Source organism: Kitasatospora sp. NPDC058190, from assembly GCF_042883685.1.
GTDB lineage: Bacteria > Actinomycetota > Actinomycetes > Streptomycetales > Streptomycetaceae > Kitasatospora.
The window spans coordinates 1-56,193 of record NZ_JBHVVI010000039.1 but is presented as its reverse complement, the minus strand read 5'-3'; the positions used below and the strand labels follow the sequence as shown (position 1 = coordinate 56,193).

At 72.5% G+C, this 56,193-nt stretch carries 52 protein-coding genes and 5 tRNA genes (1 of these 57 only partly in view); 9 read left to right on the top strand and 48 right to left on the bottom strand.

The annotated features are described in order from the left end of the window. From lepB (ACFVWU_RS19620) to proS, 10 genes are all read right to left on the bottom strand, one after another. Positions 1–696, bottom strand: the 5' portion of a protein-coding gene (gene lepB, locus ACFVWU_RS19620; protein ID WP_387622300.1) for a signal peptidase I. Its footprint begins 312 nt before the window's first position; 696 of the gene's 1,008 nt are visible here — the first part of the coding sequence; the start codon lies at positions 694–696; the stop codon falls past the left edge of the window. Positions 697–934: 238 nt separating this feature from the next. Continuing rightward, positions 935–1,876 carry a signal peptidase I gene (gene lepB, locus ACFVWU_RS19615; protein WP_387622335.1) on the bottom strand — a complete coding sequence of 314 codons (942 nt, stop codon included), beginning with the start codon at positions 1,874–1,876 and terminating at the stop codon, positions 935–937. Further along, positions 1,860–2,633, bottom strand: a complete 774-nt coding sequence (lepB, locus tag ACFVWU_RS19610; protein ID WP_387622297.1) for a signal peptidase I — start codon at positions 2,631–2,633, stop codon at positions 1,860–1,862. The genes lepB (ACFVWU_RS19615) and lepB (ACFVWU_RS19610) overlap by 17 nt, the downstream gene beginning before the upstream one ends. Positions 2,634–2,884: 251 nt before the next feature. After that, complete coding sequence (rplS, locus tag ACFVWU_RS19605; protein WP_063347674.1) at positions 2,885–3,235, bottom strand: 50S ribosomal protein L19; 351 nt, start codon at positions 3,233–3,235, stop codon at positions 2,885–2,887. A gap of 154 nt (positions 3,236–3,389) precedes the next feature. Next, the gene (gene trmD, locus ACFVWU_RS19600) at positions 3,390–4,208 is read right to left on the bottom strand and encodes a tRNA (guanosine(37)-N1)-methyltransferase TrmD (RefSeq protein WP_387622332.1); all 819 of its coding nucleotides are present in this window, start codon (positions 4,206–4,208) and stop codon (positions 3,390–3,392) included. Positions 4,209–4,315: 107 nt separating this feature from the next. Next, positions 4,316–4,954, bottom strand: a complete 639-nt coding sequence (rimM, locus tag ACFVWU_RS19595) for a ribosome maturation factor RimM (protein WP_387622294.1) — start codon at positions 4,952–4,954, stop codon at positions 4,316–4,318. Positions 4,955–5,123: 169 nt separating this feature from the next. Then, complete coding sequence (locus ACFVWU_RS19590; RefSeq protein WP_030056773.1) at positions 5,124–5,363, bottom strand: RNA-binding protein; 240 nt, start codon at positions 5,361–5,363, stop codon at positions 5,124–5,126. A gap of 2 nt (positions 5,364–5,365) precedes the next feature. After that, the gene (gene rpsP / locus ACFVWU_RS19585) at positions 5,366–5,794 is read right to left on the bottom strand and encodes a 30S ribosomal protein S16 (protein WP_196946892.1); all 429 of its coding nucleotides are present in this window, start codon (positions 5,792–5,794) and stop codon (positions 5,366–5,368) included. A 355-nt stretch (positions 5,795–6,149) separates the two neighbouring features. Further along, positions 6,150–6,728, bottom strand: coding sequence for a hypothetical protein (locus tag ACFVWU_RS19580; protein ID WP_188307074.1), 579 nt, complete (start codon positions 6,726–6,728; stop codon positions 6,150–6,152). Between the two features lie 401 nt (positions 6,729–7,129). Beyond that, positions 7,130–8,542, bottom strand: coding sequence for a proline--tRNA ligase (proS, locus tag ACFVWU_RS19575; protein WP_380612687.1), 1,413 nt, complete (start codon positions 8,540–8,542; stop codon positions 7,130–7,132). A 211-nt stretch (positions 8,543–8,753) separates the two neighbouring features. On the opposite strand from proS, the gene ACFVWU_RS19570 reads away from it, so the two are divergent. Continuing rightward, entirely contained in the window at positions 8,754–9,578 is an 825-nt protein-coding gene (locus ACFVWU_RS19570) for a class I SAM-dependent methyltransferase (protein WP_387622289.1), read from the top strand. A 135-nt stretch (positions 9,579–9,713) separates the two neighbouring features. Here ACFVWU_RS19570 and ftsH read toward each other — a convergent pair whose 3' ends face one another. From ftsH to ACFVWU_RS19535, 7 genes are all read right to left on the bottom strand, one after another. After that, positions 9,714–11,744 carry an ATP-dependent zinc metalloprotease FtsH gene (gene ftsH / locus ACFVWU_RS19565; RefSeq protein WP_387622286.1) on the bottom strand — a complete coding sequence of 677 codons (2,031 nt, stop codon included), beginning with the start codon at positions 11,742–11,744 and terminating at the stop codon, positions 9,714–9,716. Positions 11,745–11,838: 94 nt separating this feature from the next. After that, positions 11,839–12,381, bottom strand: a complete 543-nt coding sequence (locus tag ACFVWU_RS19560) for a GNAT family N-acetyltransferase (protein ID WP_387622283.1) — start codon at positions 12,379–12,381, stop codon at positions 11,839–11,841. Positions 12,382–12,513: 132 nt separating this feature from the next. Next, positions 12,514–14,079 carry a signal recognition particle protein gene (ffh, locus tag ACFVWU_RS19555; RefSeq protein WP_387622329.1) on the bottom strand — a complete coding sequence of 522 codons (1,566 nt, stop codon included), beginning with the start codon at positions 14,077–14,079 and terminating at the stop codon, positions 12,514–12,516. 113 nt (positions 14,080–14,192) lie between these two features. Next, the gene (locus ACFVWU_RS19550) at positions 14,193–16,637 is read right to left on the bottom strand and encodes a [protein-PII] uridylyltransferase (protein ID WP_387622280.1); all 2,445 of its coding nucleotides are present in this window, start codon (positions 16,635–16,637) and stop codon (positions 14,193–14,195) included. Between the two features lie 48 nt (positions 16,638–16,685). Further along, complete coding sequence (locus ACFVWU_RS19545) at positions 16,686–17,024, bottom strand: P-II family nitrogen regulator (protein WP_380612682.1); 339 nt, start codon at positions 17,022–17,024, stop codon at positions 16,686–16,688. Further along, a complete protein-coding gene (locus ACFVWU_RS19540; protein ID WP_387622277.1) occupies positions 17,024–18,376 on the bottom strand; it encodes an ammonium transporter in 1,353 nt (450 codons plus the stop codon). The genes ACFVWU_RS19545 and ACFVWU_RS19540 overlap by 1 nt, the downstream gene beginning before the upstream one ends. Before the next feature lie 288 nt (positions 18,377–18,664). Then, positions 18,665–20,119, bottom strand: coding sequence for a hypothetical protein (locus ACFVWU_RS19535; protein WP_387622275.1), 1,455 nt, complete (start codon positions 20,117–20,119; stop codon positions 18,665–18,667). A 613-nt stretch (positions 20,120–20,732) separates the two neighbouring features. Here ACFVWU_RS19535 and ACFVWU_RS19530 point away from each other — a divergent pair. Further along, complete coding sequence (locus tag ACFVWU_RS19530; protein ID WP_387622272.1) at positions 20,733–21,410, top strand: bifunctional DNA primase/polymerase; 678 nt, start codon at positions 20,733–20,735, stop codon at positions 21,408–21,410. Between the two features lie 351 nt (positions 21,411–21,761). On the opposite strand, the gene ftsY is transcribed toward ACFVWU_RS19530, so the two are convergent. The 6 genes from ftsY to ACFVWU_RS19500 all read right to left on the bottom strand — a co-directional run bounded on the left by ftsY (position 21,762) and on the right by ACFVWU_RS19500 (position 29,924). Then, positions 21,762–23,000, bottom strand: coding sequence for a signal recognition particle-docking protein FtsY (gene ftsY / locus ACFVWU_RS19525; protein WP_387622269.1), 1,239 nt, complete (start codon positions 22,998–23,000; stop codon positions 21,762–21,764). Positions 23,001–23,240: 240 nt separating this feature from the next. Beyond that, positions 23,241–26,861: a chromosome segregation protein SMC gene (gene smc, locus ACFVWU_RS19520; RefSeq protein WP_387622266.1), complete on the bottom strand. Its 3,621-nt coding sequence runs from the start codon at positions 26,859–26,861 to the stop codon at positions 23,241–23,243. Between the two features lie 157 nt (positions 26,862–27,018). Further along, positions 27,019–27,222: a hypothetical protein gene (locus ACFVWU_RS19515; RefSeq protein ID WP_045702518.1), complete on the bottom strand. Its 204-nt coding sequence runs from the start codon at positions 27,220–27,222 to the stop codon at positions 27,019–27,021. Between the two features lie 410 nt (positions 27,223–27,632). Next, on the bottom strand, positions 27,633–27,932 hold the full coding sequence (locus tag ACFVWU_RS19510) for an acylphosphatase (protein ID WP_387622263.1): 300 nt from the start codon (positions 27,930–27,932) through the stop codon (positions 27,633–27,635). A 29-nt stretch (positions 27,933–27,961) separates the two neighbouring features. Beyond that, entirely contained in the window at positions 27,962–28,465 is a 504-nt protein-coding gene (locus ACFVWU_RS19505; protein ID WP_387622261.1) for a winged helix-turn-helix transcriptional regulator, read from the bottom strand. A 121-nt stretch (positions 28,466–28,586) separates the two neighbouring features. Further along, positions 28,587–29,924 (bottom strand): hypothetical protein, encoded by a 1,338-nt coding sequence (locus ACFVWU_RS19500; RefSeq protein ID WP_387622258.1) that lies wholly within the window; start codon positions 29,922–29,924, stop codon positions 28,587–28,589. A gap of 316 nt (positions 29,925–30,240) precedes the next feature. Between ACFVWU_RS19500 and ACFVWU_RS19495 the strand changes: the two genes are divergently transcribed. After that, positions 30,241–31,161, top strand: a complete 921-nt coding sequence (locus ACFVWU_RS19495; RefSeq protein ID WP_387622256.1) for a hypothetical protein — start codon at positions 30,241–30,243, stop codon at positions 31,159–31,161. A 4-nt stretch (positions 31,162–31,165) separates the two neighbouring features. Here the strand turns inward: ACFVWU_RS19495 and mutM are convergent, their stop codons facing one another. The 10 genes from mutM to ACFVWU_RS19445 form a co-directional block, all read right to left on the bottom strand. Then, on the bottom strand, positions 31,166–32,044 hold the full coding sequence (gene mutM, locus ACFVWU_RS19490; RefSeq protein WP_387622253.1) for a bifunctional DNA-formamidopyrimidine glycosylase/DNA-(apurinic or apyrimidinic site) lyase: 879 nt from the start codon (positions 32,042–32,044) through the stop codon (positions 31,166–31,168). A gap of 54 nt (positions 32,045–32,098) precedes the next feature. Beyond that, the gene (gene rnc / locus ACFVWU_RS19485) at positions 32,099–32,887 is read right to left on the bottom strand and encodes a ribonuclease III (RefSeq protein WP_380612671.1); all 789 of its coding nucleotides are present in this window, start codon (positions 32,885–32,887) and stop codon (positions 32,099–32,101) included. A gap of 20 nt (positions 32,888–32,907) precedes the next feature. Next, entirely contained in the window at positions 32,908–33,081 is a 174-nt protein-coding gene (rpmF, locus tag ACFVWU_RS19480; protein WP_030056747.1) for a 50S ribosomal protein L32, read from the bottom strand. A gap of 2 nt (positions 33,082–33,083) precedes the next feature. After that, positions 33,084–33,770 (bottom strand): YceD family protein, encoded by a 687-nt coding sequence (locus tag ACFVWU_RS19475; RefSeq protein ID WP_387622250.1) that lies wholly within the window; start codon positions 33,768–33,770, stop codon positions 33,084–33,086. A gap of 132 nt (positions 33,771–33,902) precedes the next feature. Continuing rightward, entirely contained in the window at positions 33,903–35,111 is a 1,209-nt protein-coding gene (locus tag ACFVWU_RS19470) for a cell division initiation protein (protein ID WP_387622248.1), read from the bottom strand. Positions 35,112–35,298: 187 nt separating this feature from the next. Continuing rightward, positions 35,299–35,790, bottom strand: a complete 492-nt coding sequence (coaD, locus tag ACFVWU_RS19465) for a pantetheine-phosphate adenylyltransferase (RefSeq protein WP_387622245.1) — start codon at positions 35,788–35,790, stop codon at positions 35,299–35,301. A 47-nt stretch (positions 35,791–35,837) separates the two neighbouring features. Next, the gene (gene rsmD / locus ACFVWU_RS19460; RefSeq protein WP_387622242.1) at positions 35,838–36,422 is read right to left on the bottom strand and encodes a 16S rRNA (guanine(966)-N(2))-methyltransferase RsmD; all 585 of its coding nucleotides are present in this window, start codon (positions 36,420–36,422) and stop codon (positions 35,838–35,840) included. A 374-nt stretch (positions 36,423–36,796) separates the two neighbouring features. Beyond that, complete coding sequence (locus ACFVWU_RS19455) at positions 36,797–37,330, bottom strand: hypothetical protein (RefSeq protein ID WP_355674667.1); 534 nt, start codon at positions 37,328–37,330, stop codon at positions 36,797–36,799. 105 nt (positions 37,331–37,435) lie between these two features. After that, the gene (gene recG / locus ACFVWU_RS19450) at positions 37,436–39,664 is read right to left on the bottom strand and encodes an ATP-dependent DNA helicase RecG (RefSeq protein WP_387622239.1); all 2,229 of its coding nucleotides are present in this window, start codon (positions 39,662–39,664) and stop codon (positions 37,436–37,438) included. A 147-nt stretch (positions 39,665–39,811) separates the two neighbouring features. Continuing rightward, entirely contained in the window at positions 39,812–41,446 is a 1,635-nt protein-coding gene (locus tag ACFVWU_RS19445; RefSeq protein WP_387622236.1) for a DAK2 domain-containing protein, read from the bottom strand. 282 nt (positions 41,447–41,728) lie between these two features. On the opposite strand from ACFVWU_RS19445, the gene rpmB reads away from it, so the two are divergent. Further along, positions 41,729–41,914 carry a 50S ribosomal protein L28 gene (rpmB, locus tag ACFVWU_RS19440; RefSeq protein WP_014138233.1) on the top strand — a complete coding sequence of 62 codons (186 nt, stop codon included), beginning with the start codon at positions 41,729–41,731 and terminating at the stop codon, positions 41,912–41,914. Positions 41,915–42,078: 164 nt separating this feature from the next. Here the strand turns inward: rpmB and thiD are convergent, their stop codons facing one another. The 3 genes from thiD to ACFVWU_RS19425 all read right to left on the bottom strand — a co-directional run bounded on the left by thiD (position 42,079) and on the right by ACFVWU_RS19425 (position 45,301). Then, positions 42,079–42,924 (bottom strand): bifunctional hydroxymethylpyrimidine kinase/phosphomethylpyrimidine kinase, encoded by an 846-nt coding sequence (thiD, locus tag ACFVWU_RS19435; protein WP_387622233.1) that lies wholly within the window; start codon positions 42,922–42,924, stop codon positions 42,079–42,081. 23 nt (positions 42,925–42,947) lie between these two features. Next, entirely contained in the window at positions 42,948–43,973 is a 1,026-nt protein-coding gene (locus ACFVWU_RS19430) for an ATP-dependent 6-phosphofructokinase (protein ID WP_387622231.1), read from the bottom strand. A gap of 362 nt (positions 43,974–44,335) precedes the next feature. After that, on the bottom strand, positions 44,336–45,301 hold the full coding sequence (locus ACFVWU_RS19425; protein ID WP_387622227.1) for a thiamine-phosphate kinase: 966 nt from the start codon (positions 45,299–45,301) through the stop codon (positions 44,336–44,338). 198 nt (positions 45,302–45,499) lie between these two features. Here ACFVWU_RS19425 and ACFVWU_RS19420 point away from each other — a divergent pair, with 198 nt between their 5' ends. After that, positions 45,500–45,733: an Lrp/AsnC family transcriptional regulator gene (locus ACFVWU_RS19420; protein ID WP_380612660.1), complete on the top strand. Its 234-nt coding sequence runs from the start codon at positions 45,500–45,502 to the stop codon at positions 45,731–45,733. Positions 45,734–45,752: 19 nt separating this feature from the next. Further along, positions 45,753–46,271, top strand: a complete 519-nt coding sequence (locus ACFVWU_RS19415) for a DUF3515 domain-containing protein (protein ID WP_387622223.1) — start codon at positions 45,753–45,755, stop codon at positions 46,269–46,271. 140 nt (positions 46,272–46,411) lie between these two features. On the opposite strand, the gene ACFVWU_RS19410 is transcribed toward ACFVWU_RS19415, so the two are convergent. The 3 genes from ACFVWU_RS19410 to ACFVWU_RS19400 form a co-directional block, all read right to left on the bottom strand. Then, positions 46,412–47,557 carry a D-alanine--D-alanine ligase family protein gene (locus ACFVWU_RS19410; protein WP_387622220.1) on the bottom strand — a complete coding sequence of 382 codons (1,146 nt, stop codon included), beginning with the start codon at positions 47,555–47,557 and terminating at the stop codon, positions 46,412–46,414. A gap of 92 nt (positions 47,558–47,649) precedes the next feature. After that, the gene (locus ACFVWU_RS19405) at positions 47,650–48,633 is read right to left on the bottom strand and encodes an NAD(P)H-dependent glycerol-3-phosphate dehydrogenase (protein WP_387622326.1); all 984 of its coding nucleotides are present in this window, start codon (positions 48,631–48,633) and stop codon (positions 47,650–47,652) included. A 14-nt stretch (positions 48,634–48,647) separates the two neighbouring features. Next, complete coding sequence (locus tag ACFVWU_RS19400; protein ID WP_387622217.1) at positions 48,648–49,481, bottom strand: lysophospholipid acyltransferase family protein; 834 nt, start codon at positions 49,479–49,481, stop codon at positions 48,648–48,650. A gap of 230 nt (positions 49,482–49,711) precedes the next feature. Here ACFVWU_RS19400 and cofC point away from each other — a divergent pair, with 230 nt between their 5' ends. Further along, on the top strand, positions 49,712–50,407 hold the full coding sequence (cofC, locus tag ACFVWU_RS19395; protein WP_387622215.1) for a 2-phospho-L-lactate guanylyltransferase: 696 nt from the start codon (positions 49,712–49,714) through the stop codon (positions 50,405–50,407). Between the two features lie 87 nt (positions 50,408–50,494). Beyond that, positions 50,495–50,719 carry a hypothetical protein gene (locus ACFVWU_RS19390; RefSeq protein ID WP_387622213.1) on the top strand — a complete coding sequence of 75 codons (225 nt, stop codon included), beginning with the start codon at positions 50,495–50,497 and terminating at the stop codon, positions 50,717–50,719. A gap of 176 nt (positions 50,720–50,895) precedes the next feature. On the opposite strand, the gene ACFVWU_RS19385 is transcribed toward ACFVWU_RS19390, so the two are convergent. The 4 genes from ACFVWU_RS19385 to leuC all read right to left on the bottom strand — a co-directional run bounded on the left by ACFVWU_RS19385 (position 50,896) and on the right by leuC (position 54,291). After that, positions 50,896–51,606 carry an HU family DNA-binding protein gene (locus ACFVWU_RS19385; protein ID WP_387622210.1) on the bottom strand — a complete coding sequence of 237 codons (711 nt, stop codon included), beginning with the start codon at positions 51,604–51,606 and terminating at the stop codon, positions 50,896–50,898. A gap of 133 nt (positions 51,607–51,739) precedes the next feature. Continuing rightward, positions 51,740–52,087, bottom strand: a complete 348-nt coding sequence (locus ACFVWU_RS19380) for a hypothetical protein (RefSeq protein WP_380612653.1) — start codon at positions 52,085–52,087, stop codon at positions 51,740–51,742. A 182-nt stretch (positions 52,088–52,269) separates the two neighbouring features. Further along, complete coding sequence (gene leuD / locus ACFVWU_RS19375; RefSeq protein ID WP_387622207.1) at positions 52,270–52,866, bottom strand: 3-isopropylmalate dehydratase small subunit; 597 nt, start codon at positions 52,864–52,866, stop codon at positions 52,270–52,272. A gap of 3 nt (positions 52,867–52,869) precedes the next feature. Next, entirely contained in the window at positions 52,870–54,291 is a 1,422-nt protein-coding gene (gene leuC / locus ACFVWU_RS19370; RefSeq protein ID WP_387622204.1) for a 3-isopropylmalate dehydratase large subunit, read from the bottom strand. A gap of 231 nt (positions 54,292–54,522) precedes the next feature. On the opposite strand from leuC, the gene ACFVWU_RS19365 reads away from it, so the two are divergent. After that, a complete protein-coding gene (locus tag ACFVWU_RS19365; protein ID WP_030246527.1) occupies positions 54,523–55,236 on the top strand; it encodes an IclR family transcriptional regulator in 714 nt (237 codons plus the stop codon). 147 nt (positions 55,237–55,383) lie between these two features. Here ACFVWU_RS19365 and ACFVWU_RS19360 read toward each other — a convergent pair. The 5 genes from ACFVWU_RS19360 to ACFVWU_RS19340 form a co-directional block, all read right to left on the bottom strand. After that, a tRNA-Gln gene (locus ACFVWU_RS19360) sits at positions 55,384–55,458 on the bottom strand. Between the two features lie 49 nt (positions 55,459–55,507). Next, positions 55,508–55,580: transfer RNA gene (locus ACFVWU_RS19355), tRNA-Glu, on the bottom strand. A gap of 25 nt (positions 55,581–55,605) precedes the next feature. Beyond that, positions 55,606–55,678: transfer RNA gene (locus ACFVWU_RS19350), tRNA-Glu, on the bottom strand. Positions 55,679–55,705: 27 nt separating this feature from the next. Next, positions 55,706–55,778 (bottom strand) — tRNA-Glu (locus ACFVWU_RS19345). 47 nt (positions 55,779–55,825) lie between these two features. Continuing rightward, a tRNA-Gln gene (locus ACFVWU_RS19340) sits at positions 55,826–55,897 on the bottom strand. Positions 55,898–56,193: the final 296 nt, after the last annotated feature.

Below are 56,193 nucleotides of genomic sequence, written 5' to 3'. Positions count from 1 at the left end.
GCCGAAGGGCTGAGTCCCGCAGGGGGTGTTGCCCTGGTAGATGTACGGCTCGTCGAGCGCGACGCCGTTCACCATGACCGGCCCGTCGCCCTTGCACTCGACGGTGTCCCCGCCGACCGCGATGACGCGCTTGATCAGGTCCTTCTCATTGGTGGAGGGCATCAGGCCGATGAAGCTGAGCACGTCCTGGAAGCCCCGGACGAAGGAGTTGCTGCTCCGCTGGGACGGCTCGTCGTTCAGCCAGCCGCCCGGGTCGTGGAACACCACGACCTCACCGCGCTCAGGCTCGGCCCCGAACCAGGGGGTCAGCTTGTCCACCAGGACGCGGTCGCCGACCTGCAGAGTGTTCTGCATCGACTCCGACGGAATGGAGAACGCCTGGACGAAGAAGGTCTTGATCACCAGCGCGAGGATCAGCGCGATGCCGATCAGGATCGGCAGCTCCTTCAGGAAGGACCGCTGCTTGTGCGGCTTGGCCGGAGCCTCCGACTCCGACTCCTCCGCCGACTCGGTCCCCCGCCGCAGGGGCTCCGAGGAGTCCTCCGGTCCGGTGCCGTGCTCGTCGGCGGTCTGAGCGGTCGTGTCATCGACCGCGGCCGAGGACGCCGAGGAATCGGCGGACCGGGTCACCCGGCCACCGCCCGGGCGCTCGGGTTCCCCGGCGCCCGAACGGGCACCGATCACCAAATCCCCCACAACGTCTCCTCCCTGCTGTGCGGACGCCCGCGCGCCCGCGCTCAGAGTGCCGCACAGCGGGCACCACGCTCGCCACGGCCATGAACGCATCAGGGCTGCCCACAACGGGCTCCCCTGACACCAACGCGGCCTCGGCGCACAGCCGGGATCCCGGCCGCACCTGCACTTCTCTATCACTCCAAGGCATCCGGCTCACGGTTCCACACGCGCGGCCCGGCCGTTCAACGGCCGGAGCGACTCACTCGGGAGGCCGCCCCGGTCGGCGAATGACGAGCGGCAGGATGCCCAACAAACCCATAACGAGCGGAGGTTGCATTGGAACCGGCCCAACGCCCATCGATTTCGGCGCAGTTCCGCCGGGCGGCGAAGCCCCGGCAAGAGAGGCGAGTGAACTCGGCTCATCGAGTTGATGGAAGCGGTCCAGCGGCCAGGCGATCACGAACGCGCGACCGACCACACCGCTCAGCGGGATGGTCCCCTGTCCCGGATTGCCCATGTGGAAGCGGGAGTCGGCGGAGACGTCGCGGTGGTCACCCATGACCCACAGGCGCCCCTTCGGCACCGTCACCTTGAAGGGCTGCCGGGACGGCGGGTTACCCGACGCGAGGTACGGCTCCGCCACCGCGCGGCCGTTGACGCTGAGCCGGCCCTGCGGGTCGCAGCACTCGACGGTGTCCCCGCCGACACCGATGACGCGCTTGATCAGGTCCTGCTCGTTGTCGGACGGCAACAACCCGACGAAGGTCAGCACGTGTTTGGCCGCGCCCAGCACCGGACCGTCGTCGGACGGCTTGTGATCGTTCTCGAGCCAGCCGCCCGGGTCCTTGAACACCACCACATCGCCGCGCTGCGGCTCACTGCCGAACCAGGGGGTCAACTTGTCCACCAGCACCCGGTCCCCGACCTGGATGGTCTGCTCCATCGAGCCCGAGGGGATCACGAACACCTGGATCAGGAAGGTCTTCATCACCAGCGCCACCAGCAGCGCCACCAGGATGATCAGCGGGAACTCGCGCAGCAGCGAGCGCTTGCGCCGACGGGCCGCGCGTCGGGCGCTGCGGCGGCGCTCGGCGCGGCCGCGGACCGGCGGGGCAGGGTCGGGCCCGGCGCCGCCCGGTCCGGTGTCACCCGGCTCCGTGGCCGGGTGGTCGGCGACCCGCCCCCTACCTCTGGTCCCCATGACCACCCGTCCCCGCAATCGCGGCGAAGGCCGCAGGCCGGTCCAGACCGGTCCAGCGCGAGAACGGGTAGACCAGCCAGTCCGCCCGGCCGATCACCTTGTCCTCGGGCACGAAGCCGCCGCCGGGCTCGCCGAGGTGGTCGCGGGAGTCCCGGGAGGCGCTCCGGTGGTCGCCCAGCACGAACAGCTTGCCGGCCGGCACCACGATGTCGAAGGCCACGTCGGACGGCTGGTCGCCCGGGTCCAGGTAGGAGGTCTCGTCGACCGGCACGCCGTTGACGGTGATCGGCTTGCCCGGGCCGGTGCTGGTCACCCGGTCCCCGGCGACTCCGATCACGCGCTTGACGTAGACCGTGTCCCCGGCCGGGGCGAGCCCGAGGTCCCGGCCGAGCGAACGAAGGTTGTCCCAGAAGCCCGGCTGCTCGGCCGACTCGGGGAGGAAGGAGCCCGTCCCGTCGAAGACCACGACATCGCCCCGCTGGGGGTGGCCGCCGAAGGCGTAGGCGAGTTGGTTGGCGATCAGCCGGTCGCCGGGCCGCAGGGTGTTCTCCATCGAGCCGGAGGGCACCGTGAACGGACGCGCGACGAAGGCGTTCACCAGGAGCACGGCCGCCAGGCAGATCCCGACCAACAGCAACAGGTCCCGCGACCGCGAGTGCCCGGACCCCTCGTCCGGCTCCTCACCGTCGCGCGGCTCCTCATTCTCGTGCGGCTCCTCGCCCTCGCGCGGCTCCTCAGCGAGGACACCGGCACCCACGCCGGCACCGACACCGGCGTCCGCACCGGCGCCCGCACCCACACCCACAGCAGAAACCGCCGCGGAACCCTCCCCCGAAACACCCCGGGAAACACCCGCGGACCGCGACAGCGAGTCCGCACCGGAGGGTGCGGGACTGCCGTCGCGGTCCGCGGGTGGTTCGTGCGTGCTCATCGGGGGCTGAGCTTACCTTGCGGCCGCCCGGTCCTTCAGAGCGTTCCGATCCCCCGGGGTGGCCGGGGGCCGGTGGATCAGCGGTCGCGCTTCTCCTTGATCTTCGCGGCCTTGCCGCGGAGGTCACGCAGGTAGTACAGCTTGGCGCGGCGAACCGCACCGCGGGTCACGACCTCGATCTTCTCGACGACCGGGGTGTGCACCGGGAAGGTGCGCTCCACGCCGACGTTGAAGCTGACCTTGCGGACGGTGAAGGTCTCACCGACGCCGGCGCCGTGGCGGCGGATGACGACGCCCTGGAAGACCTGGACACGGGAGCGGTTGCCCTCGATGACCCGGACGTGGACCTTCAGGGTGTCACCGGCGCGGAAGGCCGGGATGTCGCTACGCAGCGAGGCCGCGTCGACAGCAGCGAGCTTGTTGCTCATGTTGCTCTCCATCGCAGGCGCCACGGGCCGCCCACGGAAGTTCGTCACAATGGGGTCTGCTGCGGGCCGCGTCGGCTGACGGCGATCCCCCCGTGGCGGGGGCGCCGGTCCACGTGCCCCCTACGGGAGGGGACCAGCGACAGACAGCAGCCGCCTATTCTTCCACACCACCGGCCACGGACCGAAATCGGCCGAGCCCCTCGTCCCAGGCCAGGCCCAGAACGCTGAGCGCCTGGCGGTCCTTCTTGTCGAAGGCCCCGTACTGCCAGCGCTCGACCAGGTCGGGCCGGTTGGCCAGGGTGCGGGCGAAGGCCTGCTCCCGGCGCCAACGGGCGATCTTGCCGTGGTTGCCGCTGAGCAGCACGTCCGGCACGGTCCGGCCGCGCCACTCGGCGGGCTTGGTGAAGACCGGGCCCTCCAGCAGGTCGGCCATCGCGCCGGGGGCGAAGGAGTCGTCCCGGTGGGACTCGGCGTTGCCGAGCACGCCGGGCAGCAGCCGGGCGATCGCCTCGACCATCACCAGCACCGCGACCTCGCCGCCGGCCAGCACGTAGTCACCGATCGAGGCCTCGACCACCGGCATCCGGGTGGCCGCCTCCTCGATCACCCGGCGGTCGATGCCCTCGTACCGCGCGGGGGTGAACGCCAGCCAGGGGCGGCCGGCCAGCTCCTGGGCGAGCTCCTGGGTGAACGGGCGCCCGCTCGGCGTGGGCACGACCAGCGTGGGCAGCTCGCCTTCGGGTCCGCCGGCGACGACCGCGTCCAGCGCCTCGCCCCACGGCTCGGGCTTCATCACCATGCCGGGGCCGCCGCCGTACGGGCTGTCGTCCACCGTGCGGTGCACGTCGTGGGTCCACTCGCGCAGGTCGTGGACGTGCACGTCCAGCTGGCCGCGGGCGCGGGCCTTGCCGACCAGCGAGATGTTCAGCGGCTCCAGGTACTCGGGGAAGATCGTGACGACGTCGATCCGCATCCCGGACTGAACGCCCGCGGCGGCATCCCGGCCGAGGCCGGAACCGGCGCCCTGACCGGCATCGGGAACGACGCCCGGACCGTCGGCCTGGGGGGTCTGCTCAGCGGTCACGCCGACTCCCCCGACTTCGCCGAATCACCGGACTCACCGGCCCCGCCCGCCTCACCGGGCGCCGCCGACGTCTCCGCCGACTCCTCAGCCGGCGCCTCCGCCGCCGCACCGGCGACCTCGGCCTGCTCGGGGTCGATCAGCCCGGCCGGCGGGGTGATCACGGCCCGCTGGTTCTCCAGGTCGATGGTCGGCACGATCTGGCTGACGAAGGGCACCAGCACCTCCGTCCCGTCGGCCTTCTTCACCGTGAGCAGGTCCTGGTACGGGAGGTGGACCACCTCGGTCAGCTCGCCGACCGGGGTGCCGTCGAGCAGCACCACGTCGAGGCCGATCAGCTGGTGGTCGTAGTACTCCTCCGGGTCCTCGGGCCGCTCCTCCGGGTCGACCTCGGAGATGAGCAGGGTGCCCCGCAGCGCCTCGGCCGCGTTGCGGTCCTTGACGCCGGCGAAGCGCAGCAGCAGTCGGCCGCTGTGCACCCGGCCGGACTCGATGGTCAGCGGTCCGGCCGAGGCCGGGTCGGTGAGCAGGACGGCACCGGGGCCGAGCCGGAGTTCCGGCTCGTCGGTGCGGACCTCGACACTGACGTCCCCCCTGATGCCGTGGGCGCGGCCGATCCTGCCGACGACGAGCTGCACGGTGATCGTTCTCCTGGAGTTGCTGAGCGAGAGGGCAGAGACAGGTAAGCAGAGCAGCCGGCGCGTGGCGGCGCGTGGCACACGCGCCGTGGGAGCCAGCAAAAAAGGCCGACCGGGACGACATGCGTCCCGGTCGGCCTCAAGCCCGACGGCTGAACGAGCAGCTGCGTCAGCGAATGTTGTCCACGTCGACCAGGTCGACCCGGACGTTGCGACCGCCGAGGGCGCCGACCACGGTGCGCAGAGCGCGCGCCGTGCGGCCGCCCCGGCCGATCACCTTGCCGAGGTCATCGGGGTGCACTCGCACCTCGATGGTGTTGCCCCGACGCAGGTTGCGCGAGCGCACCTGCACCTCGTCGGGGTGCTCGACGATGCCCTTCACCAAGTGGTCGAGGGCGTCCTCGATCACGATCAGGCCTCGGCGGCGGCGTCGGCCTCAGCCTCGGCCTTGTCCGACTTCTTGGCCTTCGGGGTGATGGCGACACCGGTGGTGGCGTCCTCGAAGCCGGCGACGGCCTTGGCGAACAGGTGCGAGAAGTCCTCGACCTTCGGCTCGGCGACCTTCAGCGGCTCCGGAGCCGGCAGGCCCTTGAACTTCTGCCAGTCGCCGGTCAGCTTCAGGATGGCGAGCACCGGCTCGGTCGGCTGGGCGCCGACGGACAGCCAGTACTGCGCGCGGTCGCTGTCGACCTCGATCTTCGAGGGGTTGTAGGTCGGCTGGTAGATGCCGATCTCCTCGATCGCGCGACCGTCACGCTTGGTGCGGGCGTCGGCGACGACGATGCGGTAGTGCGGGGAGCGAATCTTGCCGAGACGCTTCAGCTTGATCTTGACTGCCACGGGAGTGGATTCTCCTGGTGTTGACGTGGGTGAGCGTCCTCGCCATCCGCGTGGGGTTGCGGGGGCGGGGCGTTCAAGGGACACGCCAGCCGTAGGAGAGAGGGGTCCTGCCCGGCTGCCGAGTACTCAGCTGTCCATTCTGCCATACCGGCGAGGACGGCCTTCACCCGACCTCCGCGGACTGAGCTGCTCAGACCGCCGGGGACAGCGGCGCCCGAGGCCCGGAACACACGATTCAGGGCTCGACCGGGAGCCCCCGCTCCCGGTCAGCCCACAGACTCACCGACTCCGATCGTCCGATCACCCCGGTCGCACCGACTGCCCGCACAGTCGCCGACCGGTCCCGGCCGACCGGTTACGCGATCTTGAACGGTTGCTGGCACGCGCCGCAGACGATGGACGCCTGCGCCAGCACGGACGGCACGACCCGGACGTTGCGCCCGCAGCCGCAGACCGCCTTGACCCGGACGCCGCCGCCGGAGGACCCGTGCCGGGCGGCCGGGCCGCGGAAGGCTCGGTTGGTGCCGTCGCCGGCCACCGCTTCCTGGTGCGCGCCGAGGGCGCGGTCCAGGCGCTCGATGGTTTCGGCGTAGCGCTCCTGCGTCTCCTTGAGCATGGTCACCTGGGAGAAGCCGCTGCTCGCGTGCGGCTCGACCGGGTGCGCCAGGCCCAGCTCGGAGGCGAGCATCAGGAAGCGCCGGTTGTGGTAGCGGCCCGCGCGCGAGGTGTCCCGGATGTCCCGGGCCGCGGCCAGACCGTGGGCAGCCTCGTGGAGGAGCCGCTCGAAACCGAGCCGCGTGCCACAGGCCGAGGAGGACTCGCCGATCAGGGCCTCGGGCGAGGCCAGGTCCGGGAGGTCCTGGTGGTAGGCCTGGATGTCACTCCAGGCGGCGGCCAGTTCGGCCGCGAGGACGAGGGGCTGTGTCGTGCTCACGCTAGACCAACGATGCAGGGCGAGCCGATGTTCCGCATGTTCCCGTTCTCCGGGAATTCCCAGGGAACTCCCAGGAATGCGCGACTGTGCGCGAATTGCGCGTTCCGGATCTGACGCAAGACCAACCCCCTGCCGGTTTCGGCCCGTCGCAGAGTCGGCGGGCCTCGTGAATTCCGTCCGAGGGGCGGGCTGTCGCCCCAGGGACGTACGGCCCGTGGACCCGCCGAAGTTGACAGGGCCACGGGCCGTACACCGTACCGCTATTCCGTTAATACCGGCAGTTGACCGGCCAGTAGGGATGTCGGGTGTCGGTAGTCCCCCGAGAGAGTTACCGGATTCTTACCAACCCGCATTCCGGGCGAATGTCGCCGCTAACGGTCATCGCCTGCGGGTAACAGGCATCAGTACGCACGCGCGACGATCGCGATATTGCCGTCCTGGTCGTCCGACTGCGGCACCGAACCGTCGGCCGCGACGATGCAGCGCACCGTGACGCCCTGCTCGGACAGCTTGGCCTCGCCCTCCGGGCCGAGGTCGGCCCAGGAGATCCGGCCCCAGCCGGTCGCGGCGGCCTCGACGGCCTCGTCGAGGGTCTTGACGTCGACGGTGCGGGCCTCGCGACGCTCGCGGGACTGGCGCAGCAGCAGCGCCTGGTCCTCCTCCAGGATGCCCGGCAGCAGCGCGGCCAGGGCGTCGATGGAGACCGGCTCCTTGCCGCCCGGGATGCGGCGGGCCAGCATCGCGGTGCCGTTCTCCAGGTCGCGCGGGCCGACCTCGATGCGCAGCGGAACGCCCTTGAGCTCCCAGTCGACGGCACGGCGGCCGAACGGGGTGTCGGTGCGGTCGTCGACGACGGTCCGGATGCCGGCCGCCTCCAGCGCGGCGCCGATCTCGCGGACCTTGGCGATGACGGCGTCGTCGCCCTTGATGGCCAGCACGACGGCCTGGACCGCGGCCAGGCGCGGGGGCACCCGCAGGCCGTTGTCGTCGCCGTGGGACATGATCAGGCCGCCGACCATGCGGGTCGAGACGCCCCAGGAGGTCTGCCAGACGTGCTCGCGCTCGGCGCCCTGCAGCTGGTACGTGGTGTTGAACGCCTTGGCGAAGTTCTGGCCCAGCTCGTGGCTGGTGCCCATCTGCAGGGCCTTGCCGTCGCCCATCATGCCCTCGAGGGTGAGGGTGTTGATGGCGCCGGCGAAGCGCTCCTTGGCGGTCTTGCGGCCGAGCACGACGTCGATGCCGAGCACATTGGTCATGAAGTCGCCGTAGACCTGGGTGTGGATCATCGACGCGTACTCACGGGCGTCCTCGTAGGTGGCGTGGGCGGTGTGGCCCTCCTGCCAGAGGAACTCGGTGGTGCGCAGGAAGACGCGCGGACGCAGCTCCCAGCGGACCACGTTGGCCCACTGGTTGATCAGCAGCGGCAGGTCGCGGTGGCTCTGCACCCACTTGGAGAAGTACTCGTTGATGATCGTCTCGGAGGTCGGCCGGACGACGACCGGTTCCTCCAGCTGCTTGCCGCCACCGTGGGTGACCACCGCGAGCTCGGGCGCGAAGCCCTCGACGTGCTCGGCTTCCTTGGTCAGGTAGGACTGCGGGATGAACATCGGGAAGTAGGCGTTCTGCGCGCCCGCCTTCTTGATGCGCGCGTCCATCTCCTGCTGCATCCGCTCCCACAGGCCGTAGCCGTACGGTCGGATGACCATGGTGCCGCGCACCGGACCGTTGTCGGCCAGCTCGGCCTTGTTGATGAGGTCCTGGTACCAGCGGGGGAAGTCTTCCGCCTGGGGGGTGAGAACGGGTGCCTTAGCCATGGGCCGAATCGTACGGGGCGCGACCCTCCGGTTTCGAATCGGTATCACACCCGCGGCAGTGGTACGGCCCCCGCAGGGGGCGCACGACCGCGACACGCGCGCACCACCCTGCACCCCTCTGGACGCCGGGCCCGACCCGCTGTTCGCTGGAGTGGGGCGGGACTTTGGGGGAGCCGTAGCAGCACACCGAAGGACCGGATGGGAGGCCGCGATGGCTTCAGCTCGGACGACCGGCACGACCGTACGACCAACAGGCGCACGATCGCACCACCCGCAACCCGGGGCCGCCGCGCCCGCGCGGGCCCGCGACTGGGCAGAGATCCAGGAACGCATGCTGGTACCGCTCTACGAGGCGGTGTACGACCGCCTGGAGGTCGGCCCGGCCAGCAGCGTGCTGGGACTGGGCTGCCGGTCCGGACTGGCCCTGCTGCTGGCGGCCGGACGGGGCGCCCAGGTCGCCGGGCAGGAGCCCCGGGACGAGCTGCGCGAGCTGGCCCGCAACCGTCGGCTGCGGGTGTGCGCCGGGTCCCGGCCGGCCGCCGCCGTCCCCCGCTCGGCCCATTCCCTGGTGACCGTTTTCGAGCAGCTGCCCGGCGCCGCCGAGCCCCGGGCGGTGGTCGCCGAGGCGGCCGGGCTCACCCTTCCGGGCGGGCACGTGGTGCTCGCCGCCTGGGGCCCGCCGGAGCGCTGCCAGAGCGCCCCGGTGCTGGACGTGGCCCGCCGGAGGGCGGGCCGGACCACCGCGCGCGACCCGTTCGAGCTGAGCGCACCCGGCACGCTGGAGGACCTGCTCGCCCCGGCCGGCCTGCGCCCGGCCGGAAGCGGCCGGGTGAGCTGCCCGTTCGCCTACCCGGACCTCGACAGCGCGGTCCGGGGCCTGCTCTCCACCGGGCTGTTCGAGGCGGCCGAGGAGTTCTCCGGCGCCTCGCTGGTGGCCAAGGAGCTGGAGGAGGCGCTGCAACCGCACCTGCGCCCGGACGGCACGGTCCGGATGGAGAACGTCTTCCGCTACCTGGTCGCCGAACGGCCGCGGTAGGGCTTCCACAGAGAACGATCACGCCAGGACCAGGCGGAGACGGAACCGGGCGCGATCAGAACCGATCGGAAACGGAAGCCGGACAACGGAAACCGGGGGCGCCCGCCATTGCGGCGAGCGCCCCCGGCATCGACTTCACGCCTGGTCGAGCGACTTCCCGTCCGACCCGCCGCCCCCGTCCCCGTCCCCGTCCCCACCCGAGCCCGAGCCGGAAGCCGAGCCCGAGCCTGAGCCCGGCTCCGCATCCGAGTCCGAGGCCTCCCGCGGCACCCCCGCCGCCCGGTACGCCGCCTCCTCGTCCAGCGTCTCCGCCTCCAGCAGCGCCGCCGCCAGCGCGTCCAGCCGGTGCCGCTGCTCGGCCAGCAGCCGCACCGCGTCCTCGTAGCACTCGGCGACGATCCGCCGGGCCTCCTCGTCCACCGCGTCCAGCGTGGTCGGCGCCGCGGAGAGCCCGTACGCACCGGCGCCCTGCACGTCCGCGGGCACGGCGGTGAGCCGCCCGACCCGCTCGCTCATCCCCCACCGCCCGGCCATCCCGCGCGCGATGCTGGTGACCTGTTCCAGGTCGCTCTCCGCGCCGGTGGTGATCACCCCGTAGACGACCTGCTCGGCCGCCATCCCGCCGAGCGCGCCGATGATCCGGCCGCGCAGGTAGGGCTCGGTGTACGAGTAGCGGTCGTTCTCCGGGGTGGAGAGGGTGACGCCGAGCGCGCGGCCGCGCGGCACGATGGTGATCTTGCGGACCGGGTCCGCGCCGGGCTGGAGCATGCCCAGCAGCGCGTGCCCGCTCTCGTGGTACGCCGTCCGCTCGCGCTCCTCCTGGGGCATCACCAGCGGCCGCACGGCGCCGAGTTGGACCTTCTCCAGGGCGTCCGAGAGGTCCCGCTCGTTGACCGCGTCCTGCTTGCGCTTGACGGCCAGCAGGGCGGCCTCGTTGACCAGGTTGGCGAGTTCGGCACCGGTCATCCCGGGGGTGACCTTGGCCAGCTGGGTGAGGTCGGTGCCGCCGGCCAGCGGGACGGTCCGGGTGTGGATGCGCAGGATGGCGGCACGGCCCTCCCGGTCGGGCGGGCTGACGGTGATCCGCCGGTCGAAGCGGCCGGGGCGCAGCAGCGCCGGGTCGAGCACGTCCGCCCGGTTGGTCGCGGCGATCACGATGACGCCCTCGGAGCCGGAGAAGCCGTCCATCTCGGTGAGGATCTGGTTGAGCGTCTGCTCGCGCTCGTCGTGCCCGCCCATGCCACCGCCGGCGCCGCGCTGGCGGCCGATGGTGTCGATCTCGTCGATGAAGATGATCGCCGGGGCGACCTTGCGGGCCTCGGCGAACAGTTCGCGCACCCGGCTGGCGCCGACGCCGACGATCATCTCGATGAACTCGGAGGCGGAGGCGGAGAAGAACGGTACGTCCGCCTCGCCGGCCACGGCCCGGGCCAGCAGGGTCTTGCCGGTCCCGGGCGGGCCGCTGAGCAGCACCCCGCGCGGCATCTTGGCGCCGAGCCTGCGGTACCGGTCGGGGTTCTTCAAGTAGTCGACCACCTCGGTGAGTTCGGCCTCGACCTCGTCGATGCCGGCCACGTCGGCGAAGGTGGTGCGCTTGCCCTGCTCGGCGGTGACCGGCTTGGGCGGGGCCTTGCGGCCGAGCGGCCCGGCGCCGAGGCCGCCGGCCATCCGGCGGGCGAGCAGCACCCAGATGAAGACCAGCAGCAGCATCGGGGCGAGCGAGAGCAGCAGGTTGGTGAGGAAGCTGCGCTGCTGCACCGGCGAGGTCGCGGTCACCTCGACGCCGTGCTGCTGCAGGGTGGCCCACAGGTTGTCACCCGCGAAGGAGGGGCGCTGGGTGTCGAACTCGGTGTAGCTGCCCTTGCCGCCGTCCGGTTTGGGCTGGGCGCTCTTGAGGGTGCCCTCGATCGCGTCGCCCTTGGAGTAGATCTTGGTGATGTTGCCCTTGTTCAACTGGTTGTTGAACTCGGTGTAGGAGATCGTGGTGGCGCCCTCGTTGCCGAAGAACGACAGCAGCAGGTCGGAGATCAGGAACACCACGAGTGCGGTGAGGACGAGTCCCGCCCAGCCGCCGGGCATCCGGCGGCGGGGCGGCGGCGCGGGCGGGGCGCCCTCGGACCGCCAGGGCTGGTCGGGGGTTTGGCGCGGCGGCGCGGGTTCGGTCACCCACCGGACGATACGGACAGGTGCTCGGACGAGCCAACCGCAACGCCGCGCCCCACCGGCCGTACGGCCGCGCCGGGGTCCGCGCTAGCGGTGGCTATGCCGCGGTGCCCGGCCATTCCTCGGCGGTCAACGCGAAGCGCTCGTGGTCGCGCCAGTCCCCCTGCAGGAACAGCATCCGCGGCGTGAAGCCCTCGTGCCGGAAGCCCAGCCGCTTGGCCATCGCGATCGAGCGCTCGTTCTCCGGCTGCACGTTGATCTCCAGCCGGTGCAGGCCCAGCCCGTCGGCCGACTGCGGGGCGAAGCAGCGGTCCAGGACCAGCCGCAGGCCCTCGGTCATCCGCCCGGTGCCGGCGAACGGCAGGTACGAGTCGTAGCCCAGCGCGCCGTTGCAGAACCGGCCCATCACGATGTTGGCGACGTTCACCTTGCCGACCAGCCCGCCGGAGTCCCGGTCGAAGATCAGGAAGGTGCGCAGGCCCGGTCCCTGGCGCTCCAGCAGTTCCGGCAGCCCGTCCGGCTCGACCGGGTTCCACCGCCCGATGTGCTCGGCGGACCGGCGGACCGCCTCGGCGTACACAACCTCGTCCTCGGCCCTCGGGGCCCTGATCATCACTCGCACGCCAACATCATCGGACATGGCAGCATCATCGGACATATGAACGGCCCGCCGCCCGGAGATCACCGAACGACGGGCCGATCAGAACGGCTCAGGACCGGCCGAAGCCGATCAGAACGGCTCAGGCCGACAGGCCGGGCCGAGGGCCGAGGACTACAGCAGGTCCTTGAACTCCTTGGGCAGCTCGAAGTCGGCCGGGCCCTTGCCCGCACCGAGGCCGAACGCGCCGCCCTCGGCCTGACCCGGGCCGGCGCCCGGGCCGAGCGCCCGGCGCTCGGCGGCCGCAGCCTCCTCCTGCGCGCGCTTCAGCGGGTTGCCGCTCTTGCGCTTGCCCTTGGCCTGCGGGGCCTTCTTGGCGGACTTCTTCGCGCCGCCGCCCATGCCCGGGATCCCCGGCATGCCGGGCATGCCCTTGCCGGAGGCCATCGCGGACATCATCTTGCGGGCGTCGAAGAAGCGCTCGACCAGGTTCTTCACCTCGCCGACCTGGACACCCGCACCCTTGGCGATGCGGGCCCGGCGGGAGCCGTTGATCAGCTCCGGCTCGGCGCGCTCGGCCGGGGTCATCGACTTGATGATCGCGCCGACCCGGTTGACGTCCTTGTCGTCGATGTTGTTGATCTGCTCGCGGATCTGGCCCATGCCGGGCAGCATGCCGAGCAGCTTGGAGATCGAGCCCATCTTCTGGACCTGCTCCAGCTGCGACAGGAAGTCGTCCAGGGTGAACTGCTTCGGGCCGCCGCGCAGCTTGGCGGCGATCTTCTCGGCCTCGGCCTGCGAGAAGGTCTGCTCGGCCTTCTCGATCAGCGAGAGGACGTCACCCATGCCCAGGATGCGCGAGGCCATCCGGTCCGGGTGGAAGGCGTCGAAGTCGTCGACCTTCTCGCCGTTGGAGGCGAACATGACCTGCCGGCCGGTGACGTGCGCGACCGACAGGGCGGCACCGCCGCGGGCGTCGCCGTCGAGCTTGGAGAGCACCACACCGGTGAAGTCGACGCCGTCGAGGAAGGCCTGCGCGGTGGTGACCGCGTCCTGACCGATCATCGCGTCGACGACGAACAGGACCTCGTCCGGGTTGACCGCGGCGCGAATGTCGGCGGCCTGCTGCATCAGCTCGGCGTCGATGCCCAGGCGGCCGGCGGTGTCGACGATGACGACGTCGTACTGCTTCTGCTTGGCGTACTCGATCGAGTCCTTGGCGACCTGCACCGGGTCGCCGACGCCGTTGCCCGGCTGCGGGCCGTAGAAGGCCACGCCGGCCCGCTCGGCGACCACCTGGAGCTGGTTGACCGCGTTGGGGCGCTGGAGGTCACAGGCGACCAGCAGCGGGGTGTGCTTCTGGCTCTTCAGCCAGAAGCCGAGCTTGCCCGCGAGGGTGGTCTTACCGGCACCCTGCAGACCGGCGAGCATGATGACCGTCGGGCCGTTCTTGGCGAACCGCACCCGGCGGGTCTCGCCACCGAGGATCGCGATGAGCTCCTCGTTGACGATCTTGATGATCTGCTGCGCCGGGTTCAGCGCGCCGGAGACCTCGGCGCCGAGCGCCCGCTCCTTGACCTGCTTGATGAAGGCCCGGACGACCGGCAGCGCGACGTCCGCCTCCAGCAGCGCGATGCGGATCTCGCGGGCGGTGGCGTCGATGTCCGCCTCGCTCAGGCGGCCCTTGCCCCGGAGGTTCTTGAACGTCGCTGCGAGGCGATCGGAAAGGGTGTCGAACACGTCGGCGCGGGTCCTCTGCGGCATCGGTATCGGTACGGTCGTCGTCCCCCAGGGTATCCGGCCACCCCGGGTACGGTCTCCACCCCTGCCGAAACCCCCGCCCGGACCGGTTCTCAGTCCAGCGCCGCCCGCACCGCCGCCGCCACCTCCCCGGCCCGCTCGGCGGTGAGCGGACGGCCCGCCGCGTCGGTCAGGTAGAACGAGTCGACGGCCTCCGCGCCCAGCGTGGAGACGTGCGCGGTGCGCACCCGCACCCCCGCCCCGTCCAGCGCCCGGCCGATCCGGTGCAGCAGTCCGGGGGCGTCGTGCGCGCGGACCTCCAGCACGGTCGCGGTCGCCGAGGCCACCGCGGGCGCCACCGCGACCAGCGGCGGCGGGGTGGGGATGCCCTTGCGGCGCGGGGCGGCGGCGTCCCGCTCGGCGAGGCGGCGGGAGACGTCCAGCGAGCCGTCCAGCGCCCGGCGCAGGTCGGCGCGCAGCCTGGCGGCCTCCGGCAGCTCGCCGAACTCGGCGGCCACCCGCCAGGACAGCAGCAGCACCGGGCCCGCGCCGATCGGGTCCAGCTCGCGCAGGCCGGCCGAGCGGACGGTCAGCCGGTGCAGCGCGAGCACCCCGGCGACCGTGCCGAGCAGCCCCGGGCGGTCCGGGACGGCCAGGGTCAGCTCGACGCCCATCGGTTCGGTGCCCGGGGCCGCCCCCGCGGCCTGGGCCAGCAGCGACAGCGCCGGCTCGCCGGTGCGGGCGGCCTCGACCGCGAGCCGCTCCTGCCCGGCGGTGGGCGCCCCCTCCGCGGGCGCGCCGCCGGCCCCGGCGAGCCGGGCGGCGGCCCGGGCCACCAGGCCGTCCACCAGTGAGGCCCGCCAGCTGCTCCACGCGGCCGGGCCGGTGGCCAGCGCGTCCGCCTCGGTGAGCGCGTGCAGCAGTTCCAGCTCCGGCAGGGTGCCGACCGCCTTGGTGATCGCCTCGACGGTGGCCGGGTCGTCCGGGTCGCGCCGGGTCGCGGTGTCCACCAGGGTCAGGTGGTGGCGGACCAGCACCGCCAGGGTCTCGGTGTCCTCGGCCCCGAAGCCCATCCGGGAGGCCACGTCGCGGACGATCACCTCGCCTGCCTCGCTGTGGTCACCGGGCCAGCCCTTGCCGATGTCGTGCAGCAGCGCGGCGACCAGCAGCAGGTCCGGCCGGGCCACCCGGCGGGTCATCGCCGCGGCCCGCACCGCCGTCTCCACCAGGTGCCGGTCCACCGTCCAGCGGTGCACCGCGTTGCGCTGCGGCCGGCAGCGCACCCGCTCCCAGTCCGGCAGCAGCCGGGTGACCAGCCCTTCCGCCTCCAGCGCCTCCCACACGGGGACGGCGGCCTCCCCCGCGCCGAGCAGGGTGACCAGCTGTGCGCGCGCCTCGTCCGGCCAGGGCACCGGCAGCGGTCGGCACTCGGCGGCCAGCCGGCGCACCGTCGCGTACGAGACGGTCAGCCCGTTCTGGGCGGCGGCGGCCGCGGCGCGCAGCGGCAGCACCGGGTCGGTGGCCGGGCGGGCGGCCTGGGCGAGCACCGCCTCGCCGTCCTGCTCGACCACGCCCTCGGCGAGCGGGCGGCGCTCGACCGCGCCGCGGGCCACCGCACCGGTGCCGCGGCCGGCGCCGGTGAACGGGAAGCCCCGCCGGCCCGTCCGGCGGCCCCGGCCGGAGCGGGCGGCCAGTACCCGGTCCACCGCCCGCCAGGTGACGTCGCTCGCGTAGGCGATGGTCCGGGCGGCCTCGTAGACCTGGCGCAGCAGGGTGTCGGCGTCCAGCACACCGAGCCGCTCGGCGACCTGGTCCTGGTCCTGGAGGCTGAGCCGCTCGGTGGCCCGTCCGGTGGCCAGGTGCAGCGCGTCGCGGACGTCGGCGAGCCGCAGCGCGGCGGCCTCCAGGCCGTCCCGGGGCGCGTCGGCGAGCCAGGTGGCGGCGATCGCGTCCAGCGCGACCAGGTCGCGCAGCCCGCCGCGGGCCTCCTTGAGGTCGGGCTCCAGCAGGAAGGAGAGCTCACCGTGGCGTTCGGCCCGCTCCCGGCCCAGCTCGCGCAGCTCGGGCAGGCGCGCGGGGGCGCCGGCGCGCCAGTCGGTGAGCACCGCGGAGCGCAGCGCGGCGGTGAGTGCCGCGTCCCCGGCGAGGTGGCGGGCGTCCAGCAGGCCGAGCTGGGCCTTGAGGTCGGCGGCGGCGACGGAGCGGGCCTCGGAGACGGTGCGCACCGAGTGGTCGAGCTTGGCGCCCGCGTCCCAGACCGGGTACCAGATCCGCTCGGGCAGCTCGCGGGCGATCGGGCCGTCGTGCAGCAGCAGGACGTCGAGGTCGCTGCGCGGGGACAGTTCGCCGCGCCCGTAGCCGCCGACGGCGACCAGGGCGACGCCGCAGGCGGGGGCGCCGGCGGCGGTGAGCAGCCCGGCCAGCCAGTCGTCGGTGAGCCGGGCGAGCGCGGCCCGACGGGGGCGGCCGGTCAGGCCGGGCCGGTCGAGCAACTGGGCCCGGGCGGCGGCGTGGTCGGAGGGGGCGGAGGAGTCGGAGGGGCTGGTCTCGGTGGTCATGCGCGTGGGTCCCGTCCGTCAGGTGGGCCGCCGAGCGGTCTCAGGGCGTCACAGGGCGTCCGGCCCGCGTTCGCCGGTGCGGACCCGGACGGCGGTGTCGACCGGGATGCTCCACACCTTGCCGTCGCCGATCTTCCCGGTCCGGGCGGCCTTCACCAGGGCGTCGATGAGGCCGTCGGCGTCCTCGTCCTCGACCAGGACCTCGATCCGGATCTTCGGTACCAGGTCCACGGTGTACTCGGCGCCCCGGTAGACCTCGGTGTGGCCGCGCTGGCGGCCGTAGCCGCTGGCCTCGGTGACGGTCAGGCCGTGGACCCCGAAGGCCTGCAGGGCGGCCTTCACCTCGTCCAGGCGGTACGGCTTGATCACAGCGGTGATGAGCTTCATCAGGCGTCGACCTCGGTCTTCTCAACGGGCTTCTCGACGGACACGGCAACCGGCGCGGGGGCGGCACCGCCCAGGCTCGGCAGGGCCCGGGCCAGGCCGGCGCCCACGGCGCTGAAATCGTAGGCGGACTCGGCGTGTTCGGCCTGGTCGATGCCGGCCACCTCGACCTCCTCGGTGACCCGGAAGCCGACCAGCTTGTCGACCGCCTTCGCCAGCAGCCAGGACAGCACGAACGAGTACGCCGCGACCACCGCCACGCCCATCGCCTGCTTGCCGAGCTGGCCCAGCCCGCCGCCGTAGAACAGGCCCTTGGCGGTCTGGCCGACCCCGCCGGTGGCGAACAGGCCGATCAGCAGCGAGCCGATCGCCCCGCCGACCGCGTGCACGCCCACCACGTCGAGGGAGTCGTCGAAGCCCCAGCGGTACTTCAGCGAGACGGCGGCGGCGCAGACCGCGCCCGCGATCAGGCCGATCGCCACGGCGCCGAGCGGGCTGACCGAGCCGCAGGCCGGGGTGATCGCGACCAGTCCGGCCACCGCGCCGGAGGCGGCGCCCAGCGTGGTGAACGCGCCGTGCTTGAGCTTCTCGTAGATCAGCCAGCCGACCAGCGCCGCACCGGTGGCGACCTGGGTGTTGACCATCGCCATCGCGGCCACGCCGTTGGCGGCCAGCGCCGAGCCGGCGTTGAAGCCGAACCAGCCGAACCACAGCAGCCCGGAGCCGAGCATCACCAGCGGCAGGCTGTGCGGGCGCATCGGGTCCTTCTTGAAGCCGACCCGCTTGCCCAGCACCAGGCAGAGCGCGAGGCCCGCCACACCGGCGTTGATGTGCACGGCCGTCCCGCCGGCGAAGTCGATCACGCCGTTTCTGTCGCCGAGCCAGCCGCCGTGTCCGTTGTCGAAGAAGAACACCCAGTGCGCGACCGGGAAGTAGACGATCGTCACCCAGAGCGCGATGAACAGGCCCCAGGCGGCGAACTTCGCCCGGTCCGCGATGGCGCCGCTGATCAGCGCCGGGGTGATGATCGCGAACATCAGCTGGAAGACCGCGAACGCGGTCACCGGGATGGACCCGGTCAGCTCGTTCAGCCCGATCCCGCGCATCCCGAGGAAGTCCAGGTTGCCGATGAGTCCGGCGAAGGAGTCGGGCCCGAAGCTGAGCGAGTACCCGTAGAGGACCCAGAGCACGCTGACGATGCCGAGCGAGAGGAAGCTCATCGCCAGCATGTTCAGTGTGCTCTTGGCCCTGACCATGCCCCCGTAGAAGAAGGCCAGGCCCGGGGTCATCACCATGACCAGGGCCGCACTGATGAGCACGAAGGCGGTGTCGCCCGCGCTGAAGCCGTCCGGCATCGGCGTCTCCTCTGCGTGAAAGCCGCTCCACACCCCGGGAACCTGTCCCGTGCCACCCGGGGTGGCGGCGATGAAGAGGAGAGTGCCGAAGACTGGTTTCGGCCAGTGCGGTCGGTTGTTTCGCGGCCGTGACGCGTGCGTCGCGCGGGTTACGGGCACGTGAACCGCGGCCCCGTCCCAGGGCCGGATGGGCTACCGTGCCGCCGCACGCCACCACCGGTGGCCCAGAAGCCACCGACCGCGGCGGCGGCGGCCGTCGCGGTCGGTGGAGTCCGGTGCGGGGGTCGCTCAGACCACCGAGACGTACTCCGGGATGTCCTGGACCACCCGCTCCTTGAGTCGGCTCACCGCGTCCACGCCCTTGAACCGGGCGGAGGCGGCCTCCGTCGTCTTGCGCACCCGGGAGTTCAGCCGCTCCGAGCGCACCTTCGTCGCGATGTCCACCGCCTGCTCGGCGTACACCACCGCCTCCTCGGCCTCCTTCTGCAGCAGGTGCACGCTGGCCATGCCGATCAGGTTGAAGGCGTACGAGCGCACGTGGTCCTCGTCCTGCCGGAACAGGTCGACCGCGCGCTCCATCACCGGCGCGGACAGCGAGGCGTACAGCTGGGCGTTGTCCGAGTGGTACGCGAGGTCGCGGAAGGAGTGCGCGTTCTCGGCGTTCAGCTCGGCCGGCGAGAAGAACTTCAGCCAGTCCGGATCGCCGTCCCCGTCCCGGATGTCGGTGAAGGTGTCCTCGGCCAGCCGGATCGCCCGGGCGCAGCGGTTCACCTCGCCGATGGTGGCGTAGGCGCGCGCCTCCATCGCGTACAGCAGGGACTGCTGGCGCGGGGTGGCGGTGTCCCGGCTGCCGTACTGCGCCAGGTGGATCAGTTCCAGGGCGTCCTCACCCCGGTTGAGGTGGATCATCTGGCGGCTCATGTCGGTGAGGATCAGGGCGCCGAACGGGCGGTCGCCGGCCTCCTTGGCCGCGTGCAGGGCGAGCACGTAGTACTTCTGCGCGCTCGGGTGCATCCCGACGTCGTAGGACATCCAGCCGGCCAGGTGGGCGAGCTCGGCGGTGAGCCGGAACAGCCGCTTGGTGGTGTCCTCGGTGTACGTCTCCTGGAGCAGGTCGGTGACCTCGTGGAGCTGGCCGACCACGGCCTTGCGGCGCAGCCCGCCGCCGTTCTGGGCGTCCCACTGGCGGAACATGACCGTGGTCTGCTCCAGCAGTTCCAGCTCGGGCTCGGAGAGCCGGCCGGTGAACGCCTCGCCGCCGTTGGCCGCGGTGAGGATCGGGGTGGGCATGCCGGTCGGGCCGGGGGCGAGCCAGCGCTGCATCGGCTCGATCAGCGCGGCGCCGGCGGTCAGCGCGAGCGAGGTGCCGAGGAAGCCCCGGCGGTTGAGCATCAGGTCACTGCGGGAGTATTCACTGATCAGCTGGACGGTCTGCGGGGCGCTCCAGGGCAGGTCCACGCCGCCGCCGACGGTGGAGACCGGGATCGCGGCGCGCAGGCCGAGGTCCTCGATCGAGACCACGGAGCCGAAGCGCTCGGAGAACAGCTCCGACATGATCTTGGGGATCGGCTCGCGGGGCTGCTCGCCGTCGAGCCAGCGGCGCACCCGCGAGGTGTCGGTCGACACGTGGTGGGCGCCGATCTGCCGGGCCCGGCGGTTGACCTGGCGGGCCAACTCCCCCTTCGACCAGCCACTGCGGGCGAACCACGTAGTCAGCTTCTCATTGGGTTGCTTCTCTGCCATGGGAACGTCCCCATCCCGCCCGGCCCCTTCGGGGCCCCCGATCGTGACCGCCCGACGGTTGCGGGCTCTTGCCAGACGTGCCGTGCCTGAGGTGTTGCGGTACCGCCTCGTCGTACTGGTGTGCCATCCCCGGACGGTGTGTCAGATCCCCAACTCCCGTTCCCCGGCGGCCCGGAGCAGGCTCCATGGCGACGTCCGTGTGCTGAACGTAGTGCCCCGCGAGGTACCCGTGGGAGCGGCCCTGGCGAAACGCCACCTTTCGCCACCCCCAGGAGTGAACCGAAGCCAGGGGGCACACGCTTCACTGGATAGGCCCGACGGTCCGGCATATGCGGGCCGCCAAGTCCTCCGGCCAACGCCGACGGACCCGGCGGACCCCGCAATCCACCGCAGTCACAAGCGAGTTCGCCACCCACTCGGGACAGCGACAGCCTCGCGTACCCGACGATCCGGCATCGGCGCCGCCCCTACAAGGCGGCGCCCGAGGCGCACCACCGCAACAGGCGCACGCCAAGCGCTGCGCGCCGCCACCGCACAACGCACCACGCAACGGACAATCAACACACAGTCACCATCCCGTAACCATCGGCAACGAGAACCTGTTGGGGGAGGCATGGACAACCTGTTCGGCGAACTTCGACTGGGGCACCTGCGGCTGGCACCGCTGGGCGCGCGCCGCCGCACCAAGGTCACCGCGTCCCAGGCCGCCGCGGAGTACACCGGCCGCTGGGGCTGGGCGGTCGCCACCGGCGCATCGGTCGGTGGCGCCACCACCCCGACCCGCTGTCCCTGCGGCGCCCACCGCTGCGCCGCGCCCGGCCTGCACCCCGTACCGGGCACCAGGAGCCGGGCCCGGGCCGTCGGCGCCGAGGGCTCCGTCCTGTTCCCCACCGGCCGCGCCTTCGACGTCCTGGACGTCCCCGAGCAGGCCGGCCTGCAGGCGCTGGTCCGGCTGGAGCGGATGGGCACCCAGGTCGGCCCGGTGCTCGCCCCGCCCACCGGCCGGCTGCAGTTCCTGGTCGCCGCCGGGACCGCCCGCCGACTGCCCGACCTGCTCTACCGGATGGGCTGGGACGACGCCGCGCTCGACCTGGCCTGCCACGGCGAGGGCGGCTACGTCGCCGCCCCGCCCACCGTCCTCGGCGGGCTCGGCCCGGTCCGCTGGCTGCGCCGCCCCACCCGCGACAACGCCGGCTGCCCGCCCGAGGCCCGGCTGCTGCTCGGCACCCTCGCCTACGCCTGCCACCGCAGCCGCGAGCGCACCGCCGAGCCCGCCTGGATCGCCTCGTGACCCCCTGATTCGCCTGCTCGCCTCCGGGGCGCTCTGGCCTGGTGCCGACGGTCGTCGCACTGATACTCGCCCCCTCGCCTCCGGGGCGCTCTGGCCTGGTGCCGACGGTCGTCGCACTGATACTCGCCCCCTCGCCTCCGGGGCGCTCTGATCCGGTGCCGACGGTCGTCGCTCCGGCGCTCGTGCCTCGCTTGTCGCTTCTCCCTTTCGGCACCGGCGCGCCCCTTCGGCTCGGCTCGGGGCGGTGGACTCGCCCGCTCGGCCCTTCGGCTCGGGGCGGCGGCCCTCCCGGGGCACGCGAAAGGGCCCGCCCCCGGAGGAGCGGACCCTTCGACCGACGGGGAGCCCCGGTCAGTCCCCGATCAGCGCGTCCACGAACGCACCCGGCTCGAACGGCGCCAGGTCGTCCGCGCCCTCGCCCAGACCGATCAGCTTGACCGGCACGCCCAGCTCGCGCTGCACCGCGACCACGATGCCGCCCTTGGCGGTGCCGTCCAGCTTGGTCAGCACGATGCCGGTGATGTCCACCACCTCGGCGAACACCCGGGCCTGGATCAGACCGTTCTGACCGGTGGTGGCGTCCAGCACCAGCAGCACCTCGTCCACCGGGCCGTGCTTCTCGACGACCCGCTTGACCTTGCCCAGCTCGTCCATCAGGCCGGTCTTGGTGTGCAGTCGGCCGGCCGTGTCGATCAGCACGGTGTCCACGCCCTCGGCGATGCCCTCCTTGACCGCGTCGAAGGCGATCGAGGCCGGGTCCCCGCCCTCCGGGCCGCGCACGGTGTGCGCACCGACCCGCTCGCCCCAGGTCTGCAGCTGGTCCGCGGCGGCGGCCCGGAAGGTGTCGGCGGCGCCGAGCACCACCCTGCGGCCGTCGGCGACCAGGACGCGGGCCAGCTTGCCGGTGGTGGTGGTCTTGCCGACGCCGTTGACGCCGACGACCAGGACCACGGCCGGGCCCTCCTCGTGCTTGACGGAGCGGACGGTGCGGTCGGAGTCCGTGCCGATCAGCTCGACCAGTTCCTCGCGCAGCAGCGCGCGCAGCTCGTCGGGCGTCCGGGTGCCGAGTACCTTCACCCGGGTGCGCAGCCGCTCGACCAGCTCCTGGGTCGGGGTGACGCCGACGTCGGCGGTGAGCAGGGTGTCCTCGATCTCCTCCCAGGTGTCCTCGTCCAGGTGCTCGCGGGAGAGCAGCGAGAGCAGGCCCTTGCCGATCGAGTTCTGCGAGCGGGAGAGCCGGGAGCGCAGCCGGACCAGCCGGCCGGCGGTGGGCTCGGGGACCTCGACGGCGGGCGCCGCCTCGGCCGCCTCGGGAGCCTCGACCTCGACGGCCTCGACGACCTCGGGGGCTTCGGGGGCCGCAGGGGCCTCGGGAAGCGGCACCTCCTCGACGGTGCGGCGCGGCTCCTCGGTGGGCGGCGCGGCCTCCTCGCCGACCTGAGGCTCCTGCGGGGTGGTCTTCGGCGCCGTGATGACCGGCGCCTGCGACTTCGGGGGCAGCTGCTGGCGTCGTCTGCCGGAAACGACGAGGCCCGCGATCGCGCCGATGGCGATCACGGCGATGACTACGGCAAGGATCACGTATTCCACATCAATCTCCTTCGCTGGGTCCCTCGATAGAGTGATCCTTCGGTCACCGACGCACGAGCGTCTGCGCCTCCCCTACGCTGACCACTGTGCCATCCGGCACCGGTCAGGGCTTGGCCGTCACGAGGTCGTCCAACGGCTGGGTGAGAAGCCCCCTCGCTATGTGAGGGGGAGGAGTCACAACCCGTCCAGTATCCGGGATCGGTTCCGCCGTGGGCAGCAGCCCCGGCGCAGGCCGACGGATCAGTCCGTCGGCCCGGAGGCACTCGCCTCCTCGTGCTGTCGAGGCAGCACCGCGCGTGACTTCCGCTCGCGGTGCTCCTCGCGCAGCCGCTGGCTGATCACCTGGGAGATCCCGTCCCCCTTCATGGTCACGCCGTACAGGGCGTCGGCGGACTCCATGGTCAGCTTCTGGTGGGTGATCACGATCAACTGGGAGCTCTCCCGCAGCTCCTCCATGATCCCGATCAGCCGGCGCAGGTTGGTCTCGTCCAGCGCCGCCTCCACCTCGTCCATCACGTAGAAGGGGCTGGGCCGGGCCTTGAAGATCGCCACCAGCAGCGCCACCGCGGTCAGCGAGCGCTCGCCGCCGGACAGCAGCGACAGCCGCTTGACCTTCTTGCCGGGCGGGCGGGCCTCCACCTCGACCCCGGTGGTGAGCATGTTGTCCGGGTCGGTCAGCACCAGCCGTCCCTCGCCGCCCGGGAAGAGCCGGGCGAAGACGCCCTCGAACTGGGCCGCGGTGTCGTGGTACGCCGAGGTGAACAGCTGCTCGACCCGCTGGTCCACGTCCCGGACGATGTCCATCAGGTCGCGCCGGCTGCGCTTGAGGTCGTCCAGCTGCTCGCCGAGGAACTGGTGGCGCTCCTCCAGCGCGGCGAACTCCTCCAGCGCCAGCGGGTTGACCTTGCCGAGCTGCTGGTACGCCTTCTCGGCGGCCTTCAGCCGCTTCTCCTGCTCGGCCCGGACGTACGGGTACGGCTCCCCCGGCTCCTTCCCCTCCTCAGGCGTGGACGGCGGGACGGGCTGGTCCGGCCCGTACGCGGCGAGCAGTTCGCCCCCGTCGATGCCGAACTCCTCCAGCGCCCGGGCCTCCAGCTGCTCGATCCGCAGCCGCTTCTCCGCCCGCAGCACCTCGTCCCGGTGCCCGGCGTCGACCAGCTTGTCCAGCTCCTCCTTGAGGCCGCGGCCGTGCTCCCGGTGCTCCCGCAGTTCGTCCTCGCGCTCGGCACGCGCCTGTTCGACCGCCGCACGCTCGGCGTCCGCGCGGGACAGCGACACCTCCAGGCAGGCCAGCAGCTGCCGGGCGCCCGCGGCGACGGCCGTCGCCACCCCGGCGTCGTGCTCGGCGCGGCGGCGACGCTCGGCGGCCCGGGCGCGCGCCTCCCGCTCGGCGCGGGCCGCCCGGTCCAGCTGGTCGGCCCGTCCGGCCAGGGCGCGGACCCGCTCCTCGTGGGTGCGCACCGCGAGCCGGGCCTCCAGCTCGGCCTGCCGGGCGGCGGAGGCGGCCTCGGCCAGTCGCTGCTGCTCGGCGGGGTCCGGCTCGTCCTCCCCGGCGTCCGCCGACTCCTCGGCCACGGCGAGCCGTTCGGCCAGCTCCTCGGCGGTGGCGAGCAGTTCGGCCAGACCCTGTTCGGCCCGGGCGGCGGCGGCCGACAGCCGCTCGGCCTCCCCGGCGGCGGCGCGGGCCTGTCCGCCGAGGCGGCCGAGCGCACCGGCCACCTGGGCCCGCTCCTTCTCCGCCTGCCTCCGCAACTCGGCGAGTTGCTCCACCTCGGTGGCCGACTCCCGGCGCAGCTCGGTGAGTTCGGCCAGCCGCTCGGCCGACGCGGTGCAGCGCAGGGTGAGTTCCCCGATCGCCCGGGCCGCCTCGTCCACGGCCGCCTGGGTCTCCAGCAGACTGGGCGCTCCGCCGGAGCCGCCGTGGGCGAAGCCGGCGCCCAGCCGGTCCCCCTCGGCGGTGACGGCGGACAGTCCGGGGCGTTCGGCGACCAGTCGCAGCGCCGAGTCCAGGTCGGCGACCACCGCCACCCCGGCCAGCAGGTTCCGGACGGCGGCGAGCAACTCGGCCGGGCCGTCCACCAGTTCACCGGCCCAGCGGGCCCCGTCCGGCAACTCCCCGGCCGGATGCGGAACTTCCGCGGCCCCGGCGATCAGCAGCGCGGCCCGCCCGGCGTCCTGGTCGCGCAGCAGCCGCAGCGCCCCGGCGGCGGCGGACGGGGAGTCCACGGCCACCGCGTCGGCCGCAGCCCCGAGCGCCGCGGCGACGGGGACCTCGCATCCGGCCTCGATCCGCAGCAGCGCGGCCGCCGGGCCCAGCAGTCCGGTCAGCCGCTCCCCCGCGTCCAGCAGCGCGCCGGTGCCGTCCTTGCGGCGCAGTCCGAGCGAGAGCGCCTCGTGCCGCGCGGTGAGCCCGGCCCGTTCGCGCTCGGCGGCCCCGGCCGTCTCCCGGGCGGCGGCCAGCTCCCGTTCCACCGCGGCCAGCCGTTCCCGGGCCTGCCGGTGCCCGGCCTCTGCCTGCTCGTCGTCCCCGGTCAGGCCGTCGACCTGCTGCTGGAGCTCGTCCAGTTCGCCCTGGGCGGCCTCGGCGCGCAGCAGCGCCTCGTCCCGGGCTTCGGTGAGCCGGCCGATCTCGGCCTCGGCCGAGGCGGCCTTGGAGCGGGCCGCGACCGCCTGCCCCTGCAGCCGGGCCAGGCCCTCCCGGCGGTCCGCGATGGCCCGGGCGGCGTCCCGCAGCCGGCGTTCCTCGGCGGCCAGTTCGCGTTCCAGCTCGCTCTTGCGCTCGACCGCCTCGGCCAGCGCGTACTGGGCCTCCTCCAGTGCCTCGGCGAGAGCGGCCTCCTCCTCGCGGACCCGCTCGGCCTCCCGCTCCAGTTCCTCCGGGTCACGACCGCGCCGCTCCTCGGCCTGTCCCCCGGCGGCGGCGTGTCGGGCCCGGGCCTCGGCCAGTCCGATGGTGCCGCGGGTGCGTTCGGCGAGCGCGGAGAGCCGGTACCAGGTCTGCCGGGCGGTCTCCAGGCTCGGGCCGAGCCGCTGGACCTGCGCATCCAGGACCCGTTCGCGCTGCACGGCCCGGGCCAGTTCCTGTTCGACGGTGGTGCGGCGCAGTCGCAGCGCGAGTTCGTCGGCGATCTCGGCCTCGACGGCCTGGCGCAGGGTGAGCAGGTCGTCGGCGAGCAGCCGCAGCCGGGCGTCGCGCAGGTCGGCCTGGATGCCGGCGGCGCGGCGGGCGATCCTGGCCTGTCGGCCGAGCGGTCCGAGTTGGCGGCGCAGTTCGGCCACCAGGTCCTGGACGCGGTTGAGGTTGGCCTGCATCGCGTCCAGCTTCCGCAGCGCCTTCTCCTTGCGCTTGCGGTGCTTGAGGACGCCGGCCGCCTCCTCGATGAAGGCGCGGCGGCCCGTCGGGTCGGCGTGCAGGACGGAGTCGAGCTGGCCCTGGCCGACGATGACGTGCATCTCGCGGCCGATGCCGGAGTCGGAGAGCAGCTCCTGGATGTCCAGCAGGCGGCAGGTCTCGCCGTTGAGCGCGTACTCGCTGCCGCCGTTGCGGAACATGGTCCGGGTGATCGTCAGCTCGGAGTAGTCGATCGGCAGGGCGCCGTCGCCGTTGTCGATGGTGAGGCTGACCTCGGCGCGGCCGAGCGGGGCGCGCCCGCTGGTCCCGGCGAAGATGACGTCCTCCATCTTGCCGCCGCGCAGCGACTTGGCGCCCTGCTCGCCCATCACCCAGGACAGCGCGTCGACGACGTTCGACTTGCCGGAGCCGTTCGGGCCGACGACGCAGGTGATGCCCGGCTCGAAGCGCAGGGTGGTGCTGGAGGCGAAGGACTTGAACCCGCGCAGCGTCAGGCTCTTCAGGTGCACGCGGCCGGTCTCCTCAATCGCTCACAACGGGAACCGACTGTATCCGGAGTCCGACACGACGAAGGGACGCCACATCCGGGCGTCCCTTGCAAAGCTGCGTCCCTTTCGGGGCGGCTCAGTGCACAGCGGCGTCGATCTGTGAGGACCGGGGCGGGGCTCAGGTCAGAGCCGGCTCCCGCTGGTCCAGATCGATGCTGTTGAGCAGCGAGTGCTCGTCAGCGACAGCGGTGAGCGCGTCGTTCTCAGCCTGCATCCGAAGGAGCTCGGCTTCAAGGTCCTGGACGCGCTGCTGAAGCCGTCGCATCTCGGAGAGCATTCGCGGGTCGGGGCCGCCGACGTACCCGAGAAGCGCCTTTGCCATGATGAATGGTCCTCCACGCTGAGTGACCGAACCGGAACGGTACAGGTCTAGGGGGAAGGGGGACGCACGCGCGGCGCGCACCGGAAGTGCTGGCTGAGCACTACGGCACAACCACCGTGAGCTGGGCTCACGAGGGCATGCGCCTACCGGGATGCGCGATCGTGTGCGCGGGCTTCAAGCGTCTCACCAAAGACGGTACGGGTCAACACGATCACCGCACGCTACCGCGCCCCTGTCACCTGCCTGGCGGTGTCGTCACGCCTGGGGGTCTCGGGCCGGGTCCACCACGTGCTCGTGGATCATCGTTCGATGCGGAGTCAACCACGAGTCTGCCCGAATGGCAACCGTCTGACACCGACGGTTGCGGATCATTTCCGGAACGCGACGGCAGCGGGCCGGGAAACGGGGGCTCAGCGGATCTCGAAGCTCTCGTAGCCCGCGCCGACGGCGGTCCAGATCTCGGTCACACCGCTCACCGCGCCGGGCGTGTCGGGGCCCCGCAGCAGGGCCAGCAGCTCCTCGCAGTCGGCGGCCTGCCCCTCGGCCACCACCTGCACCCGGCCGTCTCCGAGGTTGCTGGCGTAGCCGGTCAGGCCGATCTCCAGCGCCCGCGCCCTGGTCCACCAGCGGAACCCGACCTCCTGGACCTTCCCCCGGACCCAGGCGGTCACCCGGACCGGTTCATCACTGTGGGCGTCACGACCGTGCATGCCCCGACCCTAACCGGCGGTGCGGCCGGTCACAGCTCCACGGGGCCCTCGACCGTCCAGCCCGGGGTGTGCACCTCGGCGTGCAGTTCGCCGCGGCGGGCCTCCCGGCCGCAGGTGCGGCACACCCAGGCCGGGTCGAAGGGGTGCGGCTGGTGGCCCTCGGGCTCGTGGGCGAAGGTCACCGGGGAATCCGGCCCCAGCCAGCGGTCGCCCCAGACGCGCAGCGCGTGGGCGAGCGGGGCGAGGTCCCGGCCGGCCTCGGTGAGGTGGTACTCGTAGCGCGGCGGCCGCTCGCTGTACGGGCGGCGCTCGACCACCCCGGCCTCCTCCAGCGCCCGCAGCCGCGCGGTCAGCCGGTCGCGCGGGGCGCCGGTGTTGCGGGCGATCCGGTCGAAGCGGTGGTTGCCGTAGAACAGCTCGCGCACCGCCAGCAGCGCCCACTTCTCGCCCACCACCTGGAGCGCCGCCGCCATCGAGCACGGTCGGCCGGGAACGGCGGCGAGGGTGTGGGCGGGCGGGGTGTCGGAGGTCACGGTGCCAGCCTGCCACACCGGGTTGGCTTCTCAAACCGGGTCGCTCGGCCCTGCCCGAGGACGGCGAACGGCCCCGCCGGAAGAACCGGCGGGGCCGTGGGGTCAGGCTCGGATCAGCGGGTCACCAGTCGTCGCCACCGCCACCGAAGTCGCCGCCACCGCTCCAGTCGCTGCCGCTGAAGTCTGCGGCGTTGAAGTCGGCCCCGGTGTAGTCGCCGCCGTCGTACTGGTCCTGGTAGCCGTGGTGGCTCTCCATCATCGGCGCCGCGGCGTAGGCGGGCTCGCTCATCATCGAGCCGAGCACGGTGCCGACCAGCAGGCCCGGCAGCAGGCCGCCGCCGAAGCTGCTGTAGTACCCGCCCGCGTACGGCGCGTAGGCCGGGCCGGCGTTCCAGTACGGCTGCGGGCCGTACTCGGTGTCGACGGTGCGGACCGCCGGGTCGAGGCCGGCCGCGACCCGGTCGGCGTCGGCCTGGCAGACCGGGACGGAGCGGGCGGCGCCGCCGGCCGGGGCCCAGTCGACGTCCTTGACGGACGGGCCGTGGCGCGGGTCCATGAAGCACGGGGGACGGCGCTCGGGCAGCGGGCGCTTCTCCCGCCGGGCGGCCAGGGTGGCCAGCGCGAACCGGCCGTCCTCGATCGCCTCGGTGACCTGCTTGACGTCGTCCGGCTTCTTGGCCTCGTTCATCAGCCGCTTGGAGGTCTCGTACGAGTCCAGGGCGCGGCTGTAGTCGGTGCGCTGGGCGTCGTCGGCGTCCGACGCGCCGGGGCTGAAGTCCAGCCGCTCCAGCTCGGTGCCGAAGGCGGTGATGTCCTCGTCGACGACGCGGCGCAGCTGCTCCAGCTCGGCGCGAGCCTGCTCCTCCTTGCGCTTCTTGGCGCGGCGGAAGAGGAAGAAGACGCCGGCGCCGGCCAGCACCACCAGCACGACCGGGATGATCACCCAGGCGATCGAGGTGCTGTGGTTGACCCCGGTGCCCTTGGTCTGCGGGGCGGCCTGGTCGACGAAGTCGTTCAGGGTGGCGTTGATGTCACCCTTGTCGGCACGGGCGACGGCGCCCCCGATCCGGTCCGCCACGCCGACGCCCATCGCGCCGCGGTCGGCGCGGGCCAGGAAGCCGCTGTTGCCCCGCCAGACGCCGTAGACGCCGTCGATGCCCACCAGGGTGCGCAGGTCCGTGAGGACGGTGTCCTTGTTGGCGGCGTCGGGGACGACCGCGATGAAGATCGGCTTGTCGGCCTTCTCGATCTTCTTGGTCAGGGCGTCGGCCTGGGCCTGGCTGAAGCGGTCCAGCATCGACGGGGCGACGTAGACCTGCCCCTTCTTCAGGGTGGCGGCGGCGTCGCTCAGGCCGCCGGCCGCGGAGGCCGAAGGCGCCAGGAGGAGCATCAGCCCGAGCAGCGCCGCCACCAGGGCAAGTGGCCCGGCGCCCCGGGTACGTCGGGCAAGGGTTCTCATGACCCCGACGCTACCGCGACCAGCGGCAGAGAACGGCATACCCTTCGCATACTGGTTATGACAAGATTCCCCGCCGACCGCCGGGGCGGTACCCCTTCTCGCGGATGAGATTTCCCCCAGTCGCCCCTGAGACGGGTGGGGCGTGGGAACCAGCGGAGACGCCCGGACGTACGTCCCGGCGGGCCCGGGGTGGTGCGGGGGCGGCCCTGCGGCGGCCCGGGGGGCGTCCCGACCGTACCGCGCGAACGGGCATAGTGGGTCCCGGACCACTGGTCCCATTACCTGTTCTTGACCCAACTCCCGATCGGAGCGCTCGGTGATCATCGGCCTCGTCACGGCCGTGGCGGCATCCGCCTGCTACGGCACCGGCTCGGTCCTGCAGGCCGTCGGATCCCGCCGCTCCGCCCAGGAGGAGGCGGCCAAGGGCGCCACCACCTCGACCACCGAGCACGGCGGACCGAGTCTGTCCTCCACCGCCAAGGCCGCCGTCACCTGGGAGTTCATCACCGGTACGGTGCTCGACCTGATCGGCTTCGGGCTGGGCGCGCTGGCCGCGCGGTTGCTGCCGCTGTTCCTCTCCCAGACCATCATCAGCGCCAACCTGGTGATCACCGCGCTGCTCAGCATCAAGCTGCTGGGCATCCGGCTCAAGCAGCTGGAGTGGGCGTCGATCGGCGTGCTCTGCTCGGCGCTGGTGCTGCTGGCCGTCTCGGCCGGGCCGGAGGGTGGCCACCACGCGGAGATGGCCTTCCACTGGTGGCTGCTGATCATCACCACCGTGCTGCTGGTCGGCGGCAGCCTGCTGGTGCGCCGGATGGGCTCCAAGGGCGCGATCGTCGCCGGTCTGCTCTCCGGCCTCGGCTTCGGCGGCCTGGGCGTGGGTGTGCGCATCCTCAACGGCCTGGAGCCCTTCGACCTCGGGCAGCTGCTCTCCGACCCGGCGCTGTACGCGATCCTGATCGGCGGCCTCGGCGGCATGTACGTGCACACCGTGGCGCTGCAGATCGGCTCGGTGAACGGCGCGACCGCCGCGCTGGTGGTCGGCGAGACGGTGCTGCCCGGCGCGGTCGGCGTGCTCTGGCTCGGCGACTCCTCCAAGGCCGGCCTGGGCTGGCTCGGCGTGGTCGGCTTCCTGCTCGCGGTGGTGTCCGCGGTTGGCGTCGCCTACTTCGGCCAGGACACCCACGGCGCCCCGGCCGAGGAGCCCGCCGGGCACCCGGAACTCGCCAGGAAGTAGCGGCTCAGCCCCCGCTGCGGGTCCGCGGCACGCGCTGGCAGCGGGGGCAGAAGTAGCTGGAACGGTTCATCCAGGCGGCCCGCCGGATCGGGGTGCCGCAGCGGCGGCAGGGCTCCTGTTCGCGGCCGTAGGCGTCGAGGTCCCGGGAGAAGTAGCCGCTCTCGCCGTTCACGTTGACGTACAGGCTGTCGAAGCTGGTGCCGCCGACGGCGAGCGCCGCGGTCATCACGTCCCGGGCGTTGGCCAGCAGCAGGGCGGCCTGCGGGCGGGTGAGCGTCCCGGTCGGGCGGTCGTAGTGCAGCTTGGAGCGCCACAGCGCCTCGTCGGCGTAGATGTTGCCGACGCCGCTGATCAGGGTCTGGTCCAGCAGCGCCCGCTTGACCGTGGTGCGCTTGGCCCGGAGCGCGGCCGCGAAGGCCTCGTCGTCGAAGCGCGGGTCGAGCGGGTCGCGGGCGATGTGCGCGATGGAGACCGGCGTGCCCTCCGGGTCGCGCTCCTCGGCCTCCTCGACCGCCAGGCCGCCGAAGGTCCGCTGGTCGACGAAGCGCAGCTCGCGCCCGCCATCGGTGAAGCGCAGCCGGACCCGCAGATGGGTCTCGTCCGGCGTCGACGGGTCCTGGACGAGGAGCTGGCCGCTCATCCCGAGGTGGCCGATCAGCGAGAAACCCGCGCCGGTGCCGGTCAGCGGCACCCAGAGGTACTTGCCGCGCCGCTGCGCGGTGCCGAGCGTGGTGCCGGTCAGCCGGGCCGTGAAGTCGGCCGCGCCGGCCGGCTGGCGGCGCACCGCGCGCGGGTGCAGCACCTGGACGTCGGCGACGGTCCGCCCGGCGACCCAGTTCGCCAGACCGCGGCGGACGACCTCGACCTCGGGAAGTTCGGGCACGGGAACAGGCCTCCTGCGAAGAAGATGTCGGCAGGAGTGAAGGCTACTTCCAGGTCACGCCCCGGCGGGCAGCCGGTCCGCGTACTTCTCCTTGATCGCGCGCCAGGCGCTCTCGGCGGCCTTCTGCTCGGCTTCCTTCTTGGAGCGGCCGACGCCGCTGCCGAAGTCCTCGCCAGCCACCCGGGCCGCCGCGGTGAAGGTCTTCTCGTGGTCCGGGCCGGACTCCATGACCACGTACTCGGGCACCCCGATGCCCACCGAGGCGGTGAGCTCCTGGAGGCTGGTCTTCCAGTCCAGGCCGGCTCCCAGCTGAGAGGACTCCTCGATCAGCGGGTCGAACAGGCGGTGGACGAACTCGGTCGCCGCCTCCAGACCGCGGTCCAGGTAGACGGCCCCGATCACGGCCTCGACCGTGTCGGCGAGGATCGACGACTTGTCGCGGCCGCCGGTGCCCTCCTCGCCCTTGCCGAGCCGGATGAACGCGCCGAGGTCCAGGCCCCGGCCGACGTCCGCGAGCGCGCGGGAGTTGACGACCGCGGCGCGCAGCTTGGCGAGCGTGCCCTCCGGGACGTCCGGGTGGACGCGGTAGAGGGTGTCGGTCACCACCAGGCCCAGCACCGAGTCGCCGAGGAACTCCAGGCGCTCGTTGGTGGGCAGACCCCCGTTCTCGTACGCGTACGAGCGGTGGGTCAGGGCACGTACCAGAAGGGCGCGCTCAAGCGTGTACCCGAGGCGCCCTTCCAGGACGTCGTATTCGGTCGAAGCCGGCCCGCCGGCCTTGCCGCTACCCGAAGAACCCTTCGAGGCAGAGGACGCCTTGCGGGTGGAGTTACCGTCCGACATCGATCCGTACACCCCGCCGATCAGACCGAGAGGACCTGGCGGCGGTTGTACGTGCCGCAGCTGGGGCACGCGATGTGGCCGAGCTTCGGCTCGTGGCAGCGGTCGCACGCCACGAGGGCCGGAACGACGGCCTTCCAGTTGGAACGGCGGTGGCGCGTGTTGCTGCGCGACATCTTCCGCTTCGGAACAGCCACGGCTACTTCTCCTGGTTCTCGGCGGCACCCTCACGGGTGTCGCTGTTCTTGATCCCGTCACCCTCGTCGCCGGGGGCGGCGGAGAGTCCCTGCAGAGCCGCCCACCGGGGGTCGGCGGCGTCGTGGTGGTGCGTCGGGTCGTCACTCAGGCGTGCTCCGCACTCGGAGCACAGGCCCAGGCAGTCGTCCTGGCACACCGGCTGCAGCGGCAGTGCGAGCACCACCGCGTCACGCAGCACCGGCTGGAGGTCGAAGAAGTCGCCCTCCAGGCGGTAAGTCTCTTCCTCCGAGTCCTCGTCGAGGTCCTCGGTCCCGGTGGTCCGGGCGCGGTGGCGCTCGTCGGACTCCGGGTAGTAGTACAGCTCCTGGAAGTCCACGTCGATGTCGAAGTCGACGGGCTCCAGGCACCGGACGCACTCGCCCTCGACGTGGGCGTCGGCGGTGCCGGTGACCAGCACGCCCTCGACCACGGACTCCAGGCGGAGCTCCAGCTCGATCGGGCTCTTCTCCGGGACGCCGATCACGTCGATGATCCCGAAGCCCTCGGGGGCCTCCAGGGTCCGACTCACCTTGCGCATGGCGCCCGGACGACGGCCCAGCTCGTGCGTGTCGAACACGAGGGGGTCGCGGTGGTCGAGGCGGTTCAAGGTGTCCTGACTTCCATCGGAATCAATGCTGCGTGTCCCCATTCGAGTCGACGTTGCGAGGGCAAGCCGACGGCCGGACATGGGGATGCCGGAGTGGTCAGACTACCGGAGTCTCCCGCCAGGCCCAACTTCGGTCCCGTCAGGAGACTCCCGGCAGCCCCGCCGGGGACCGGCTCAGCGGCCGCCGAGCTCCCGCAGCCGGGTCATGTCGATCATGCTGGTGTCGAAGAAGCTGGTCTCGTCCAGGCCCTGCTGCTGGTGCGGCACCGCCGGGGGCAGGGCGGGCTGCTGGTGGTGCGGCACGGCCGGGGGCAGAGCCTGCTGCTGCGGGTAGGTGTAGCCGTCGTACGGCTGGGCCCCGTAGCCGTCCTGCTGCTGGGGATACCCGTAGGCGCCGCCCTGCTGCTGGTCCTGGTAGCCGGGCTGTTGCGGGTAGCCGCCCTGCTGCTGGTGGCCCCACTGGGTGCTGTACGGGTCGCCCTGGCCGGCCGGGTCGAAGCCGCCCCCGTACACCTCGGCGTACTGCCCGCCCTGCTGGTGGGCGGCGGCCGCGTACTGGTCGGCGCCGGAGTCCTGCCAGCCGGCCGCGGCCGGGGTCTGCTCGGGCCAGGTCTGCTGCTGCGGGACGTCCTCGCGGTACCAGGCGATGTCGTCGCCGTCGGCGTCCGCGGCGAAGCCGGCGGCCACCGCCTCGGCCCGCTCCTTGGCCTGCTGCGCCTCGTCGGCGGCGGCCAGGTAGGCGCCCAGCTCGTCGATCGGCCGCTTGCCGAGGAGCTTGTCGCGGCCCTTGCCGACCGCCTCCAGGGTGGCGCCGAGCACGTTCTCCAGCGTGGCGAGCTTCACATCGACGTACTCGTCGACCTCGGGGCTCGGGCTGATCCGCTGCGGCTGGAACTCCTCGCCGTCGGTCTCGCCCTCGTGGTCGGCCTCGAAGACGCCGGAGTCGCCGCGCAGCTTGGTCCGGCCGCGGCCGACCGCGCCGAGCGTCTTGGTCAGCACGACCTCGAAGTTGGCCAGCTTGCTGTCCACGTAGTCGTCCGCCTCGGCCCGCTTGGCCTCGACCTCGCCCCGGGCCTCGGCCAGGATCCGGTCCGCCTCGGCCTGCGCCCGGCGGACCACCTCGGTGTCCGAGATGAGCGAGCCGCGCTCGGCGTGCGCGCCCTGGATGATCCGATCGGCCTCGGCCTCGGCGTCCGCCACCACCTGCTCGTGGTCGGCCATCACCGACTGCGCCTGGGCGAGTTCGGCGGGCAGGGCCGCCTTGAGGTCGTTGAGCAGGCCGATCAGCTCGGCCCGGTTCACCACGCAGGAGGCCGACATCGGCATCGAGCGGGCGTTCTCGACCGCCGCCACGATCTCGTCGACCTTGTTCTGCACGTCCACGGGGCTTCGTCTTTCCGTGTGCCGCCGACGGTCCGGCGGAGGCAGGCCCGGTGCGGCGTACCTCACCGCGGGGCAGGGATACAGACTGTACGGCCCCCGCGCGGCGAGCTCACAACGCCTGAGCCGAACCGGCCTCCGCCACCTCGGACAATCCGTGACGAACCGGCAGAAACGGACTTGCGGTGGACTACTGCTCCGCCTTGCGCTCCGCGATCCGCTCGACCAGCCGGCGGTGCACCGTCTCCGGCAGCAGGTGCGAGACGTCGCCGCCGTACGAGGCCACCTCCTTGACCAGCGTCGAGGAGAGGAAGCTGTAGGTCGGCGAGGTCGGCAGGAACAGCGTCTCCACGCCGGTCAGGCCGTTGTTCATGTGCGCCATCTGCAGCTCGTAGTCGAAGTCGCTGACCGCGCGCAGGCCCTTGACGATCGCCGGGATGCCGCGCTCCCGGCAGTAGTCCACCAGCAACCCCTGGTGCGACTCGACCACCACGTTGCCGAACTCCGCGGTGACGTCCTCGATCAGGCCGATCCGCTCCCCGATGGTGAACATGCCCTGCTTGTTCGGGTTGACCAGGACCGCGACATGGACCACGTCGTACAGCTTCGAGGCGCGCTCGATGATGTCGAGGTGGCCGTTGTGGATCGGGTCGAACGAACCGGGACAGACGGCTCGGCGCATGGCGTGTGCTCCCTCGTGGGGTGACGGCTGCTGCGGGCCGCGGCCCGCTACTCGTGGTCGCTGGCCTCGGCGGCGGCGCGACCGTACCAGAGCGTGCCCTCGCCGTAGCGGCGGGAGCGCAGCACCTCGAAGCCCTCGGGCCAGCCGAACTCGCCGCCACGGGTGCTGCGCTCCACGGTGACGAGTGCGTCCTCCGCGAGCCAGCCCCCAGCCAACAGTGTGATCAGCATCTCCCGCAGCTCCCCGTCCGTCACGGCGTACGGCGGATCGAGGAACACCAGGTCATAGGGGGTCTGCGGGGGCGGGCCGACGATCACCTTCTCCGCCTTGGCGGCCCGCACCTCGGCGCCCGGCAGCCCGATGGTGCGGACGTTCTCCCGGATCACCCGGGCCGCCTGTCCGTCCGCCTCGACCAGCAGGACGTGCTCGGCCCCGCGCGACAGGGCCTCCAGGCCGACCGCGCCCGATCCGCCGAACAGGTCCAGCATCCGGGCCCCGTGCAGGGTGCCGCGAAACGCCTCCAGGGTGGAGAACATCGCCTCCCGGGCCTTGTCGGAGGTCGGGCGGGTGCCCCGGCCGGGCGGTACGGCCAGCCGGCGGCCGCCGGCCGACCCGGCGATCACGCGGGTCATGGTGGTGAAGGGTCCTTTCGTCGCTGCCCGACCACGCTATCCCGCCCCGAGCCGAAGGGGCGCGCCGGTACCGAAAGGGAGAAGCGACAAGCGGCGAAGGAGCGCCGGAGCGCCGACCGTCGGCACCGGGCCAGAGCGCCCCGGAGGCGAGCGGGCGACCAGCACAGCCCCGAGCCGAAGGGGCGCGCCGGTACCGAAAGGGAGAAGCGACAAGCGACGAAGGAGCGCCGGAGCGCCGACCGTCGGCACCGGGCCAGAGCGCCCCGGAGGCGAGCGGGCGAGTCACAGTGGCGAGCGGGCGAGTGGCGAGTCACCCCGCCGCGCTCACGCCGAGCGGGTGCGGCCCGACGGACCGCACCCGCACACCAGGGCGGTCAGCTCGCCTCGGAACCCGCCGACTGGGCCGGGACCGCCGCACCGAGCAGGGCCGGCGAGGCGTAGCGGGACCAGGACAGGCAGCCGTCGGGCGGGCAGAACTCGGGGCGGCGCGGGTCGTGCCCGAGCTCGCGCAGCTTGGTCCGGACGGAGTCGGGCGTACGGCCGAAGCGGGCGGCGATCCGGGCGACGGTCTCGCCGTCGTGGAAGCGCCGGACCAGTTCCTCCTCGTGCTGCGGCACCCAGGGGGCACCGTGCCCCGGGTACAGCTCGCGCAGCACGTCGCGGTCGGGGATGGGCTCGGAGACGTCGGCGACGATCGCCAGCGCCCGCAGCGCGCGGTTGAGCGCGATCCGCAGCGAGGCGACGTCCTCGACCGGCAGGCGGAGCTTGCCCGAGGCGAGCGGCGCGGCGGCCGCCCCCTCGCGCCAGCCGGTCAGGGTGAGGGTGACCTCGCGGTCGTCGTCGCTGGCGAGTTCGATCCGGAAGACCTTGTCGCCGAGCGGGAGCTCGTTGAGATGACGGAATGCCATGGCAGGACCCCCAAGTGTCGTGCCAGGTACGCACCTTGAGGGTGCGCCCTGAACACCTTCATTCTCTCGCGGGGGTCTGACAGTCCGGCCTCTCCGAGGGCCCGCTCAGCCCTTCTCCATGTAGGCCGCGCGGTCCTCGTCGAGCAGGCTCTCCAGCGCGGTGCGCAGCTCCGGGTGGGCGGCGAGGTCCGGGTCCTCGGCGACCAGCCGGGTGGCCTCGGTCCGAGCGGTGAGGATGACCTCCTCGTCCTCCAGCACCGAGAGCACCTTGAGCGAGGACTTCACCCCGGACTGCGCCTGGCCCAGCACGTCGCCCTCGCGGCGCTGTTCGAGGTCGATCCGGGACAGCTCGAAGCCGTCCAGGGTGCCGGCCACCGCGTCCAGCCGGGCCCGGGCGGCGCTGCCCCCGGGCATGTCGCTGACCAGCAGGCACAGGCCCGCCGCGCTGCCACGGCCGACCCGGCCGCGCAGCTGGTGGAGTTGGGAGACGCCGAAGCGGTCGGCGTCCATGATGACCATCACGGTGGAGTTGGGGACGTTGACGCCGACCTCGATGACCGTGGTGGCGACCAGCACGTCCACCTCCCCGGCCGCGAACCGGCGCATCACCTCGTCCTTGGCCTCCGGGGCGAGCCGGCCGTGCAGGATCTCCACCCGCAGGCCGCTCAGCGGACCCTCGACGAGCTTCTCGGCGGTCTCCACCACCGAGAGCGGCGGCCGCCGTTCGTCACTGGCGGCGCCGATGTCGGCGACCTCCTCGAAGTCCTCCTCGGCCGCCTTGCGCTTCTTCTTCGACTCGCCCTTCGTGGCGGCCGCGGGCTCCTCGTCCCCGATCCGGGGGCAGACCACGTACGCCTGGTGGCCCTTGGCGACCTCCTCGCGGACCCGTTCCCAGGCCCGGGTGAGGAAGTTGGGCTTCTCCAGCGCGGGGACGACGTGGGTGGAGATCGGCGAGCGCCCGGCCGGGAGCTGGTCCAGGACGGAGGTCTCCAGATCGCCGAAGACGGTCATCGCGACGGTGCGCGGGATCGGGGTGGCGGTCATCACCAGCAGGTGCGGCGGCTGCTCGCCCTTGGCGCGCAGCGCGTCCCGCTGCTCGACGCCGAAGCGGTGCTGCTCGTCCACCACGACCAGGCCGAGGTCCTGGAACTGGACCTTGTCCTCGATCAGCGCGTGGGTGCCGATGGCGATCCCGGCGTCCCCGCAGGCCATGTCGAGCAGCGCCTGCCGACGGGCGGGGACGCCCATCGAGCCGGTCAGCAGCACCACCCGGGTGCCGAGGTCGGAGCCGCCGAGCATGCCGCCCTCGGCCAGGTCCCCCATCATCTCGACGATCGAGCGGTGGTGCTGCTGGGCCAGCACCTCGGTGGGCGCGAGCAGGACGGCCTGGCCGCCCGCGTCCACCACGGCGAGCATCGCGCGAAGCGCGACCAAGGTTTTTCCCGAGCCGACCTCGCCCTGGAGCAGGCGGTGCATCGGGTGCTCGGTCGCCAGGTCGGCGGCGATCTCGCCGGACACCTTCTGCTGGCCCTCGGTGAGGGTGAACGGCAGCCGGGCGTCGAAGGCGTCCAGCAGGCCGCCCTCGCGGGCCTTGCGCGGCTTGGCGGGCAGGGCGGAGTCGGCGGCGCGGCGCTGGGCGAGGGCGACCTGCAGCACGAAGGCCTCGTCCCAGCGCAGCCGGCTCTGGGCGCGCTCGCGGTCGGCCTGGCTGCGCGGGCGGTGGATCAGCTCCAGCGCCTCGGGCAGCGGGATCAGGTCATGCCGCTCGCGCAGTTCGGCGGGCAGCGGTTCGCCGACGTCGCCGAGGTGCTTGGTGAGCGCGGTCTCGATGCAGATCGACAGCTTCCAGCTGGGCATCTGCGCGCTGGCGCCGTAGACCGGGATGAGCCGGCCGGCGAACTGCCGGGCGGCATCGGACCCGGCGTCCTCGTCGAGCAGTTGGTAGTCGGGCGAGACCAGTTGGCGGCTGCGGTTGAAGACGCCGACCTTGCCCGCGAACAGGCCCTGGGCGCCGGCCTTGAGCTCCTTCTGCCGCCAGCCCTGGTTGAAGAAGACCAGGGAGAGCCGGCTGCGGCCGTCGGTGACCACGACCTCCAGGCGGTCGCCCTTGCGGCCGCGGAACGGGATGAGCGTGACCTTCTCGATCCGGGCCAGCACGGTGACGTGCTCGTCGATCTCCAGCTCGTCCAGGCTGGTGAGCTGGCCGCGTTCGACGTACCGGCGGGGGTAGTGGTGCAGCAGGTCCCCGACCGTGCGCAGCTTGAGGCTGTCGGCGAGCACCTTCGCGGTGCGGTCGCCGACGAGCTTGGTCAGTGGTTCATCGAGAGCGCCCATCAGGCCCCTGTTTACACCACGGGACCGACAAACCGGGTCACTGTGATTCGCCCGCTCGCCTCTAAGACGCTCGGGGCGGGAATCCCGGCGCGCCCCTTCAGCCCGGGGCGGGAATCCCGGCGCACCCCTTCGGCTCGGGGCGGCGACTCACTCCACGCCGATGAGCAGGGGCGTGGACTCCTGCCCGCCGTGGAAGACCACCGCGTCCACCTCCGGCCGCTGGTGGCGCACGTGCGCGACCAGCCGGTCGGCGAGCGTCCGGTCGGCGCCCTCGCCGAGGATCAGGGTGACGAGTTCGCCGCCGGCGCCGAGCATCCGGTCCAGCACGCTCTCGCCGACCTCGGCCAGTGCGCCGCCGATCACCGCGACGTCGCCGTCGATCAGGCCGAGCACGTCCCCGGCCTGGCAGACCCCGGCCATGGTCCAGGACTCCCCCTCGGCGACGGCGAGTTCGGCGTACCGGGTGGCACCGGCGGCGGAGGTCATGGCGACCACGTCCTCGTCGAAGCGGCGGCCGCCCTCGTGCACCGCGAGCGCCGCGAGCCCCTGGACCGGCGAGCGGGTGGGCAGGACGGCGATCCGCACGCCCTCCTCGCGCAGCTGGTCGGCGGCGGCCCCGGCGGCGGCGCGCAGTTCGGGGTCGTTGAGCAGCAGCACCACCTCGCGGGCGGCCGAGCGGCGGACCGCGGCGGCGAGTTCGGCGCTGGCCGGACGGCGGTCCGGGTCGGTGGGCAGGGCGACGGCGCCGGCCTGCTCGCACAGTTCGGCCAGGCCCTCGCCGGAGACCACGCAGAGCACCGCGCGGGCCCGCTCCTCGCGCTCGCCGCGCTCGGCGGCGGTGCTGCCGGCCCGGGCGGCGGCCTCGGCGAAGTGGGTGATCCGGATCTGGTGCGGGCGCCCGGCCCGGACGCCGGCCTCCACGGCGGCGCCCGCGTCGTCCACGTGGACGTGCACGTTCCACAGGCCGTCGCCGCCGCCGATCACCAGGGAGTCGCCGAGCGCGCCGAGCCGCTCGCGCAGCGCGGGCAGCGCCTGGTCGGGGGCGTCCAGCAGGTAGATGACCTCGAAGGCGGGGTGGCCAGGGCCGGGCGGCCGCAGGTGGACCTCGCAGGTCTCGACGGCCCGGACGTCCCCGCGCAACGCGACCGGCCCCATCGGCTGCTGCCCGGCGACGGCGTCGGCGAGCGCGCCGAGCACGGCCACCAGGCCGCGCCCGCCGGCGTCCACCACGCCGTTCTCGGCCAGTACGGCGAGCTGCTCGGGGGTGTGCCGCAGCGCGTCCCGGGCGGCCCGGTAGGCGGTGTCGGCGACCTGCGCGAGCCCGTCCCCGGCCCGGACGGCCTCCCGGGCGGCGACCCGGGCGACGGTCAGCAGGGTGCCCTCGACGGGCTCGGCGACGGCCTGGTAGGCGGAGTCGGCGGCCCGCTGGAGGGCGGCCCTCAGCTGTTCGGCGCCGCCGCCGTCGGCGAGCGTCTCGGCGGTGCCGCGCAGCCACTGGGCGAGGATCACCCCGGAGTTGCCGCGGGCGCCGACCAGGGCGCCGCGGGCCATCGCCCGGACCGCGTCGGCCAGTCCGGGGGCCGGGTCGGCGGCGGGGTCGGCGAAGCGGCTCTCCACCTCGGCGGCGGCGGACTCGACGGTCAGGTAGAGGTTGGTGCCGGTGTCGCCGTCCGGGACGGGATAGACGTTGAGCGCGTCGATCTCCTCGCGGGCCTGGCCGAGCGCGCGCAGGGCGAGCTGGCACCAGGTGCGCACGGCCGGGGCGTCGAGCGTGTGCAGCACCAGGTCTCCTCCGGATGGAACGCCGATATGGCCTGACGGGCAGCGGCATGGGGTGATACCGGCAGGTTATCGGGGGCCGGGCGGGGTCGCCCGGACCGGCGACAGGAGCGATCACTCAGCCGGTCATGGTAGTTTCGTGGGACGGAAGCAAGCGTTGTATGCTCTTCCGGTTGCCTGGAACCGTCCAGGCTCACCCCCTTGTCCGGTCTGGTTCACGCGAGTGCTCCGGTGGGTGGGCGGGGTTTTCGAAAGTAACTGATCTGAAGTCTTGGAGTGACTCCTGTGGCTGCCAACTGCGACGTCTGCGGCAAGGGGCCGGGCTTCGGCAACAGCATCTCCCACTCTCACCGCCGTACCCCCCGTCGTTGGAACCCCAACATCCAGACGGTGCGCGCTGTGATTGGGCGGACGCCGAAGCGGCTCAACGTCTGCACCTCGTGCATCAAGGCCGGTAAGGTCTCGCGCTGACGCGCAGACCGGCATGCCGGTCCTCCAGTGAGCCGGTTCATCCTCGGATGGGCCGGCTTCGCTGTTTCCGGGACCGGTCAGGCTTTCCGGACGTGACCGTGGTGGGCGGGCTCCCGCGGGGGCCCGCCCACCACTGCTTTCCGGCACTGCTCTGCGGCTGACGGCTAGCGCCAGCGCCAGGCATGGTCGACCGGGCCGATCCCGGCGCCGAGTGCGAAGCCTCCGGCGATCGCGCCGGTGATGTACTCCTTGGCCGAGCCCACCGCCTCGGGCAGCGACTCGCCCTTGGCCAGGCCGGCCGCGATCGAGCTGGCCAGGGTGCAGCCGGTGCCGTGGGTGTGCCGGTTGTCGTAGCGCGGCGCGCGGTACCAGTGCACCTCGTCCGGCCCGCCGTACAGCAGGTCGGCGGCCTCGCCCTCCAGGTGGCCGCCCTTGACCAGCGCCCAGCGCGGCCCGAGGTCGACGAGCGCCCGGGCGGCGTCCAGCATCTGCGACTCGTCCTCGACCGTCCGGCCGGTGAGCTGGGTCACCTCGTGCAGGTTGGGGGTGACCACGGTGGCGACCGGCAGCAGCTTCTCCCGGACGGTGGCCACCGCCTCGGCGGCCAGCAGCGCGTCCCCGTGCTTGGAGACGCCGACCGGGTCGACCACCACCGGGGCGGCCACCCCGGACAGCAGCTCGGAGACGGTCTCGACCAGTTCGATCGAGGCGAGCATGCCGGTCTTCACGGCCTGCACCCCGATGTCGTCCACCACGCTGCGGAACTGCGCCCGCACGGCTTCGGCGGGCAGCTCCCAGTAGCCCTGGACGCCGAGCGAGTTCTGCGCGGTGACGGCGGTGATCACGCTCATGCCGTGGACGCCGAGGGCGAGCATCGCCTTGAGGTCGGCCTGGATGCCGGCGCCGCCACCGGAGTCGGAGCCGGCGATCGTGAGGACGCGGGGTGGCGCATCGGAGGGGCCGCGCGAACCGCGTCGACCGGGGGCGGGGGTGGGAGACGGGAGGGACATGAGGTCAACCTACCCCTGAGGATTCAGAGCACCGCCTCGGACTCCGCCCAGCGGTCCTCCGGCACCGTCTTCAGCCGGGTCACCGCGTCACCGATCGGCACCAGCTCGATGTTGGTCCGGCGCAGCGCGGTGAAGTGCCCGAAGGCGCCCTGGTGGACGGCCTCCACCGCGTGCCAACCGAAGCGCGAGGCGAGCACCCGGTCCCGGGCGGTCGGGGTGCCGCCGCGCTGGACGTGGCCGAGGATGACCGGGCGGGCCTCCTTGCCGAGCAGGTTCTCCAGCTCGTGGGCGAGCCGGTTGCCGATCCCGCCGAAGGTGCGGTGCCCGAACTGGTCGACCTCGCCGTGGTCGAAGCGCATGGTGCCGGGCTGCGGGGCCGCGCCCTCGGCGACGGCGATGATGGCGAACTTCTTGCCGCGGGCGAAACGGTCGTCGACCATCCGGGCCACCACCTCGATGTCGAAGGGCTTCTCCGGGATCAGGATGCCGTGCGCACCGCCGGCCATGCCCGCGGTCAGGGTGATCCAGCCGGTGTGCCGGCCCATCAACTCGACCACCATGACGCGCTGGTGGGACTCGGCGGTGGTCTTCAGCCGGTCGATCGCCTCGGTCGCGACGTGCACCGCGGTGTCGAAGCCGAAGGTGACGTCGGTGGCCTCGATGTCGTTGTCGATGGTCTTCGGCACCGCGACCACCGGCAGCCCGGCGTCGCTGAACAGCTTGGCCGCGGTGAGCGTTCCCTCGCCGCCGATCGCGATCAGCGCGTCGATGCCGATGTCCCGGGCCAGCGTCCGCGCGTTCTCCACCGCCCAGGCGATCCGCTCCCGCCGTACCCGGGCCGAGCCCAGGATGGTGCCGCCGAGGGTGAGCAGGCCAGTGACGTCGTCGTGCGAGACCGGCCGGGTGCGGCCCTCGATCAGGCCGAGGAAACCGTCCTCGATGCCGACGATCTCGTCCCCGTGGACGTCCGTTCCCCGGTGCACCACCGATCTGATCACCGCGTTGAGGCCGGGGCAGTCGCCGCCGCTGGTCAGTACACCGATGCGCATGTGTGGTGTGCTCCCGCTCGCAGTGGTTCGGACCACCCGCGAGGGACGGCGGGCGGGCTCGGATGCCGCAAGCCTACGCAAAACGCACCCCCGAAGCCCGTCCGCCGCACGCCCGGAGCGTCACGTGCCGTACCGGTGTCCAACGCCCATCGGCCGTACTCCGTACGCCGATCGGCGAGCCCGCCGCGCCCCGGAGGCGAGCGGGCGAGTCACAGCCCCGAGCCGAAGGGGCGCGCCGGTGCCGAAAGGGAGAAGGGCCAAGCCGCCGACGAAGGAGGTGGCGCAGTGCCCGCCGACCGTCGGCACCGGGACAAGAGCGCCCCGGAGGCGAGCGGGCGAATAACAGCGCGGGCGAACAGCGCTCACTCGGCGAAGTGGTCCCAGCCGCCGACCCGGTCCCAGGGCGCGCCGTCCACCGTCACCCGGCCGCTGCGCGAGCCCCGCGGACGACCGGTCACCTCGCCCACCACCCGCCAGCGGGCCGGGAGTTGGACCCCGCGCGGGAAGGTGGCCACGATCGCGTGGTCCTCGCCGCCGGACAGCACCCAGACCAGCGGGTCCACCCCGACCGCCTGGCCGATGTCGGCCATCTGCGCCGGGACGTCGAAGTCGGCGGCCTTGAGGTCGATGTCCACGTCGCTGGCCCGGGCCACGTGGCCGAGGTCGGCGACCAGCCCGTCGCTCACGTCGATCATCGACGTCGCGCCCAACTCGGCGGCGGCCGGGCCCGCGTGGTACGGCGGCTCGGGCCGGCGGTGCGCCTCGACGAAGGCGCGCGGGGAGCGGAAGCCGCGCTGCAGCACGGTCAGTCCGGCGGCCGACCAGCCGAGCCAGCCGGTCACCGCGACCACGTCGCCGACCTGGGCGCCGGAGCGCGTCACCGCCGCGCGCCCCTGGAGGTCGCCGAGCGCCGTGATGGCCAGCGTGACGGTGTCGCCGCGCACCACGTCGCCGCCGACCACCGTCGCCCCGGCCACCTGGCACTCGTCGCGCAGCCCGTCCATCAACTCGGTGGCCCAGGTGGTCGGCAGGTCGGCGGGAGCGACCAGGCCGAGCAGTATCGCCGTCGGCACCGCGCCCATCGCGGCCACGTCGGCGAGGTTCTGGGCGGCGGCCTTGCGGCCCACGTCGTAGGCGGTGGACCAGTCCCGGCGGAAGTGCCGGTTCTCGATCAGGACGTCCGTGGTGGCCACCACCCGGCCGTCCGGAGCCTTCACCACCGCGGCGTCGTCCCCGGGACCGAGGTCGACCGCGTCGGTGAGCGGTACCCGGGCGGTCAGCTCCCTGATGAGGCCGAACTCGCCCAGCTCGCCCACGGTCCCCTGCATCTGCCGTCCTCTCGCGTTTCCATCCGGGTATGGCTCCCCCGCGCGCAGCGTACGCCCTTCGAGGGTGCGGAAGTCTCCCCTCCCCGGTCCGCTGCACGGTAGCGTGGTGATCAGTCTGCCGGTGAACCCGTTCCCACCCCTGTGCCCGACCGGGCGATCACGGCGGCGACCCCCGTAACCGGCCGCCGGGAGGCACCCGTGGTACAGGCATACATCCTGATCCAGACCGAGGTCGGAAAGGCCAGCGCCGTGGCCGACACGATCGGCGAGATCCCCGGAGTGCTCACCGCCGAGGACGTCACCGGCCCGTACGACGTGATCGTCAAGGCCGAGGCCGACACCGTGGACGACCTTGGCCGCATGGTCGTCGCCAACGTGCAGAAGGTCGAGGGCATCACCCGCACCCTCACCTGTCCGGTGGTTCACCTGTAGCCCCGGCTACCATCGGCGGGTGGCCAGAGAACTCCGCATCCCCAAGGCGCTGACCGCGCTTCCGGCGCCGGTCCGCTGGCTGGCCGTGCCGGTCGCACTGACCTGCACGGTCGTGGTGCTGATCGGCAGCTGGAGTTCGGCCGACGCCCAGGTCGAGGTTCCGCGGCCGAGCGGGAAGGCCGCGGACTACTGCCGCGCGCTCTCCGCCGCGCTGCCGCAGGAGCTGCTCGGGCACGCCCGGAAGGACCCGTCGCCCGCGTCCCCGTACACGGCGGCCTGGGGCAGCTCGCCCCGGACGGTGCTGCGCTGCGGCATCGACCGGCCGGAGGAACTGGACGGCGAGCACGCCGCGGACTGGTCCCCGACCGCCGACGACGTCACCTGGTGGTCGCAGAAGCTCTCCGACGGCGGCTACCGCTTCGTGACGACCATGCGCGCCGCCTACGTCGAGGTGACCGTCCCGGCCGGCGCCGCGCAGAACCCCTTCGATCCGGCAGCCGCCCTGAGCAGCCTGGTGAACGCCGAGATCCCGGGCTGAGGTCCCCGCCCCGACCACGCTGTCCCGCCCCGAGCCGCCCCACGGAGGCGAGCGGGCGAGTCACAGCCCCGGAGGCGAGCGGGCGACCAGCACAGAGCGGGCCAGGAGCATCCCGGCCCGCCCTCGTGCCGTCCGTACGACTACCGCAGTCCGGTCGAGCGGCGCAGCGCCGACGCCAGCAGCCGGTCGATCAGCTCCGCGTACGCGACCCCGCTGGCCTCCCACATCTTCGGGTAGGCGGAGATCGGGGTGAAGCCCGGCATGGTGTTGATCTCGTTGATCATCCAGGTGCCGTCCGCCAGCAGGAAGAAGTCCACCCGGGCCAGGCCCTCGCAGCCGAAGGCCTCGAACGCGATCACGGCCTGGCGCTGGATCTCGGCGGTCTCCTCGGCGGTCAGCCGCGCCGGGATCTGCACCTCGGAGGAGTCGATGTACTTGGCCTCGAAGTCGTAGAAGTCGAAGCCCTCACCGACCAGCACCTCGGCCGGGACGCTGGCCCGCGGGCCGTCCTCGAACTCCAGCACGCCGCACTCGATCTCGCGGCCGGAGACACCGGCCTCGATGATCAGCTTGGGGTCGTGCCGGCGGGCTTCCTCGATCGCGGCGTCCAGCTCGGCGAGGTCGCCGACCTTGGTGATGCCGATGCTGGAGCCGGCCCGGCAGGGCTTCACGAACAGCGGCAGGCCGAGCCCGGCGGCGCGCTCGCGCACGGCCGCGCGGCCCTGCTCGGTCTCCCAGTCCCGCGGCCGCACGATGGTGTAGCTGCCGACGTTCAGACCGTGCGAGGCCAGGATCCGCTTGGCGAACTCCTTGTCCATGCCGGCGGCGCTGGCCAGCACGCCGTTGCCCACGTACGGGACGCCGGAGAGCTCCAGCAGGCCCTGCAGGGTGCCGTCCTCGCCCCACGGGCCGTGCAGCAGCGGGAACACCACGTCGACCTCGCCGAGGGCCTTGGGGGCGCTTCCCGGCTCGCTGAGGACCACTTCCCGGTTGCCCGGGGCGGCGGGCAGCGCGACCTGCCCGTCCACGGACTCGGCGACGTGCGCCACGTCCGGCAGCCTGCCGTCGGTGATGGCCATCCGGGCCGGCTCGTCACTGGTCAGCGCCCAGCGGCCCTCGTGCGTGATGCCGATCGGCAGCACGTCGTACTTGTCGCGGTCGATCGCCCTGAGCACACTGCCCGCGGTGGAGACCGAGATGGCGTGCTCGGAGCTGCGGCCGCCGAAGACCAGCGCGACGCGCGGCTTGCGGGCGGACGGGTTCGGGGAGGACTGTTCGATGCTCATATCGGGTTTGAGACTACCGTGCGAGGTGTTTCCGGGAAGTCAACGGTCGCCCGACGGGCCCCGCAGCGCCGGCCCGGGGAGTCCCGGAGCCCTCAGCGCCGCTCCGCCTTGGCCGAGCGGGACATCAGCGTCTGCAGCGCCTCCTGGGTGGGCCGCCCGTTGTGCACCACGTCCACCACGGCCTCGACGATCGGCATGTCGACCCCGCTGCGCCGGGCCAGGTCCAGCACCGACTCACAGGACTTGACGCCCTCCGCGGTCTGCCGGGTGGCCGCGATGGTCTCGGCCAGCGACATGCCGCGGCCCAGGTTCATGCCGAAGGTGTTGTTGCGCGACAGCGGCGAGGAGCAGGTGGCGACCAGGTCGCCCATCCCGGCGAGCCCGGCGAAGGTGTGCGGGTCGGCGCCCAGCACCTCGCCGAGCCGGGTGGTCTCGGCCAGCCCGCGGGTGATCAGGGTCGCCTTGGTGTTGTCGCCGAGCCCCATGCCGGCCGCCATGCCGACGGCCAGGCCGATCACGTTCTTGACGGCGCCGCCGAGTTCGCAGCCGATCACGTCGGTGTTGGTGTACGGCCGGAAGTACGGCGTGTGGCAGGCCGCCTGGAGCCGCTTGGCGACCGCCTCGTCGGTGCAGGCGACCACACTGGCGGCGGGCTGCCGGTTGGCGATCTCCTTGGCGAGGTTGGGCCCGCTGACCACCGCGACGCGCTCCGGACCGACCTTGGTGACCTCGTCGATCACCTCGCTCATCCGCTTGGCGGTGCCGAGTTCGATGCCCTTCATCAGGCTCACCAGCACGGTCTGCGGCTCGATCAGCGGCGCCCAGGCCGCCAGGTTGTCACGCAGCGTCTGCGAGGGCACCACCAGCACCGCGAAGTCGGCACCGGCCAGCGCCTCGGCGGCGTCGGTGGTGGCCCGGACGGTGTCGGGCAGCCGGACGCCCGGCAGGTAGTCCGGGTTCTCGTGGGTGCTGTTGACGGCGTCCACCAGCTCCTGGCGGCGCGCCCACAGCACGACCTCGCATCCCGCGTCCGCCAGCACCATCGCGAAGGCGGTGCCCCAGGACCCGGTCCCCATCACTGCGCAGCGGGTCACCGGCCCGTCCCCTCACCGTCGTTGTCGTTCCTGGCGCCCTTGGCCCGGCGGCGCTCGGCCACCGCGGCGGCGGCCCGCTCGCGGGCGGCCTTGCGCATGTCGTAGCGCTCGGCCGGCGGCTCCTCGCCGCGGATGTCGGCCAGCACGGCGGTGATCGCCGTCATGATGTCCTCGGTCGCGTCGGAGAGCACCTGGGCGGTCAGCTCCTGGCCCTCGTACCTGCTGAGGTCCACCGCGGGCCCGGCCGCGACGGTGACCTTGTGGCGCGGGAAGAGGTTGAACTTGCCCTTGCCGTAACCGGGCCGGCCGTACGGCGGGATGATCTCGTGGGCACCCCAGTGCGCGACCGGGATGACCGGCGCACCCGTCATCAGCGCGACCCGGGCGACGCCGTTCTTGCCGGTCATCGGCCACAGGTCCGGGTCCCGGGTGAGCGTTCCCTCCGGGTAGAACTGCACGCACTGCCCGCCGTTGACGGCGTCGATCGCGGCCCGGAAGGCCTGCGCGGCGTCGGTGGACTCGCGGAACACCGGAATCTGGCCGGTCTTGCGCAGCATGAATCCGATGAAGGGAATCGAGAACAGCGAGGACTTACCGAGAATCCGCGGCGGACGGCCGCTGTTGTACTGCCAGTGCGCGTAGACCACCGGATCGATGATCGAATTGTGGTTCACCGCGGCGATGAAGCCGCCTTCCTTCGGAATGTGCTCCCAGCCTCGCCAGTCGGGCTTCACCAGGGCGGTCGTCACCGGCTTCACCAGCACGGCCGCGAAGCGGTACCAGATGCCGTAGTCGGCATTGCCGAACTTGGCGTACGAGCGGCGGGCCACCCCAGCTCCTTCTCATCACATGCGGCACGTGGGGTGCCGCGGTCAGTGCGTCCCGGTGCCGCGCACCGGTCTGTCCGGTGCCCGGTCCACGGGCGCGGAACAGTCTCGCCCGCTCGCTCGCCGGCTGTCGAGCGACCGCCCCAACCCGTCCGACGGTCGTGATCAAACGCACGTCCACACAGCTGGGACGGCCTGGCGAGGGCTCCGGGACCAGCGTCACAATGACGCCGATGACCCAGGACACCGTACGCCCCAGCGGGCCCGCCGCGCCCGCCGCACCCACTGCCGACTGGTCGCTGGTGCTGCCGCTCAAGCCGCTCGCCCTGGCGAAGAGCAGACTGGCCCCGTACGCCGGGCCGCACCGGCCGGACCTGGCCCTGTCCTTCGCTCTCGACACCGTCACCGCGGCACTCGCCACGCCGGGCGTGGCCCGGGTCCTGGTGGTCACCAGGGACGCCGTCGCCGGCGCCCGGTTGGCGGCGCTGGGCGCCCTGGTCGTCGCCGACGAGCCGGGCGGGGGCCTCAACCGGGCGCTGACACACGGCGCCTCGGCCGCGCTGGCGCTCGCCCCCCGGGCGCCGCTGGCCGCCCTCTCGGCCGACCTGCCCGCCCTGCGCCCGGCCGAACTGGCCCGGGTGCTGGGCGCGGTGCCGGCGGCCGGCCGGGCCTTCCTGCCGGACTCCCCCGGCCTCGGCACCACCCTGCTCGCCAGTGCCCCCGGCCACCCGCTCTCCCCCGCCTTCGGGGACGGCTCACGGGCCCGGCACGCGGCCGGAGGGGCGCTCGAACTGCGCCTGGCGGACGTGGAGTCGGTGCGCCGGGACGTCGACACCGGCAGCGACCTCGGCGAGGCCGCGAGGCTCGGCCTCGGCCCGTACACCAGTGCCCTGATCGCCCGCCTGGGCCGGTCCCGCCCGCAGACCTGACCGCGGTCCCGACCGCGGTCCTGACCGCAGGCCCTCCCGAGGGTCCTGGCCCGGGGGCCTGTCGGACCCGCTCGCTATGCTGCTGGCATGCAGGCCACCGCGTTCACCTTCGACCCCGCCACCCGGGCCGGCTCCGTGCTGCTCGACGACGGGACCCCGGTGCCGTTCGACGCGGCCGCCTTCGACGCCGGCGGCCTGCGGCTGCTGCGGCCCGGCCAGCGGGTGCGGATCCGCACCGAGGGCACCGGCGAGGCCCGCCGGGTGGTCTTCGTGACCCTCCAGACCTTCCCCGACCCGGCCGACGAACGCTGACCGGGCCGGGATTCGGACCGCGCGCCCGCGTTTTCCACGCATCGGGCACCGGCCGCCGCCGAATCCTGACTAAGCGCCCGGAAAACGAAAGAGCCGCGGCCACCCGGTCCCCGCAATTCGCGGAAGGGGTGCCGCGGCTCTGAGCCGAAGGCCGTCCGAGGACAGTCGCGCGGGACTTACTTGGCAGTGGTCTTGCGCGCGGTGGTCTTGCGGGTGGCGGTCTTCTTCGCCGGAGCCGTCTTCTTGGCCGTGGCGGTCGCCTTCTTGGCGGTGGCCGTGGTCTTCTTGGCGGCGGCGGTGGTGGTCGCCTTCTTCGCGGCGGCCGTCTTCTTGGTCGCGGTCGCCGTGGTCTTCTTGGCGGCAGCAGCGGTGGTGGTGGCCTTCTTGGTGGCGGGCGCCTTCTTCGCGGCGGTGGCCGTGGTCTTCTTGGCGGCAGCCGTGGTGACCGTCTTCTTGGCGGCGGCCTTCTTGGTCGCGGCCGGGGCGGCAGCGGCGGCGGCGCGCTTGGTGGCGGCACGCTTGGCGGCCGGGGTGGCGGCGACGCCGGCCTTGCCCGGGGTGAGGGAGCCCTTGGGGGCCTTCTTCACCGAGGGGCCTTCCTTCGGCAGCTTCTTGCTGCCGCTGACCAGGTCCTTGAAGCCCTGGCCCGGACGGAAGCGGGGGACCGAGGTCTTCTTGACCTTGACCCGCTCGCCGGTCTGCGGGTTGCGGGCGAAGCGCGCGGAGCGCTCCACCTTCTCGAAGGTGCCGAAACCGGTGACCGAAACCCGGTCACCGGCCACAACGGCACGGACCATGGTGTCGAGCACTGCGTCGACGGCCTCTGCGGCAGCCTTGCGACCGCCCAGCTGCTCGGCCACCGCTTCGACAAGCTGAGCCTTGTTCACGTCTTCCCCTTCGGAAACGGGCGCCGGATGATTCCATCCGTTCTTTTCGCACGTTAGGTATGTATCTGCGGACTTTCAATTACCAAACGCGCGAATCACCCTAGTGTCGCAATGGATTTGCGCGTCCGCGACCTCAGTCGAGCGGCGGGCGCCCCTCGTCGAGGTCATGTACAAAGCGACTCAACCGCCGTGCCGCCTCGGGAAGATCGCGCTTGGCGGTCTCCGTGACGATGAGCAGTTGACGGGTGAGAGCGGTCTTTGCATCGGCAGACACGTTCAGCGCATGCACGCGGGCGTGAGCTTGCTTCAACCGCTCGGCCACAAGCGCGTAGAGCGCTGCGACTTCCTGGTCGTCCGGCCCCTCAGCTGGTGCGGAGGTGACGTCCGGCCGATCGTCAATTCGGCGTTCGGATCCCCGGCCCGTGGACTCCTCGGACGCGGGTTCGCCGCCCGCGTACGGAGGTTCATGGTGCCGGTGCATGTACTGATTGTGCCATCTACCCGCAGTTGTACTTGCGCGGGGCCCTCTTCCGCAAAGCCAAATGGGCAATCCGGGGCGGGCCTCGGCGCTAACTCGCGCTCCGGAACGCCGGATGGCCCGGCCCCCCCGAGGGGAGCGCGGGCCATCCGGTGGATCGTCAGAATGCTTGTTCTGAAGGCAACTCAGGAGACCGGCAGAGTACGGGGCTTGAACGCCGGGCGGGTCGCCTCGTAGGCCGCGATGTCGGCCTCGTTCTGCAGCGTGATGCTGATGTCATCCAGCCCGTTGAGCAGCCTCCAGCGCACGTTGTCGTCCAGTTCGAAGCTCGCGGTGACGCCTTCGGCGCGCACTTCGCGCTTCTCCAGGTCAACGGTGATCTCGGCCGAAGGGTCACTCTCGGTGAGCGACCAGAGGCGCTCCACGGTCTCCTGCGGCAGTACGACGGTCAGCAGGCCGTTCTTCAGGGAGTTGCCGCGGAAGATGTCGGCGAAGCGCGAGGAGATCACCGCGTGGAAGCCGTAGTTCTGCAGCGCCCAGACGGCGTGCTCCCGGGAGGAGCCGGTGCCGAACTCGGGACCGGCCACCAGGACGGTGGCGCCCTGGCGCTCGGGCCGGTTGAGGATGAACGACTCGTCCTTGCGCCAGGCCTCGAACAACCCGCCCTCGAAACCGGATCGGGTGACCTTCTTGAGCCAATGGGCCGGAATGATCTGGTCGGTGTCCACGTTGCTGCGGCGCAGCGGGACGGCCCGGCCGGTGTGGGTGGTGAACTTCTCCATGGCTCAGGCCTCCACGGTGACGTTGGCGGAAAGGTCCGACGGGGACGCGAGGCGGCCCAGGACGGCGGTCGCGGCGGCGACCTGCGGGGAGACCAGGTGGGTGCGGCCGCCCTTGCCCTGGCGGCCCTCGAAGTTGCGGTTGGAGGTGGAGGCGCAGCGCTCCCCGGGGGCGAGTTGGTCGGGGTTCATGCCCAGGCACATCGAGCAGCCGGCGTGCCGCCATTCGGCCCCGGCGGCGGTGAACACCTTGTCCAGGCCCTCCTCCACGGCCTGCAGGGCGACCCGGACCGAGCCCGGGACGACCAGCATCCGTACGCCGTCGGCGACCTTGCGGCCCTCCAGCACGGCGGCGGCCGCCCGCAGGTCCTCGATCCGGCCGTTGGTGCAGGAGCCGACGAAGACGGCGTCGACCGCGACCTCGCGCAGCGGGGTGCCGGCCTCAAGGCCCATGTACGCCAAGGCGTTCTCGGCCGCCAGGCGCTCCTGCGGGTCGGCGAAGTCCGCGGGGTTCGGGACGTTGGAGCCCAGCGGGGCGCCCTGGCCGGGGTTGGTGCCCCAGGTGACGAACGGGGTCAGCTCGCTCGCGTCGATGAAGATCTCGTGGTCGAAGACCGCGTCCTCGTCGGTGGCCAGGGTCTTCCAGTACGCGACGGCGGCGTCCCAGTCCTCGCCCTGCGGGGCGTGCGGGCGGCCTTCGAGGTAGGCGAAGGTGGTCTCGTCCGGGGCGATCATGCCGGCTCGGGCGCCGGCCTCGATGGACATGTTGCAGACGGTCATCCGGGCCTCCATGGACAGGCTCCGGATCGCCGAACCGCGGTACTCCAGGACGTAGCCCTGGCCGCCGCCGGTGCCGATCTTCGCGATGACGGCCAGGATCAGGTCCTTGGCCGTGACGCCCTCGGGCAGTTCGCCCTCGACGGTGATCGCCATGGTCTTGAACGGCGCCAGCGGCAGGGTCTGGGTGGCCAGCACGTGCTCGACCTGGCTGGTGCCGATGCCGAACGCCAGCGCGCCGAAGGCGCCGTGGGTGGAGGTGTGGGAGTCGCCGCAGACCACGGTGGTGCCGGGCTGGGTCAGGCCGAGCTGCGGGCCGACCACGTGCACCACGCCCTGCTCGACGTCGCCGAGCGAGTGGATCCGGACGCCGAACTCGGCCGCGTTCCGGCGCAGGGTCTCCAGCTGCACGCGGGAGACCGGGTCGGCGATCGGCTTGTCGATGTCCAGGGTCGGGGTGTTGTGGTCCTCGGTGGCGATCGTCAGATCGGTGCGGCGGACCTTGCGGCCGGCCAGGCGCAGCCCGTCGAAGGCCTGCGGGCTGGTCACCTCGTGGAGCAGGTGCAGGTCGATGAACAGGAGGTCGGGCTCGCCCTCCGCGCGCCGCACGACGTGGTCGTCCCAGACCTTCTCTGCGAGTGTCCGTCCCATCGGATTCCCTCCAGCCGGCCGCGTTGCCGGCCTTTTCGTGTCGTCGGGTAAACGCTTGCGCCGCCCACTGCGGGGCGCGTTCGCGCAACCTGCACGCCGGATCGCTGTCCACGATGCGGACACTCTGACGAGGACCCATCCTGGATGTCTCCCGGGCTGCTGCATCCAGAGTGGCGCTTTTCCCGGAAGATTGAACTTGCGTCTCGCGGAATGAGACTGCAGTCTTAGCGCATGGACAACACTAGCGGCGTCGGCGTTCTCGACAAGGCCGCTCTGGTGCTGAGCGCACTGGAGTCGGGCCCCGCCACGTTGGCGGGGCTGGTCGCCGCCACCGGTCTGGCGCGCCCCACGGCCCACAGACTCGCCGTCGCACTCGAACACCACCGTCTGGTCACCAGAGACATGCAGGGGCGCTTCATCCTCGGCCCCCGGCTGTCCGAACTCTCCGCCGCGGCGGGCGAGGACCGGCTGCTCGCCACCGCGGGCCCGGTCCTGACCCACCTGCGCGACGTCACCGGCGAGAGCGCACAGCTCTACCGCCGCCAGGGCGAGATGCGGATCTGCGTAGCCGCCGCCGAGCGGCTCTCCGGCCTGCGGGACACCGTCCCGGTCGGCAGCACCCTGCCGATGAAGGCCGGCTCGGCCGCCCAGGTCCTGCTGGCCTGGGAGGAGCCCGAGCGGCTCCACCGCGGCCTCCAGGGCGCCCGCTTCACCGCCACCGCGCTGAGCGGCGTCCGGCGGCGCGGCTGGGCCCAGTCGATCGGCGAGCGGGAGCCGGGCGTCGCGTCCGTCTCCGCGCCCGTCCGCGGCCCCTCCAACCGCGTGGTGGCCGCCGTCTCCGTCTCCGGCCCGATCGAGCGGCTGACCCGCCACCCGGGCCGCCTGCACGCCCAGGCCATCATCGAGGCCGCGAACCGGCTCACCGAGGCGCTGCGCCGGAGCTGACCCGGCCGACTCCCCCACCCACCCTTCCCCCGCCCCCACCTCCCCCACCGAAAACGAAAGGGCCCCGCTCCGATTCGAGCGGGGCCCTTCAAAAGCATTTCCCGGTGCAAAACAAAAAGACCCCGGAACCGGGGCCTTTCCAATTTCTGGCTGGGGTACCAGGACTCGAACCTAGACTAAATGAACCAGAATCACTCGTGCTGCCAATTACACCATACCCCAACACAAAGCAAGGGCCGATGGGCGAGCCCATCGGCTTCCTGCTCTGAAGTACCCCCGACCGGATTCGAACCGGCGCTACTGCCGTGAGAGGGCAGCGTGCTAGGCCGCTACACAACGGGGGCTCCTGGCGATCCCTTGCGGGATCAGTACCCCCGACCGGATTCGAACCGGCGCTACTGCCGTGAGAGGGCAGCGTGCTAGGCCGCTACACAACGGGGGCTTTCCAGGTGATCCCTTGCGGGATCAGTACCCCCGACCGGATTCGAACCGGCGCTACTGCCGTGAGAGGGCAGCGTGCTAGGCCGCTACACAACGGGGGCTTGATCTTCATTTGTCCTGCGGTGCGATCGTCACCGATCGTACAGCGCTGGGGTACCAGGACTCGAACCTAGACTAACTGAACCAGAATCAGTCGTGCTGCCAATTACACCATACCCCACCAGAGTTGAACCCCTGCGGGGCCTTCTCAGGCGTTGCGCCTCTCGATCGGTCCCTTCCGAGGGGCTTTCGCTCCCTCGTCCGTTCCCTCCCGGGCGGCGCAGAAAGAACATTACCCGACGTCGGCCCCGGCTCCAAAATCGATAACCGCAGGCAGCGGCGGGGAGGCCGTCCGGTGACCTCCGGGTGCGCCGCGGGCCCGGCGGAAGGCCGGGGCCCCCCCCCGGACAAACGGCAGTTGGGGGCAGCCCCGCGGTTGAACCCTCCGGGCGGGCCCGGCAACGCCCAGGCGGGCGG

What these genes read in the sequence shown, in the direction of transcription:
- lepB (WP_387622335.1), bottom strand. Translation starts at nt 1,876, where the DNA reads ATGGGGACCAGAGGTAGGGGGCGGGTCGCCGACCACCCGGCCACGGAG.
- rplS (WP_063347674.1), bottom strand. Translation starts at nt 3,235, where the DNA reads ATGAGCAACAAGCTCGCTGCTGTCGACGCGGCCTCGCTGCGTAGCGAC.
- trmD (WP_387622332.1), bottom strand. Translation starts at nt 4,208, where the DNA reads ATGCGGATCGACGTCGTCACGATCTTCCCCGAGTACCTGGAGCCGCTG.
- proS (WP_380612687.1), bottom strand. Translation starts at nt 8,542, where the DNA reads ATGGCTAAGGCACCCGTTCTCACCCCCCAGGCGGAAGACTTCCCCCGC.
- ACFVWU_RS19570 (WP_387622289.1), top strand. Translation starts at nt 8,754, where the DNA reads ATGGCTTCAGCTCGGACGACCGGCACGACCGTACGACCAACAGGCGCA.
- ACFVWU_RS19560 (WP_387622283.1), bottom strand. Translation starts at nt 12,381, where the DNA reads ATGTCCGATGATGTTGGCGTGCGAGTGATGATCAGGGCCCCGAGGGCC.
- ACFVWU_RS19550 (WP_387622280.1), bottom strand. Translation starts at nt 16,637, where the DNA reads ATGACCACCGAGACCAGCCCCTCCGACTCCTCCGCCCCCTCCGACCAC.
- ACFVWU_RS19545 (WP_380612682.1), bottom strand. Translation starts at nt 17,024, where the DNA reads ATGAAGCTCATCACCGCTGTGATCAAGCCGTACCGCCTGGACGAGGTG.
- ACFVWU_RS19540 (WP_387622277.1), bottom strand. Translation starts at nt 18,376, where the DNA reads ATGCCGGACGGCTTCAGCGCGGGCGACACCGCCTTCGTGCTCATCAGT.
- ACFVWU_RS19535 (WP_387622275.1), bottom strand. Translation starts at nt 20,119, where the DNA reads ATGGCAGAGAAGCAACCCAATGAGAAGCTGACTACGTGGTTCGCCCGC.
- ACFVWU_RS19530 (WP_387622272.1), top strand. Translation starts at nt 20,733, where the DNA reads ATGGACAACCTGTTCGGCGAACTTCGACTGGGGCACCTGCGGCTGGCA.
- ACFVWU_RS19515 (WP_045702518.1), bottom strand. Translation starts at nt 27,222, where the DNA reads ATGGCAAAGGCGCTTCTCGGGTACGTCGGCGGCCCCGACCCGCGAATG.
- ACFVWU_RS19510 (WP_387622263.1), bottom strand. Translation starts at nt 27,932, where the DNA reads ATGCACGGTCGTGACGCCCACAGTGATGAACCGGTCCGGGTGACCGCC.
- ACFVWU_RS19500 (WP_387622258.1), bottom strand. Translation starts at nt 29,924, where the DNA reads ATGAGAACCCTTGCCCGACGTACCCGGGGCGCCGGGCCACTTGCCCTG.
- rnc (WP_380612671.1), bottom strand. Translation starts at nt 32,887, where the DNA reads ATGTCGGACGGTAACTCCACCCGCAAGGCGTCCTCTGCCTCGAAGGGT.
- ACFVWU_RS19475 (WP_387622250.1), bottom strand. Translation starts at nt 33,770, where the DNA reads ATGGGGACACGCAGCATTGATTCCGATGGAAGTCAGGACACCTTGAAC.
- coaD (WP_387622245.1), bottom strand. Translation starts at nt 35,790, where the DNA reads ATGCGCCGAGCCGTCTGTCCCGGTTCGTTCGACCCGATCCACAACGGC.
- rsmD (WP_387622242.1), bottom strand. Translation starts at nt 36,422, where the DNA reads ATGACCCGCGTGATCGCCGGGTCGGCCGGCGGCCGCCGGCTGGCCGTA.
- ACFVWU_RS19455 (WP_355674667.1), bottom strand. Translation starts at nt 37,330, where the DNA reads ATGGCATTCCGTCATCTCAACGAGCTCCCGCTCGGCGACAAGGTCTTC.
- recG (WP_387622239.1), bottom strand. Translation starts at nt 39,664, where the DNA reads ATGGGCGCTCTCGATGAACCACTGACCAAGCTCGTCGGCGACCGCACC.
- thiD (WP_387622233.1), bottom strand. Translation starts at nt 42,924, where the DNA reads ATGTCCCTCCCGTCTCCCACCCCCGCCCCCGGTCGACGCGGTTCGCGC.
- ACFVWU_RS19430 (WP_387622231.1), bottom strand. Translation starts at nt 43,973, where the DNA reads ATGCGCATCGGTGTACTGACCAGCGGCGGCGACTGCCCCGGCCTCAAC.
- ACFVWU_RS19425 (WP_387622227.1), bottom strand. Translation starts at nt 45,301, where the DNA reads ATGCAGGGGACCGTGGGCGAGCTGGGCGAGTTCGGCCTCATCAGGGAG.
- ACFVWU_RS19410 (WP_387622220.1), bottom strand. Translation starts at nt 47,557, where the DNA reads ATGAGCATCGAACAGTCCTCCCCGAACCCGTCCGCCCGCAAGCCGCGC.
- ACFVWU_RS19405 (WP_387622326.1), bottom strand. Translation starts at nt 48,633, where the DNA reads ATGGGGACCGGGTCCTGGGGCACCGCCTTCGCGATGGTGCTGGCGGAC.
- cofC (WP_387622215.1), top strand. Translation starts at nt 49,712, where the DNA reads ATGACCCAGGACACCGTACGCCCCAGCGGGCCCGCCGCGCCCGCCGCA.
- ACFVWU_RS19390 (WP_387622213.1), top strand. Translation starts at nt 50,495, where the DNA reads ATGCAGGCCACCGCGTTCACCTTCGACCCCGCCACCCGGGCCGGCTCC.
- ACFVWU_RS19380 (WP_380612653.1), bottom strand. Translation starts at nt 52,087, where the DNA reads ATGCACCGGCACCATGAACCTCCGTACGCGGGCGGCGAACCCGCGTCC.
- leuD (WP_387622207.1), bottom strand. Translation starts at nt 52,866, where the DNA reads ATGGAGAAGTTCACCACCCACACCGGCCGGGCCGTCCCGCTGCGCCGC.
- leuC (WP_387622204.1), bottom strand. Translation starts at nt 54,291, where the DNA reads ATGGGACGGACACTCGCAGAGAAGGTCTGGGACGACCACGTCGTGCGG.
- ACFVWU_RS19365 (WP_030246527.1), top strand. Translation starts at nt 54,523, where the DNA reads ATGGACAACACTAGCGGCGTCGGCGTTCTCGACAAGGCCGCTCTGGTG.